The sequence below is a fragment of the Ruegeria sp. BG6 genome (assembly GCF_056538465.1).
In genome coordinates, this window is sequence record NZ_JBQFTB010000015.1 from 1 (window position 1) to 55,488 (window position 55,488).

Annotated in this window: 55 protein-coding genes, 1 tRNA gene and 1 other RNA gene (1 of these 57 only partly in view); 26 read left to right on the plus strand and 31 right to left on the minus strand. The window is 56.7% G+C overall.

Annotated features, from left to right (window positions below):
- Positions 1 to 254: 254 nt before the first annotated feature.
- Both ACR0JW_RS20310 and ACR0JW_RS20315 read right to left on the minus strand, forming a co-directional pair.
- Positions 255 to 1,373: an alpha/beta hydrolase gene (locus tag ACR0JW_RS20310; RefSeq protein WP_170609789.1), complete on the minus strand. Its 1,119-nt coding sequence runs from the start codon at positions 1,371 to 1,373 to the stop codon at positions 255 to 257.
- Positions 1,374 to 1,433: 60 nt separating this feature from the next.
- On the minus strand, positions 1,434 to 2,432 hold the full coding sequence (locus tag ACR0JW_RS20315) for a lipoprotein N-acyltransferase Lnb domain-containing protein (protein ID WP_480714364.1): 999 nt from the start codon (positions 2,430 to 2,432) through the stop codon (positions 1,434 to 1,436).
- 301 nt (positions 2,433 to 2,733) lie between these two features.
- Between ACR0JW_RS20315 and ACR0JW_RS20320 the strand changes: the two genes are divergently transcribed.
- The 7 genes from ACR0JW_RS20320 (at position 2,734) to ACR0JW_RS20350 (ending at position 8,791) form a co-directional block, all read left to right on the plus strand.
- Positions 2,734 to 3,015 carry a glycine zipper domain-containing protein gene (locus ACR0JW_RS20320; protein ID WP_170619463.1) on the plus strand — a complete coding sequence of 94 codons (282 nt, stop codon included), beginning with the start codon at positions 2,734 to 2,736 and terminating at the stop codon, positions 3,013 to 3,015.
- A 120-nt stretch (positions 3,016 to 3,135) separates the two neighbouring features.
- Positions 3,136 to 4,521, plus strand: coding sequence for a mechanosensitive ion channel family protein (locus ACR0JW_RS20325; protein ID WP_480714365.1), 1,386 nt, complete (start codon positions 3,136 to 3,138; stop codon positions 4,519 to 4,521).
- A 301-nt stretch (positions 4,522 to 4,822) separates the two neighbouring features.
- Positions 4,823 to 5,140 carry a peptidoglycan-binding domain-containing protein gene (locus tag ACR0JW_RS20330; RefSeq protein WP_170609797.1) on the plus strand — a complete coding sequence of 106 codons (318 nt, stop codon included), beginning with the start codon at positions 4,823 to 4,825 and terminating at the stop codon, positions 5,138 to 5,140.
- Positions 5,141 to 5,186: 46 nt separating this feature from the next.
- Positions 5,187 to 5,687 (plus strand): hypothetical protein, encoded by a 501-nt coding sequence (locus ACR0JW_RS20335; protein ID WP_480714366.1) that lies wholly within the window; start codon positions 5,187 to 5,189, stop codon positions 5,685 to 5,687.
- A complete protein-coding gene (locus tag ACR0JW_RS20340) occupies positions 5,666 to 6,373 on the plus strand; it encodes a hypothetical protein (protein WP_480714367.1) in 708 nt (235 codons plus the stop codon). Before ACR0JW_RS20335 ends, ACR0JW_RS20340 begins: the two co-directional genes overlap by 22 nt.
- The gene (locus ACR0JW_RS20345; RefSeq protein ID WP_170609802.1) at positions 6,355 to 7,479 is read left to right on the plus strand and encodes a tetratricopeptide repeat protein; all 1,125 of its coding nucleotides are present in this window, start codon (positions 6,355 to 6,357) and stop codon (positions 7,477 to 7,479) included. The genes ACR0JW_RS20340 and ACR0JW_RS20345 overlap by 19 nt, the downstream gene beginning before the upstream one ends.
- Before the next feature lie 364 nt (positions 7,480 to 7,843).
- Positions 7,844 to 8,791: a DMT family transporter gene (locus ACR0JW_RS20350; RefSeq protein WP_480441988.1), complete on the plus strand. Its 948-nt coding sequence runs from the start codon at positions 7,844 to 7,846 to the stop codon at positions 8,789 to 8,791.
- Between the two features lie 177 nt (positions 8,792 to 8,968).
- Here ACR0JW_RS20350 and ACR0JW_RS20355 read toward each other — a convergent pair whose 3' ends face one another.
- Positions 8,969 to 9,385, minus strand: a complete 417-nt coding sequence (locus tag ACR0JW_RS20355; RefSeq protein ID WP_170609804.1) for a hypothetical protein — start codon at positions 9,383 to 9,385, stop codon at positions 8,969 to 8,971.
- 166 nt (positions 9,386 to 9,551) lie between these two features.
- On the opposite strand from ACR0JW_RS20355, the gene ACR0JW_RS20360 reads away from it, so the two are divergent.
- Positions 9,552 to 11,186, plus strand: coding sequence for a winged helix-turn-helix domain-containing tetratricopeptide repeat protein (locus ACR0JW_RS20360; RefSeq protein WP_480714368.1), 1,635 nt, complete (start codon positions 9,552 to 9,554; stop codon positions 11,184 to 11,186).
- 50 nt (positions 11,187 to 11,236) lie between these two features.
- On the opposite strand, the gene ACR0JW_RS20365 is transcribed toward ACR0JW_RS20360, so the two are convergent.
- On the minus strand, positions 11,237 to 13,150 hold the full coding sequence (locus ACR0JW_RS20365) for an adenylate/guanylate cyclase domain-containing protein (protein ID WP_480714369.1): 1,914 nt from the start codon (positions 13,148 to 13,150) through the stop codon (positions 11,237 to 11,239).
- Between the two features lie 338 nt (positions 13,151 to 13,488).
- Between ACR0JW_RS20365 and ACR0JW_RS20370 the strand changes: the two genes are divergently transcribed.
- A complete protein-coding gene (locus ACR0JW_RS20370; protein ID WP_480714370.1) occupies positions 13,489 to 16,641 on the plus strand; it encodes an adenylate/guanylate cyclase domain-containing protein in 3,153 nt (1,050 codons plus the stop codon).
- Positions 16,642 to 16,812: 171 nt separating this feature from the next.
- Here ACR0JW_RS20370 and ACR0JW_RS20375 read toward each other — a convergent pair whose 3' ends face one another.
- The gene (locus ACR0JW_RS20375) at positions 16,813 to 18,465 is read right to left on the minus strand and encodes an adenylate/guanylate cyclase domain-containing protein (protein WP_480535505.1); all 1,653 of its coding nucleotides are present in this window, start codon (positions 18,463 to 18,465) and stop codon (positions 16,813 to 16,815) included.
- A 387-nt stretch (positions 18,466 to 18,852) separates the two neighbouring features.
- Here ACR0JW_RS20375 and ACR0JW_RS20380 point away from each other — a divergent pair.
- The 4 genes from ACR0JW_RS20380 to ACR0JW_RS20395 all read left to right on the plus strand — a co-directional run bounded on the left by ACR0JW_RS20380 (position 18,853) and on the right by ACR0JW_RS20395 (position 23,860).
- A tRNA-Gly gene (locus tag ACR0JW_RS20380) sits at positions 18,853 to 18,927 on the plus strand.
- 129 nt (positions 18,928 to 19,056) lie between these two features.
- On the plus strand, positions 19,057 to 20,877 hold the full coding sequence (locus tag ACR0JW_RS20385; protein WP_480714371.1) for an ABC transporter transmembrane domain-containing protein: 1,821 nt from the start codon (positions 19,057 to 19,059) through the stop codon (positions 20,875 to 20,877).
- Positions 20,878 to 21,033: 156 nt separating this feature from the next.
- A complete protein-coding gene (locus ACR0JW_RS20390) occupies positions 21,034 to 22,923 on the plus strand; it encodes an acyl-CoA synthetase (protein ID WP_170682048.1) in 1,890 nt (629 codons plus the stop codon).
- Positions 22,924 to 22,936: 13 nt separating this feature from the next.
- Complete coding sequence (locus tag ACR0JW_RS20395) at positions 22,937 to 23,860, plus strand: alpha/beta hydrolase (RefSeq protein WP_480714372.1); 924 nt, start codon at positions 22,937 to 22,939, stop codon at positions 23,858 to 23,860.
- Positions 23,861 to 23,869: 9 nt separating this feature from the next.
- Here ACR0JW_RS20395 and ACR0JW_RS20400 read toward each other — a convergent pair whose 3' ends face one another.
- From ACR0JW_RS20400 to ACR0JW_RS20470, 15 genes are all read right to left on the minus strand, one after another.
- Positions 23,870 to 24,706 (minus strand): alkaline phosphatase family protein, encoded by an 837-nt coding sequence (locus ACR0JW_RS20400; protein WP_170682046.1) that lies wholly within the window; start codon positions 24,704 to 24,706, stop codon positions 23,870 to 23,872.
- Positions 24,707 to 24,864: 158 nt separating this feature from the next.
- Positions 24,865 to 26,502 (minus strand): ABC transporter ATP-binding protein, encoded by a 1,638-nt coding sequence (locus ACR0JW_RS20405; RefSeq protein ID WP_170682045.1) that lies wholly within the window; start codon positions 26,500 to 26,502, stop codon positions 24,865 to 24,867.
- Entirely contained in the window at positions 26,499 to 27,314 is an 816-nt protein-coding gene (locus ACR0JW_RS20410; RefSeq protein WP_170610901.1) for an ABC transporter permease, read from the minus strand. Before ACR0JW_RS20410 ends, ACR0JW_RS20405 begins: the two co-directional genes overlap by 4 nt.
- A complete protein-coding gene (locus ACR0JW_RS20415; protein WP_170609824.1) occupies positions 27,314 to 28,270 on the minus strand; it encodes an ABC transporter permease in 957 nt (318 codons plus the stop codon). The genes ACR0JW_RS20410 and ACR0JW_RS20415 overlap by 1 nt, the downstream gene beginning before the upstream one ends.
- A gap of 15 nt (positions 28,271 to 28,285) precedes the next feature.
- Positions 28,286 to 29,872: an ABC transporter substrate-binding protein gene (locus ACR0JW_RS20420; protein ID WP_170682044.1), complete on the minus strand. Its 1,587-nt coding sequence runs from the start codon at positions 29,870 to 29,872 to the stop codon at positions 28,286 to 28,288.
- Positions 29,873 to 30,228: 356 nt separating this feature from the next.
- A complete protein-coding gene (locus ACR0JW_RS20425; protein WP_170824806.1) occupies positions 30,229 to 31,332 on the minus strand; it encodes a DUF4147 domain-containing protein in 1,104 nt (367 codons plus the stop codon).
- A complete protein-coding gene (gene dtd / locus ACR0JW_RS20430; RefSeq protein ID WP_170682042.1) occupies positions 31,332 to 31,769 on the minus strand; it encodes a D-aminoacyl-tRNA deacylase in 438 nt (145 codons plus the stop codon). The genes ACR0JW_RS20425 and dtd overlap by 1 nt, the downstream gene beginning before the upstream one ends.
- 39 nt (positions 31,770 to 31,808) lie before the next feature.
- Positions 31,809 to 32,477, minus strand: a complete 669-nt coding sequence (locus ACR0JW_RS20435; RefSeq protein ID WP_170682041.1) for a nitroreductase — start codon at positions 32,475 to 32,477, stop codon at positions 31,809 to 31,811.
- A gap of 82 nt (positions 32,478 to 32,559) precedes the next feature.
- Positions 32,560 to 33,678: a TFIIB-type zinc finger domain-containing protein gene (locus ACR0JW_RS20440; RefSeq protein ID WP_170682040.1), complete on the minus strand. Its 1,119-nt coding sequence runs from the start codon at positions 33,676 to 33,678 to the stop codon at positions 32,560 to 32,562.
- Between the two features lie 62 nt (positions 33,679 to 33,740).
- Positions 33,741 to 34,166, minus strand: coding sequence for a hypothetical protein (locus tag ACR0JW_RS20445; RefSeq protein ID WP_480714373.1), 426 nt, complete (start codon positions 34,164 to 34,166; stop codon positions 33,741 to 33,743).
- A gap of 4 nt (positions 34,167 to 34,170) precedes the next feature.
- A complete protein-coding gene (locus ACR0JW_RS20450; RefSeq protein ID WP_170682038.1) occupies positions 34,171 to 35,319 on the minus strand; it encodes an SPFH domain-containing protein in 1,149 nt (382 codons plus the stop codon).
- A gap of 22 nt (positions 35,320 to 35,341) precedes the next feature.
- The gene (locus ACR0JW_RS20455; protein ID WP_170682037.1) at positions 35,342 to 36,337 is read right to left on the minus strand and encodes a DUF2927 domain-containing protein; all 996 of its coding nucleotides are present in this window, start codon (positions 36,335 to 36,337) and stop codon (positions 35,342 to 35,344) included.
- Positions 36,312 to 37,502 (minus strand): toxic anion resistance protein, encoded by a 1,191-nt coding sequence (locus tag ACR0JW_RS20460; protein ID WP_170682036.1) that lies wholly within the window; start codon positions 37,500 to 37,502, stop codon positions 36,312 to 36,314. The genes ACR0JW_RS20455 and ACR0JW_RS20460 overlap by 26 nt, the downstream gene beginning before the upstream one ends.
- A gap of 30 nt (positions 37,503 to 37,532) precedes the next feature.
- Positions 37,533 to 38,447 carry a 5-bromo-4-chloroindolyl phosphate hydrolysis family protein gene (locus ACR0JW_RS20465; RefSeq protein WP_480714374.1) on the minus strand — a complete coding sequence of 305 codons (915 nt, stop codon included), beginning with the start codon at positions 38,445 to 38,447 and terminating at the stop codon, positions 37,533 to 37,535.
- A 177-nt stretch (positions 38,448 to 38,624) separates the two neighbouring features.
- Positions 38,625 to 39,440 carry a pseudouridine synthase gene (locus ACR0JW_RS20470; RefSeq protein ID WP_480525629.1) on the minus strand — a complete coding sequence of 272 codons (816 nt, stop codon included), beginning with the start codon at positions 39,438 to 39,440 and terminating at the stop codon, positions 38,625 to 38,627.
- Between the two features lie 62 nt (positions 39,441 to 39,502).
- Between ACR0JW_RS20470 and ACR0JW_RS20475 the strand changes: the two genes are divergently transcribed.
- Positions 39,503 to 39,961: a nucleoside deaminase gene (locus ACR0JW_RS20475; RefSeq protein ID WP_480714375.1), complete on the plus strand. Its 459-nt coding sequence runs from the start codon at positions 39,503 to 39,505 to the stop codon at positions 39,959 to 39,961.
- 27 nt (positions 39,962 to 39,988) lie between these two features.
- Here ACR0JW_RS20475 and ACR0JW_RS20480 read toward each other — a convergent pair whose 3' ends face one another.
- Both ACR0JW_RS20480 and ACR0JW_RS20485 read right to left on the minus strand, forming a co-directional pair.
- Positions 39,989 to 40,960 carry an adenylate/guanylate cyclase domain-containing protein gene (locus ACR0JW_RS20480; protein ID WP_480714376.1) on the minus strand — a complete coding sequence of 324 codons (972 nt, stop codon included), beginning with the start codon at positions 40,958 to 40,960 and terminating at the stop codon, positions 39,989 to 39,991.
- A gap of 7 nt (positions 40,961 to 40,967) precedes the next feature.
- The gene (locus ACR0JW_RS20485) at positions 40,968 to 41,660 is read right to left on the minus strand and encodes a metal-dependent hydrolase (protein WP_480714377.1); all 693 of its coding nucleotides are present in this window, start codon (positions 41,658 to 41,660) and stop codon (positions 40,968 to 40,970) included.
- Between the two features lie 57 nt (positions 41,661 to 41,717).
- On the opposite strand from ACR0JW_RS20485, the gene ACR0JW_RS20490 reads away from it, so the two are divergent.
- A complete protein-coding gene (locus ACR0JW_RS20490; RefSeq protein ID WP_480714378.1) occupies positions 41,718 to 42,371 on the plus strand; it encodes a ceramidase domain-containing protein in 654 nt (217 codons plus the stop codon).
- On the opposite strand, the gene ACR0JW_RS20495 is transcribed toward ACR0JW_RS20490, so the two are convergent.
- On the minus strand, positions 42,362 to 42,934 hold the full coding sequence (locus ACR0JW_RS20495; RefSeq protein ID WP_480714379.1) for a DUF4202 domain-containing protein: 573 nt from the start codon (positions 42,932 to 42,934) through the stop codon (positions 42,362 to 42,364). The two genes, ACR0JW_RS20490 and ACR0JW_RS20495, sit on opposite strands and share 10 nt — an antisense overlap.
- Positions 42,935 to 43,085: 151 nt before the next feature.
- Complete coding sequence (locus ACR0JW_RS20500; RefSeq protein WP_170682028.1) at positions 43,086 to 43,244, minus strand: hypothetical protein; 159 nt, start codon at positions 43,242 to 43,244, stop codon at positions 43,086 to 43,088.
- 233 nt (positions 43,245 to 43,477) lie between these two features.
- Here ACR0JW_RS20500 and gatC point away from each other — a divergent pair, with 233 nt between their 5' ends.
- The 5 genes from gatC to rnpB all read left to right on the plus strand — a co-directional run bounded on the left by gatC (position 43,478) and on the right by rnpB (position 47,179).
- Positions 43,478 to 43,765: an Asp-tRNA(Asn)/Glu-tRNA(Gln) amidotransferase subunit GatC gene (gene gatC / locus ACR0JW_RS20505; protein ID WP_170325838.1), complete on the plus strand. Its 288-nt coding sequence runs from the start codon at positions 43,478 to 43,480 to the stop codon at positions 43,763 to 43,765.
- A 3-nt stretch (positions 43,766 to 43,768) separates the two neighbouring features.
- Positions 43,769 to 45,256, plus strand: coding sequence for an Asp-tRNA(Asn)/Glu-tRNA(Gln) amidotransferase subunit GatA (gatA, locus tag ACR0JW_RS20510; protein WP_170609860.1), 1,488 nt, complete (start codon positions 43,769 to 43,771; stop codon positions 45,254 to 45,256).
- Positions 45,257 to 45,294: 38 nt separating this feature from the next.
- Positions 45,295 to 45,996, plus strand: coding sequence for a hypothetical protein (locus ACR0JW_RS20515; RefSeq protein ID WP_480714380.1), 702 nt, complete (start codon positions 45,295 to 45,297; stop codon positions 45,994 to 45,996).
- Positions 45,947 to 46,648: an N-acetylmuramoyl-L-alanine amidase gene (locus tag ACR0JW_RS20520; protein ID WP_170682026.1), complete on the plus strand. Its 702-nt coding sequence runs from the start codon at positions 45,947 to 45,949 to the stop codon at positions 46,646 to 46,648. The genes ACR0JW_RS20515 and ACR0JW_RS20520 overlap by 50 nt, the downstream gene beginning before the upstream one ends.
- A 139-nt stretch (positions 46,649 to 46,787) precedes the next feature.
- An RNA gene (rnpB, locus tag ACR0JW_RS20525) (RNase P RNA component class A) lies at positions 46,788 to 47,179 on the plus strand.
- Positions 47,180 to 47,185: 6 nt separating this feature from the next.
- On the opposite strand, the gene ACR0JW_RS20530 is transcribed toward rnpB, so the two are convergent.
- From ACR0JW_RS20530 to ACR0JW_RS20540, 3 genes are all read right to left on the minus strand, one after another.
- Complete coding sequence (locus tag ACR0JW_RS20530; RefSeq protein ID WP_170682025.1) at positions 47,186 to 47,518, minus strand: GYD domain-containing protein; 333 nt, start codon at positions 47,516 to 47,518, stop codon at positions 47,186 to 47,188.
- 65 nt (positions 47,519 to 47,583) lie between these two features.
- Positions 47,584 to 48,426, minus strand: coding sequence for a DUF2182 domain-containing protein (locus ACR0JW_RS20535; protein ID WP_170682024.1), 843 nt, complete (start codon positions 48,424 to 48,426; stop codon positions 47,584 to 47,586).
- A 12-nt stretch (positions 48,427 to 48,438) separates the two neighbouring features.
- Positions 48,439 to 49,074, minus strand: coding sequence for a DUF1326 domain-containing protein (locus ACR0JW_RS20540; RefSeq protein WP_170609870.1), 636 nt, complete (start codon positions 49,072 to 49,074; stop codon positions 48,439 to 48,441).
- Positions 49,075 to 49,158: 84 nt separating this feature from the next.
- Here ACR0JW_RS20540 and ACR0JW_RS20545 point away from each other — a divergent pair, with 84 nt between their 5' ends.
- The 4 genes from ACR0JW_RS20545 (at position 49,159) to ACR0JW_RS20560 (ending at position 51,146) form a co-directional block, all read left to right on the plus strand.
- Complete coding sequence (locus tag ACR0JW_RS20545; RefSeq protein ID WP_170682023.1) at positions 49,159 to 49,380, plus strand: hypothetical protein; 222 nt, start codon at positions 49,159 to 49,161, stop codon at positions 49,378 to 49,380.
- A 42-nt stretch (positions 49,381 to 49,422) separates the two neighbouring features.
- A complete protein-coding gene (locus ACR0JW_RS20550) occupies positions 49,423 to 50,127 on the plus strand; it encodes a DUF533 domain-containing protein (RefSeq protein WP_170682022.1) in 705 nt (234 codons plus the stop codon).
- A gap of 128 nt (positions 50,128 to 50,255) precedes the next feature.
- On the plus strand, positions 50,256 to 50,423 hold the full coding sequence (rpmG, locus tag ACR0JW_RS20555; protein ID WP_010441901.1) for a 50S ribosomal protein L33: 168 nt from the start codon (positions 50,256 to 50,258) through the stop codon (positions 50,421 to 50,423).
- Between the two features lie 216 nt (positions 50,424 to 50,639).
- Positions 50,640 to 51,146, plus strand: coding sequence for a hypothetical protein (locus tag ACR0JW_RS20560; protein WP_170682021.1), 507 nt, complete (start codon positions 50,640 to 50,642; stop codon positions 51,144 to 51,146).
- 53 nt (positions 51,147 to 51,199) lie between these two features.
- Here ACR0JW_RS20560 and ACR0JW_RS20565 read toward each other — a convergent pair whose 3' ends face one another.
- From ACR0JW_RS20565 to ACR0JW_RS20575, 3 genes are all read right to left on the minus strand, one after another.
- Entirely contained in the window at positions 51,200 to 51,682 is a 483-nt protein-coding gene (locus ACR0JW_RS20565; RefSeq protein WP_170682020.1) for a GNAT family N-acetyltransferase, read from the minus strand.
- Between the two features lie 71 nt (positions 51,683 to 51,753).
- On the minus strand, positions 51,754 to 52,530 hold the full coding sequence (locus tag ACR0JW_RS20570; protein ID WP_170609877.1) for a Bax inhibitor-1/YccA family protein: 777 nt from the start codon (positions 52,528 to 52,530) through the stop codon (positions 51,754 to 51,756).
- A gap of 172 nt (positions 52,531 to 52,702) precedes the next feature.
- Entirely contained in the window at positions 52,703 to 52,921 is a 219-nt protein-coding gene (locus ACR0JW_RS20575) for a DUF1127 domain-containing protein (RefSeq protein ID WP_170682019.1), read from the minus strand.
- 126 nt (positions 52,922 to 53,047) lie between these two features.
- Here ACR0JW_RS20575 and ACR0JW_RS20580 point away from each other — a divergent pair, with 126 nt between their 5' ends.
- Positions 53,048 to 53,929, plus strand: a complete 882-nt coding sequence (locus tag ACR0JW_RS20580) for a LysR family transcriptional regulator (RefSeq protein ID WP_170609881.1) — start codon at positions 53,048 to 53,050, stop codon at positions 53,927 to 53,929.
- A gap of 6 nt (positions 53,930 to 53,935) precedes the next feature.
- Here ACR0JW_RS20580 and ACR0JW_RS20585 read toward each other — a convergent pair whose 3' ends face one another.
- Positions 53,936 to 54,892 carry an NADPH:quinone oxidoreductase family protein gene (locus ACR0JW_RS20585; protein WP_170682018.1) on the minus strand — a complete coding sequence of 319 codons (957 nt, stop codon included), beginning with the start codon at positions 54,890 to 54,892 and terminating at the stop codon, positions 53,936 to 53,938.
- 345 nt (positions 54,893 to 55,237) lie between these two features.
- Here ACR0JW_RS20585 and ACR0JW_RS20590 point away from each other — a divergent pair, with 345 nt between their 5' ends.
- Positions 55,238 to 55,488: the 5' portion of a helix-turn-helix domain-containing protein gene (locus ACR0JW_RS20590; protein WP_170609884.1), read on the plus strand. 121 nt of this gene lie beyond the right edge of the window; the window shows 251 of its 372 coding nt (coding positions 1-251); the start codon lies at positions 55,238 to 55,240; its stop codon lies off the right edge, out of view.

The window sequence follows — 55,488 nt, forward strand, 5'->3', positions numbered from 1 at the left end:
CTAAAAAACTTAGGATACTCTCAGCACTAGAGCCTAACGTTAAACTTCCGGACAAAGCAGACTGTCAGAAACCTGCCCATTGGTCCTTAGTTTTGCCAGTTCTTCCGTATTGTCGTGCACGCCTCATTGATCGAAGGCGACAGGCTTCGCAAATTGCTTCAGGCCAACGGACGACTCGATCGAGCAACTTTGCAAGAAGTCTATAGATACCTGATCACAGGTCGCCATATCGACGAACAAATAGTATTTTAGCGTCAGTCAAACACTCTAATGGGTGAGTTCGCCATAATCCGTTCGATTGGAGGCGCTGAACTGGTTCCAAATCTGCTCGCTGAATTTAGACCCAACCCAATCAACTGCACGACCTCCGGCGACCCAGTGAACTTGCTGTGGCTTCCAGAATCGGAGTTCTCAATGTCGGATAGGTCTATGACAAGAACTCCGAATTCTTTTTCAAGTTCCTCCGCATCAGATGCTCCAACCCTAGGGATGCCACCTGCCAATCGGCGTGAGAAGTTCAAAGCACTGTCATCTTCTGACGTCAAAATGAAGATTCTCTCGGTGATCGACTGTGGGATCGCCTCCATGTGGCTTCTGAATAAGTCGATATCGATATCTGGTGAAGCAAGCATGATGTTTTCAACTTTCGTGATGCCTCGCGCGCGACCAGTCTCGACGGAGTTGACAATACCTTCCATAGTTAAAAGGCAACCCATCGAATGAGCGAAGATATTGACACTTGTAGCGTTGGTCTGTTGAAGAACACTTGCAATTTCAGGAAGTTTACTGCGTGCAATCAGCGTGCTGTTTAAGTCGTAGACATACCCAGTTGTCTGAGCAGAAGACGCCCAAGACATTAAAACTGGCACTCCTTCGTATCCAGAGTCCTCAACGAACTGCGCAAGCCTCAAAAGTGCATCAGTGGTAGTGTTATTATAGCCGTGCACAAAGAAAAGGATGGTGCGTTTAGAAGGTGGGCGAGAGTTCAATTCCTTGTTTACTGCGGAAACAAACCCCGCATCGCTCGAATAGACAATAGGGTCGATTATTGTGAACTCCTTGCTGGGATCAGGGGGCAACTTCCTGGGTCGTTTCAATTCACCAATCTTATGCGTGGGGGGAATTGTAACATCGACCGACGCCAAGCCGACTTCTTTTGCTCTGTCTCCTGAGAAAAAAACACCCTGCACGCCTGTTGCTGCCCTGGTCGTCGCCATGAATACCTTTTGCTTCTTCACTCCAACTTGTTCTTCAATGCTGACCTCTGGATTCTTTATCCCGACCAATTCAGGAGGTCGTGAACAAGCACTAATCAGAACCGTTAGCCCCAAGATCAGCAGAGTGAGCTTGAGCAATTGGTTGTATTTGGTCATACGAGCAGCCCTATTTGACTGGTCCAGGGTGATTGTTATCGCATTTAGAAGTATCACGTCCTAAGGCCTCGGAACACCTTCTCTGATGGCTTCCGAAAAGCCGTCCGCCAGGCCGAAGGCCTGAGCTTTTTTAGTGACATCACCCAATCGAAATATCTCTTCGATCGGTAGGTCAGTATTCATGGCGCCATTATCATAAAGAAAATAAGGAAAATACCCGTTAACAATAATTCTCCAATCCATAGGTATTTTGATTCCAATATACCGCGCGAGCTGGACCACAGAACGCGAGCAGTTGGTAAACACCGAATGAAACCAATGTGGTTTTTCCGCGACCCCGTTCGCCGCAGCAACATATCCTTCGATAAGCTTCCTGCGATTTCCGGGCACTGAACTAAGTCTGAAAATGTGAACCCGAGCGTTCTGAATGTTAGAACGCAAACCCACAACATCCTTTTCTTCACTTGCCACGACTGCAATCGAGTGCGCTTTGAAAAAATCCGCAACCGGCGAAAAAGAAACTCCCTTCTCTCGACGCACCTCATTCGACCACGCAAGGTACTGCCCATCTGCGAAACCGAAGCTCAAGATCAAATGAGCCATTGATGGTCCACCCCAATAAGACATAATAAGATCCACTGTCTCAATCTTCGAAAGATCGTAACTGCGTGTTTCCCATGTCTCCGTTACGTCGGTTTCGCTTCGCCAATCGAAGTTCCGCACATTCTCTAGGGTTAAGATATCCCCTTCAATTGACCCAGTAACCTGTTGCGCGACCTCAGGAGACCAATCCCCATCGGACGGCGGGACCAGCGTGTTCCACCACAAATTCAGTGCAACAAGAGCTGTTGCGAAAACAACGAGCCAGCGCCACCGCGCCCGTGTAAACATTGCGACTAGCGTGCCCATGCCGAAGACTGCGAAACCACCGCAAACGACCCACTTTAGCCACTCAGGTCCGGGAAGTTTGAACCATACAGCGAGAGTTCCCCAAATTACGGAATAAGCCAGGGCAGGAAGAAGCACTGAAACACTTAGAACCGTAAAGACAACTCGCATTCTAGAATGCTCCTCCAAATGATGTGAGCAATCTTTAGCTAGCACGACTAACGCACCACGCGATGTCAAATCGTCAGTTTCTTGAACGAGCAGTTGTAAGAAAAGAGCAGTTGTAAGAAATGAAATCGCTCAAGTGGAAATATCATTTTGATGGATAAAGCTGCAGATCCCTAAACGCAGAAGGTGTCCAGTATCCGCAAAACCTTGTCCCGGTGGCAAAAGACAGCAGACGGTGGTCCCACCTAGTTCGATAACACAAGGCAACCGCAGTGGTTGCTTGGGTAGAACAAGGATATAGCCAATGAAAAACTCTACAAAGAAGTTCGTTATTGCTCCGATCTCAGGGGCAATTCTGATTACAATGGCAGCGACGGCTCAGGCTGACTACGTCGCGGACCAAGCCTTCAAAGGCGCGGTCGTTGGCGCCACTGTCGCTGCCATTGCTGGCGAGAACGTCGTTGGCGGGGCTGCTGCCGGCGCGGCAATTGGCGCCGTGAGCGGCGCGATCAAGAAGGACAATTTAGAAGACGCGCAGGACCGCGCAGAGGAGCGCCGCGACGACCGAAATAGTCACAACGACTAGGAAAAAACTTATGCCCGTCACGGCGGACCAAAGACTGCTTTACTGGCGGTATCTGGTGTCGCGCCGCTGCAGGCCATTGTTTCGCGGCTAGAAAAAACACTCGAATATGGATAAGTACTAATGAAGTCTTCCGGTACATCAATTTGTTCAAGATTAGCCTTGTGCTTTCTTGCACCTTTTCTGCTGACTCTGGCCGCAGGATTGCCAACGCCTATTTTTGCGAACGAGCAATCAGTACCGGAAGCAAGTCCAACCTCAGAAATTGAGAAGGCAGAAGTGCCGTATCCTGCGGGGTTCGACGATCCCCGAGTCGAATTGGAGGAGTTTGAGCTTCAATTAATACCACTGACAAAAGATGAATTATCTTCTCTTGCTGTGCGCTGGCAAGAAATCGCGCGCGAGAAAACCAAAGCCGTGGTCGAGGCGACTATCGCGGCAGCAAACGAGGGTGATGGCACATCAGAAGCCGACTTTGACCGCATCCTACGCCTTACTGAAGATCGCAATGAGGCTTTCAAGCGGTTTTCGGCGGTAGTCGGGGGTCTGGAAAAGAAGAACGGTGATGAGATGGAAGTGGGCACATACCGCGCTTACCGAAGTGCCATAATCGCAGATGAAACGCAGAGTTCCAGTTGGGAAGACCTGAGTAGAAAAGCTCTCACGTGGGTAAGATCAACTGATGGTGGCGGCAAGTTTGCGATCAGCATGATCTCGCTTTCCGCGTCGTTATTTGCACTTTTTGTCGTGGCCAAAGCTGTGTCGACCTTCTCGTTGCGTGTGTTTAGGCGGATGCGGGGCATGCCGAAGCTGATGCCCGCGTTTTTAGCAAGGGTAATCTATTGGCTTACGATGGGAATTGGATTCCTCGTGGTACTTTCTTCATTGGGTGTCGACATTACGGCGTTATTCGCAATCGTCGGAGGTGGCTCGTTTGTCCTCGCCTTTGCAATGCAAGAAACGCTTGGGAACCTTGCAGCTGGTGTAATGCTAATGATTAACAATCCGTTCGATGAAGGTGACTACATTACAGCTGGAAACACTTCCGGAACGGTCAAGTCCGTTTCTATTGTTTCAACCACTGTCCTGACGCCAGACAATCAGGTCATTGTAATACCGAATTCCATGATTTGGGGTGACGTGATATTGAATTCCACGGCCTCTGATAAACGTCGGGTCGATTTGGTTTTTGGTATCGATTACGGGGATGACCCTGATAAGGCAGCTGAGATTATTCTCCAAGTAGCAAATGCAGACGGACGCGTTTTGGATGACCCGGAGCAGCCGTGGGTGCGCGTGACAAACCTAGGCGAAAGCTCTGTGGATCTTACCGCGCGGCTTTGGTGTAAATCCGATGACTACTGGGAACTGAAATTCGCAATCACTAAAGCCGTCAAGTTGGCCTTTGATGCAAACGATGTTTCCATTCCCTATCCACATACTGTAGAGATTCAAAAAACGCATCGGCCAACATTTCATGCAATTCGCGATGTGCTTGAAGCAGGCTGAGTGCAGGCATTTATAACGGAACCAGAATTAACCTCGGGTGCATGCAGCAGACGTGGTCAAATCAGGCGCCAAGGACTGCTTTGCGGAGTACGAGAACCGCTAAAAACCTAAAATGAGTGCCTGCTTTGGGCTCGGAACAGTCGTTCGCTGCGCAGTGCATCAGTGACTGCTGTGCGGACAAGGTTGCGGTCGGGGTCTTCAGTCATCTTATGGATTTGTCGACGAAAACTTCACCCTATGGTATTCTTAAATTTATTATTCCTCACGCGAGGGCAAAATTCAATTTTGCGAGGAAACAACCATGTCTTTGGATTCAATTAGTCGCCGTTCGCTCATTGTCTGCGGTCTGCTGCTACCTTTGATAGGTCAACCAGCCTTTGCCGGTCTAGAAGGTCGGCGGCGCAAAGACGGACAAAGCCACTCCTCAAACGTCGTTCGGGCAGTACAGGCGCGGCTTACCTCTCTTGGGTATGACCCCAAAGGAATTGATGGAAAGATTGGTCCGAATACAAGAGCAGCCATTCTGAAATACCAGCAAGACAATGGTCTTTTACCAACAGGGGAAATCAACCAAGAATTGCTCTTGTCACTTGGCCTTGCTGCGGATCCAAATGCTTGACACTGTCGAACAAGACGCAGGCATTTGTGCAATCTGCAAGAAACCCATGCCGAAAGGTGCTTTGAAATGCACTGTTTGCGACGAGTACCAGTTCGTGCTCAGCAGATGGATGGCCCGTTTCAATTTAACGGGGCTGTTGGCAGTTCTACCGCTGCTCACTCTAATTTACGCCTTTATCACGGAGCGTTGGGAAGGGCAGTATTCGCTCATAAGCCTCGGTGGCCTGGCGTGTGCATCAGACGGCATCACGGTGTTCGCGACAAATTCTGGAAATCGGCAGGGACTAATCGAAAGCGTCGAATTCGAGGCAACAGAAACCGCAAGGGGAAAGTTGACCCTGGCTGCGGACCCGGCGCAACGTGTATTTGACGCAGGAGATGCAAGACTGCTGAAATTCGACGTCGACAAGACGACGCACGCGGGTGGCTTGGTAAGTTTCCCGGGGCTTCAAGCCGAGCAATGCAAGGTAGTTGTTGATGTACGCATCCTGAATTTTGACCAAACCCAAGACACAAGGACTCTTTCATGCGCCTGCCCATTACTCTGATTTTTCTGATCGGATTCGCGTCGGCAGCGATGGCTCAGGGCCGCAGCGAAATTCATATGTTCAAATACGGCGGCCTCGGCCCGAAAGTGCCGGCCTTGATTGATGAATTCCGCTATATCTTTGGAGAGAAGTTGCTCTTGTTGTCCACCGAAATGCTCGACGGAGAACACGATCAAGCGCTCACCACTATCTCAAATCTAAAATTGAAACCTGTGATGGATGATGAGAACCTCGAAGATCCGAGCTTACGTGTTGGAAGTTTAACGGAACGGAATAACTACTGGCGCGCGACCGGCGCTCTTGCGGTTCTCACAGGTCGCGTTCGATCGAATGACACGACTGCAATCTCTATCAAGAGCACGTTCTTTCTAGGTGATCTTGGAGATAAACTTGGGGGACAAAGTGTATCTGTTGAATTGCCCGTGGATGCCAACGCATATGACACAACAAAAGACAGCCATTCTGTAACCGTTTTAGCTAGTCTAGCAGTCAATCTAATCTATCCTGATGCGATGTCTGGCAATGCTGATTGCACAAATGTCGCAGCGGCATTTGCACTAATCAATCAAGCGGATCTACGTACCGGCTCTGTCAAAGCAGACGATGAGGCAACAGGTAGAACGCTCGAGAAGATTGTGGATTCGGCAACAAAATCTGTGGAGGTTGCATGCCCCGTTGGTGGCTGATCGGTGTACTAGCCATTTTTTCAACATTTGACGAGACCGACGTCCTGAGTGCGGAACAGGTCGTAAATCCTGATGAGATTACGGTTCTTTTTGTGCGCCTAGAAGGTGAAGGCAATTTGGGCCAGAACGTTGAAACCGTGTTGTCCCTGCAACTTGCCCAGACCGGTCGACGTGCACCATGGCCAGACAACCCAGAAAACCATGATTTCAATCAAGCAACAGTCGTATGGAGCGATGACAAACTGGATGAACAGAGTCACGATGCGGTCGAAAAACTTGCACGCGCTTTTGACGTTACGGCACAGATTTCGGTTTGGGGCAGTACTTACACTTACGGTGACAGTGTCCTTGCCGACTTGAACGTAACTCTACCTCGATATGCAAGACCAGGCGAAGATTGCCGGGCTGCCGCCTATTCATGCGATTTTCGTCAAGAAAACTTCGAGACCTGGACTGTTACGACTGGAGAAATCACATTGAGCGTTGGTCCGCCAAGAAGAAGATTTTCGATTAGTTCCATTGCTCTGAAGCCGGAAATTGTGGACCAATTTTCTAGTGCAGAAGGACTACCAATCCGAAGCACGATTTCTGGAGGTCGCGTGCTGGGCCACACGCAAAGGGCGTTACTGTTTCTCGAATTCAATCCGGGTTTACCAGGCGCACCGAGCAAGGTCAGAAGCGGCAACATCACCGGCTACGTCACACTGCCGGAACTCACAGACGGCGTTTCCGAGTTCTCTGATCTGGTCGGAGGCACATTACGCGTGTTTCGCGGCGACTGGGATCTTGCTAAAGAAAGCTTTCGGCGGGTGCTCGATAATCCAGCCAGCCGCTTGCCCACAAAACTGGATGCTCACTTATACTTAGGGATGATCCTCGCACGCACCGGATCTAAAATGGAAGCACTTGAGCATTTAGAAGAAGCTATGTCGCTTGGGCCTTACAGCAAAGTGGCCGTTCAATACCTTGTGCAGGGCTACCTTTCAGAAGGAAGCGACACATCGCTAGCACGCGCATTGGATGTGCTTTCCGAAAATAGAAGACTTTTTCCGGCAGATAGTCGTTGGTTTGCCAGTGCCCTCGAAATTTTTCCAACTCTTAAGTAGACGCTTTTCCAAGGTCATTCCTTGATGCTTTGACTCCTTTGTGCTTGAAGCAGTCGTTCGCTGCAGGACAGCCGCTATAGGTCGAATCAAAGGTAGCTTTGAGCTCGAGGCGGTCATTCGCCCCGACCAGCGCGAACGACCGCTCTGCGGACGAAACTGCCGATAAGTCAGTTTGTTGGGATGTGTGATGACGGCCCTTAGCTGCCCCTTGGCCCGGCCACCTGATGTGGCTGTGCGGCCCTTCAGAGGAGACTTTCGCCACGAGCGCTATATCCAATTCAACCCGAACTCGTGGATTGTGGGACTTTTGTCTGTGGTCGTATTGAGAACAGACACGCATTTGGCGACATCTCTAAATGAAACGATGACCTCTGCTGAACCCATACCTCAATCTCCAGATCGCACCCTTGTCGGCGTTGCGCTGATGCTAGGGTTTTGCCTAACCGCTCCTTTGCTGGACGTGTCTGCGAAACTCGCGTCGACCAGTGTGCCGGTTGGGCAGATTACGGCTGCTCGGTTTGTGGTGCAATGCGCGCTAATGGCGCCTTTCATCTGGATAATGGGGCTGTCGTTGCGCGTGGCGAAAGGTCAGGTGATGGTGCTGGTTTTCCGCTCATTGCTGCTGGTGTTCGCAACATTTTGCTTCATTGCCGCAATCCGGGTGATGCCCCTTGCCGATGCGCTGGCAATCGTGTTCGTTGCCCCTTTCATCGTCTTGTTGGTCGGCAAGTTCTATCTTGGTGAAGACGTCGGCCCGCGTCGCGTAGGCGCGGCGCTTGTGGGGTTTGTCGGGGTGTTGTTCGTCATACAGCCCAGTTTCGCAGCTTTCGGCGCGGTTGCCATTATTCCGCTTGGCACGGCAGTTGCCTTCGCTTTCTACATTCTTTTGACCCGGGGGTTGTCGCGTCGGGTGCACCCTGTGACCCTGCAATTCCACACCGGCCTGATCGCCAGCCTGTTTTGCATTCCAGCTCTAATTGTTGCGCAAGGTTCCGGCTCTGATTTGTTTGATCCCGTTTGGCCGACAGACATCGCGTTGTTGTGGCTTTTGGGCGCTGGCTTTTTCGCGACGGTGAGCCACATGATGATGACCTATGCGCTGTCTTTTGCGCCTTCTGTCACGCTGGCGCCGCTGCAGTATTTTGAGCTGCCGGTGGCGACCTTGTTCGGCTATCTTGTCTTCAACGACTTCCCGAACGCGCTTAGTCTGCTTGGCATTGCGATCATCATCGGTGCGGGGCTGTATATGATACATCGCGAAAGGGTCGCGGCCAGACAGTTGGTCACCGTGCGAGCCGTACCTCCAATCTAAGGCTACACGCCCGGTCCTTAGCGGACACCGGAAGTGTTCGACCTATGACTAACCATTTCCGCTCAAGTCGGACATTCACCGCGCATGGAGAACAGGGCAGCTGATTTCGTGCCTGCCATTTCTCCTCAGCCAGAAAAAATGGCAGGTCCAGTGTCAGAACCAGTTTGAAACCGAAACTCAGAGACCGGTAGACGGTTCAAAGCTGTGCAGCTCGAATGTTCTCTTTCCGTCGGCACTGAACTTATGCACCGTGTCCCCGACACGTAGAACTGTCATACAGCGATAGCGCCCCTTGTCGGCTGCCATGGAAACGCAAACCTTATCTGTATCGGTGATGGCAAATGCGCCGGCACCGTTCCATCCACCGTTCGTAAGTTCTCCGCTCACGATATTGTTGGGGTCATAGAAAAAGCGAAATCTCTTCTCTCCAGAGGTGGCTGTGACAGTATTTCCGATCAGAAGCTCTGCGATCTGATCGGCATTGAGGCGCTCGGCACCGTTATCCAACGCCGCCTCAAGATCCGTTTCAGCCAATGCAGTGCTCCCCGCCAGAGCGACCGCAGCCGCGATGCAAAGTTTTTTCAGTTGGGCCATATCCAATCTCCTTATTTTTTTGAGTAATGCTACGGAACGCTAACCCCCGGAAACGTTACGCCGGGCGAACGCGCCGGGCTTGATCGGAATCTGATTTTTTCTGACATTCATCTGACAATCCGCAAACTTCGTTGAGCCAAGGACATGGCGGAGTGTAGGTTTCAGTATGTACCGTTTTTTAGATTTCCAACTTGAGCCGACACAGGGATTGAACCGCTGTGGCGAACCGGTTGCTCTGGAACCTCAGGCCCTGCAATTGCTGGAGTTTCTCGTCAGGAACCGAGACAGGATCGTCAGCAAGCAAGAGATCATTGACGAGATTTGGGGCGGCTCGGCGATCACGGACGCGGCGCTGAACACGCGCATCCGGTCCGTTCGCAAGGCCTTGGGCGACACTGCGGCAAGCTCAGACTACATCAAAACCTTTCCAAAGCGCGGGTTCCAATTTGTGGCCCCGGTTGCATCGGATGAACCGCCTGAGCGCGTTGCCCAAGCGCCCAAACGCGGCGTTCTTGTTGCGGGTGTTCTGTTGGCTTTGGCAATTGCCATGCTGTCCTTTTCCATATTTGCCGACCGGCAGCGATTGCCGGACACCGGAAAACCCTCTTTGGCCGTTGTGCAGTTTGACAATATCGGGGACGAAAGAACTGGTCAGTATTTCGTCGATGGTCTCACCGACGACCTGATCGCGCATCTGTCGCGCAATCGGGAACTGTTCGTTGTGTCCAGCGCAACGATGTTCTCTTACGCGAAGGATCAGGTAACCCCGATAGAAATCGCGCGCGACCTTGGGGTTGGCTATGTTGTCCGCGGCAGCGTCCGAAGGGCCGACGGTCAGATGCGCATCAGCGGAGAACTTATTGATGTCGACAGCGCCGAAACCATCTGGGCCGAGGTTTTTGATCGTCAGGTAACGGATGTCTTTAATATTCAAGACGAGATCAGCCGGGCCATCGCCGGCCAGTTGTTGCCTGAGATATATCAGTCCGGCGAAGCACGGTCGCAGGAAAAACCGACCGAAGACATGGGTGCATGGGATCTGTATTTGCGCGGCCGGGCGCAGCAGGCAGTGTTTTCGCAAGAGGCCCAGCAGGACGCGGTGACGTTTGCACAGTCCGCCATCGCAGCTGATCCGAAATTCGCCGCAGCACACAGCCTGTTGGCCCGCGCGCTGGGAACGATATTCTTCTTTCAGTGGTCGGATACCCCTCAGGACACGTTGATTGCCGCGACTGAGGCGGCCAAGCGAGCAATTGAACTGGACGATCAGGACGCGCAGGCGCATGCGGCCCTCGGCTATATCTACCGCTTTACAGGAGAGGCCGATCCAGCCATCGCAAATCTCGAACGCGCTGTCGCGCTCAACCCCAACGACGCGCGTATCCGGCTGGAATTGGCGCATACTTATGACTGGTTTCGTATGCAGGACCGCGCCCTGCCCGAGATAGAGATGGCGATCCGGTTAAGCCCGCGCGATCCGCTTCTTCAAAACATGTACTTCTACCAGGGTCACATCTTGTTTCATCTTGAACGCTACGCAGAAGCGCTGGACGCAGCCCGGCAATTAGGCGCGGTGGCGACAAGCAATACTTGGCGGCTTTTTCACCACCTGTTGAGCGCGGCCACTCTTGCCGAGATGGGCAGACAAGACGATGCCCAAGAGGCTGTCAAAGATGCACTTGAAATCAACCCGAAACTATCAATCTCAGCGATGCGCAGGCAATTCGCAGGATCGAAAAACCACCCAGAAAACCGACGGATCTGGCTGGCAAGCTTGCAAAGAGCGGGCGTGCCCGAATAACAATCGGCGCCAGACTCTGCGCCACCCTATGCCTTAACATGCCGTGTTGGTTAGCCTGCACTATCCTCAAGTGGGGCAAACCGGCCCTCTGGCATTTCCACAGCTCTGTAGGCTTCCACGAAAGGCAGAATGTGTTCATCCGGGCGCGCAAAGCGGCGATACATCCAGACAATGTCACCAATCTTAATACCCGGACGAATTTTGTTTAGCCGATCCCGCGCTGCAATGGCCGCCTCGTGCGGACCCAGTTCAGCCAGAATCGCAACCTCGATAGAAACCGACCACCAAATGTCCGGCTGTGCCCCCTTGCGATAGGTGGTAAGCGCTGTTTCATAATCTCCATTCAGGAAATGATACTCAGCCAGTGACTGATACCAGTTTGGGTCCGCTGCATTTGGGTCAAGCGCAATTGCATTCTCAACAAGAGCGGCACCCAATTCCAGGCGCCCGGACCAAATGAACTCATAGCCGATCTGCCCTTGCAGATAACGATCTGTCCCCAATGCCAGCGCCGTTTCAGCAGACGAGAAGAACCCGTCAAGATCACGTTGAATCTGGAGCACAAGCGCCAGAAGGAAGTGAGCACGCGCAGAATATGGGTTCAGTGAAACCGCGTTCCGCGCCGCCTCTTCCGCGCGTCGGATTTTCTCATCCTGAGTCCCTGGATACAGCCCGGTAAAAAGCTTCACATCCGTTAGCAGAGCCTCGGTCAATTGCGCCCACCCGCGCCAATACTCGGGTTCGTCTTCGACAACCCGCAGGATACAGCCGCGGACGCGCTCTTGAATATCTCGTCTGTTTAGAAAACCAACGCGCAGCAGGGAACATTCATAAGACGAGAGATGATCCGGAGGTTTCGCGCGCGCATGACCTGCGTGAATGCGTTTGATTGCCCCGCCCGCGTCACCCACAGCCGAGGCCACTTTTTCGGTAATGTTCAGCTGAACGTCCAGAATATTTGAAGTCGTGAGGCTTTCGTCATACGCCCCCGACCAGACTTGAAGCCCCGAGGTAGTATCTATCAATCGCGCTGTCACGCGCAGACGATCTGCAACCTGCCGGACAGAACCTTCCAGCGCATAGTCCGCGCCGAATTTCTGCCGGATACTGAGCGGGTCATTTTCGTCCGGTCCAACGGAATGGGTGGATTGGCGGGACAAAACATTGAGGTCCTGATAGTTCCCCAGTTCAACGATGATGTCTTCGCCTATGCCCACAGCCAATAAATCGTGGGCGTCTGTATTGCTAAGGTTTTGAAACGGCAAAACCGCAACGGTCGGACCTGTTGGCTCTGTTAACAGAGCAGCTTCATCAAAGGTCGGGGCGTCAAGCGGCTCGTGATCAAAGTCAATCCACCACGTGAACAAGCCTATAACGCCCAGACCAACCAACGCGGATGCGCTGGTCATCAATGGCAGCTTGTTTGATCGCCGTTTGGATGCGGGCGCTCTGTCGGACATGACCCGGAAAACTCGAACCGGTTCAGCGATGTTCTTCAGGTTTTTCAGTCCGAGATCCTCAAATCCGGCATCCACCTTGCCCATGGCCTGTTGGACGACACTCTCAGAAACCGCGATGCCGCCTGGGTCCGCCAGACCTTCAATGCGAGAGGCGACATTTACCCCGTCACCGTAAAGGTCCCCATCAGCGATCATGACATCACCGAGGTTTATCCCGATCCTAATTTGCAACCGCGACCCGTTGGCGATGGTTGGAGCAGCCTCAGCCATTGCCCGCTGGATCTCGACGCCACAGGTTACGGCATCGACAACCGAAGCGAATTCGACAAGAGCACCATCCCCCATCAACTTGACGAGCCGCCCGTGATGTCTGGCAATTGCGGGATCAAAAATCTCTGAACGCAGAGTTTTGAGGGCGGACAATACACCTGCCTCGTCGCTGCCCATCAACGACGAATACCCAACGACATCGGCAGCCATGATCGCGGCGAGTCGGCGCTGCATAGGACCCTCCTGTTCACAGTCTAACGGATGTCACGAAGTCCCGACAATGCGTGCCCTTCTGATAGTCCAACCAATTTGGCTGTCATGGCACAAACTGGATGTCCGCTTCCCCGCGACGAATCCTACTCTTTGCAGGTGCCGCGAAAGTCCGCTTCCCGCCCTGAGTGACGAATGCTGCGCTCATCATCTATGTCTGCTTTGGGTTCGAAGCAGACATTGACTGCGCGGTGAATGAGCGACTGCCTTGCGGACAAAGAAGACCTTTAGAAAATACAAATCGCGACAATCTTTTATATGCCTGCTAGTCTGGAGGGGTGGGACCTACCAAACACATCGGCATGTCGATCGACCGATTTCTGAAGGAGATTGGACTCGAAGAGTATATCGATGTTTTCCGGGATGAGGCTGTGGAGCTCGAAACACTCCGGGATCTTCGCGATGAAGATTTGCGCTTGCTTAAAATGCCTCTCGGGCACCGAAAGAAGCTCCTTCGGGCAGCTGCAGCATTCGCACATGTCGAGAACACCCATACTGATGAAAAGCCAGAAAACCGGCGTGTCACAGTATTGTTTTCCGATCTAGTTGATTCAACGCGCTTGGCTCAGAAAATGTCGACCGAAGATTTGCGCGATTTGTTGGCCTCGTTTCACATGGCCAGCGCGCAAGCTATCGAACGGCAAGGTGGCCATGTCGCCAAGTATCTTGGCGATGGGCTGATGGCTTACTTTGGGTATCCAAACGCGCATGAAGATGACGCACTTCGTGCAGTCGAAGCTGCTCTCGCACTTAGGCATGCAGCGCGTAGCATTCCGTTGCCTGAAGGCGACGCCTTGCAGGTGCGCATAGGGATTCACACCGGTCGAGTCGTGGCGGGTGAAATGGGAGCGGGCCGCACGCGGGAGAAGCATTCAATTGTTGGTGAAGCGCCAATTGTCGCATCGCGACTCGAACAATTGGCCGAGGCAGACGAGATTTATGTTAGTGGTGCAGTACGTCTACTGGCCGAGGGTTTTGTGAACACCGAAGCCATCGGCGAACAAAAGCTGAAAGGAATTGATCACCCGCTTCGGGTGTTTCGTGTATTGGGCCGAACCAATGCCAAAAGCCGTATCGAAGCGCGCAGCGAACGTGGCCTGACCAAAATTGTAGGTCGAGGCGCTGAAATCGCCCTGCTGCAATCTCGGTGGCAAAGTGTCTGCGAGGGTGAGGGGCAGACAATCCTTCTGAGTGGAGAACCCGGCATCGGAAAGTCTCGCCTAGCCGCGCATCTTCACGATCGACTGATGCAAAGCAATTCTACGTCAGTGATTACACAGTGCTCGGAGCAACACAGCACTAGTGCGCTTTATCCTTTCATCACGTTGCTCGAAACGACCGCCGAAGTTTTGGACAACGATTCAAAGAAAACCCGACTATCGAAGCTGTCGGGCCACGTTGATTCCTTGCTCGGCAGCGAGGCCGCCAAAAGCGTCGAAGACTACCTGTCGATCGAAGATACCCCCATGGTTAGCGGTCAGCCAACACAGAAGCGCCGAAATTTCATTGCGGCTTTGTTGGATTGGCTGTGCCGACCAGCAAAAAACGGATATGCCTGCCTGATTTTTGAAGATGCGCATTGGTCTGATCCCAGTTCGTTAAAATTGCTGACTCAACTGATTGCTCGCACACGCCAATTGCCAATACTTGTGGTCGTCACCTCGCGCCCTGGATTTGATCCCGAATGGGTTAGACAGCATAATGTGACAGCAATTTCACTGAACCGGTTGGGACGCAGAGCAAGCAGAGAAATTGTTCGCGAAAAACTACTCAGGGAACCAAGCTCCCGAGACCGCACCGAAGAAATTGTAACCAGGGCTGAGGGGGTACCTCTGTTCCTCGAAGAGTTCTGTCGGGCTTTGCGCGACGGAGGTGAGAGGAACGGCATTTCAACGATACCTGAAACGCTAGACGAGTCCTTATCCACTCGCCTTGACGGTTTAGGCCAAGCCAAACGTCTTGCTCAAGTTGGCGCAATGTTGGGGCGCCGGGTTCCACGAGATCTTCTGGCCAACGTTTTGGACACAGACCCTGCCGACATTGAGCAAAACATTTCCAAGTTGGTAGATGCCGCTATCTTTGCGCGCGAGGACCACGGAGGTAAAGTTGAATACATGTTCACTCACGCTCTGGTTCAAGACGCAGCGCTAGCTAGCCTGTTGAAGCGCGAGCGCGAAAAGTTGCATGGTAAAATCGCTGATGCGTTGATCGGCCTAAGTGGAGACAGCAGGTTCCCAGCTGAGGCAATTGCGCGTCACCTCTTTGAGGCCAGGCGCTTTGATGAAGCGGTGCATCTGTGGTTCCATGCTGGACGCCTGATGCAGCAACGGTCGGCGGATCATGAAGCGATTAAGCATTTTCGCGAAGGTCTCGCAGCACTCAATATGCTCCCTCAGTCTGACGAACGGGACAGAAGAGAGCTTGAGCTTGTCATGGCGCTCGCACCTCTAATACTTGTCGTCAATGGCTGGAGTGCAAAAGAGACATATGAGATCTACGCGAAGGCAAGGGCTCTTTGCGAAAAACTTCGCGATCGCAGAGGTTTACTGCCAGTTAACTACGGTGAGTATCTGATACATGTGTCTAGGGCGGAATATGGTAGTGCGCTCGCTTTAGCCCAAGAGCTGCTGGCGCTTGCGGAGGAACTGGAAGACGAGGCAGGGCTTTTGCAAGGTCACCGGGTCGTCGCTTGGTGCTCTCTCTATTTGGGCAGATTGGCCGAGGCGGATACGCATGCTCAGAAGCTCCTTGCGATATACGACCTGGATCGGCATCAGAAAGTCGCATTGGACTATGGCTATGATCCCCGCGTTGCTGGGCTGTCCATTCTGGCAATTATCTTTTCGTTGCGAGGAGAATGTGCAGAAGCAGAGCGACTTGGTGTTGAAGCGGTAGCCCACGCACGCAAGATTGGGCATGCAAGCAGCCTTGCGTACGCCCTGATGTTTGCATGCGCAATGTCGGCAGCAATGCGCGCAGACGCTGAGACGGCAAAGCATTACGGACAGCACCTGAAATCGTTAGCCGAAGAGCAGGAGAGTGAATTGTGGGCTGCTTATGCCGACGTGATACTTGGCTGGTCCGGTAAAAAAGGATCGGATGTCGTCCGCGCAGCTATCGACAGACTGTCTCTGACGGCCCGCAACCCATGGCTTCCGTTTTTCCAATCACTTTGCGCCGAACTCTTGATGTCTGAAGGAGAGCAGAGCACCGCACAGGATTTGCTACATGACGCTCTGTCATTCGTTGAGCGAAGCCAAGAGCGTAACTGGGAGCCGGAAATTTGTCGACTGCTTGCGCACACGTTGCCCGGTAAGAACGCAGGTCTTCGAGCTACAGAACGCGGCTGGCTGACGCGAGCAATCCAAGCCGCCACAAGAAATGGCGCAAGGGCCCTCGAACAGCGCGCTCGGCGTGATTTGTCGGAAGTCGATGACAGATTGCGAAGTGGATAGGCAAGTTTGCTGCTCGACTGTATTGGGATCGGGGCAGTCATTCGCTCAATGGCAACGAATGTCTAACTTGCGGACATAACGGTCATTCGTCGCGCAGTCGGGTGTCTTTTGGCGCACTAATATTGGACCCCGGCCAGAGCGCCGGAGGTATAAACGGGCAGAACTCTCACGTCACGCGTCCAAGACGAGCAATGCATCCGAAATCCGGTCTGCGGCAGATTGATCGCGCAAGGGGAGCCGGGCCAGTGAGGTCGGTTCGAAATCTGCTTCGATCTGCTTAAGATGCATTAGTCTTTGGAGTGCAGCTTCTGTGTCGCCAGAAACAGAAAGTGCTGCAGCCAGCAGCGCTAGATTCGCCGGCAAATTTGGCTCTGCATGGTCGGCCTGCATTAACTGTTGGACTGCACGAGAATGATCTCCAGCTACCAGCGCGACATAGCCGGCGTCTCGATAGTAGAGATGCCGGTAGGGATAGGCAGGGTCGCACGCAAGCGCGATATGCGACAACTTGGTTGCGTCATCAATTGAGCCTTCGGCCAGCTTAATTAAGGCCATAGTATTAATCGCGTGATAGTAGTCGGGGTTCAGCGTCAGAGCCTCTTCCAAATCAATGCGCGCGGCTTGCAAGTCGTGGTTCCCAAAAAGCGATAGCGTCCCGCGTACGGTCCGGATCAGGTGGTCATTTGGCCTAATTTTCGTTGCGGTATCGATCAGTCCTCGCGCTTTTACGACTTGCTGAAGGCCCATGTCTCGCCAGCCAAGGATGCGGGACATGCTGACTATATTCCAGCATAGCATTGTCATTGCCATCCAGTTGTCTGGATCAAGGCGCAGAACACGTTGCAGCAAGGATCGCGAAAGCTCCCAAGATTCCTTGGTAAATGTGAAGTTGCAGCCCATCGCAAAGTTGAGCAGTTCCTCAACGCTCATGTCTTCTGGAGATTTGTGCTTGAATTTTTCCGCCAGTAGGGCTGGAAGTCGAATTCGGATTGATCCGGCCACGCGCTGACACAAGCGATCCTGGATGTCGAAAGCGTCTGAGCCTCCTTCATCAATTCGATCGGTCCAAACACACGTGCCCGTGGCGCATTCCACGAGTTCAATCAGCACGCGCCAACGATCGCCCGAAACCCGAATGGATCCACCAAGTTTAAAGTCTGCGTCGTTTTTGACGGCAACGAGTTCCAATCCGGTTTGACGGCCGAATGCGTGGCTCAAATCCGCGCGCAACGCAGACGCCATTTCAACCGCCGCAGCATTTCCTCCTTCAAGGTTGCTCAAGTGGAGCTTGGGTTTGCCATTCATGCCGACTGGTGTCCGGGTCAAAGCGGGGAGCGGTCCTGGCCAGCTCCAAACCTCAACTGGCATTTGAATGTTTTTCAGTTCTACAACACCGTTTGGGTGGAACTCTGCATCCACCCCACGGTGCATAAGGCGTTGAGCATCTGCAGAAATGGCGATGCCGCCGCCATCTGCGACCGTCTCAAGACGTGCCGCCACGTTTACCCCAGAGCCGAAGATGTCGCCGTCAATATGAGTTATGTCGCCCACGTTTACCCCGATCCGAAGTGACAGATCCGAACCTTGCATGTCCGATTGGATTGCCAGGGCGCAGTTTACGGCGTCGGCGGCAGACGCAAACTCAGCCAGCCAGCTATCGCCCATTCTTTTTACCACCTGTCCATGCCTACCTGTGATTTGCTTCTCGACAATCTCGGACTGGATTTTCAGAACGGCGTTGAGCGTGTGAACCTCGTCGAGCTCCATTCGGCGGCTGAACCCAACTATGTCTGCCGCGAGCACTGCTGCAAGTCGTCGTTCCATGCATTGGACTATAACGGTTCAAAGCAAACTTGGCAGCCAACGTATACGGTATATGACCAAGTTGGGCTCAAATCGGTCATTCGCTGCGTCTCGGCGCATACAGCCCATTTGAACGTCCGCTCCGGGCTCGGTGCAGTCATTGCCGCCAATAAGACGAATGCCCGTTCTTTCAGCAATGGGGACATTCGAACAGTTCCGATTGGAACAGGGACACTTTGATTGTTCAGTGCTTCTATTTGAAAATTGACAGCTTACTTTTCGGCCAAACTCCATTACTTGCCTGCGATTCAGCTGCAGATTTTTTGTTCAACAAAGATCAGTTGCCTGAAAAAAAACAAATCCTCTATTGACCGTAAATTTGGGATGAAATACACCCGCTCGAGCTGAGCGGGCGTCGTATACTGGCTATTACCTCAGCCTTCCAAGCTGATGAAGCGGGTTCGATTCCCGCCGCCCGCTCCAGATCAGCCCCGAAAACTCTGCGTCAAATGGCCCATGTGGACCGCTGATTTTGCCATGCGGCTTGACCCTGCCGGTCACTGCCGCCAAGAAAGCGGTCACTCAAAACCGATCAAGACACAAGGGCCAGACATGGCAAGAAGCACGACCGCCAGTCCAGCAACAACACCGGCCCCCGGCGCCAGCGAAGAGCGTAAGGGATCGAGAAAGGTTGGGGTGCTGACGTCCCTCTGGCCGTTCATGAAACCGTATCGGTTGCTGATGATCGGGGCCACTCTGGCGTTGGTGCTGACGGCGAGCATGACGCTGACGCTGCCGCTGGCGGTGCGTCGGGTGGTGGACAATTTCCGCATCGAAGACGGTGAGCTGCTCGATTGGTATTTTCTGGCCGCACTGGGCATCGCGGCGGTGTTGGCGGTCGGAACCGGGGTTCGCTACGCTCTGGTGACGCGGCTGGGTGAGCGTGTGGTTGCCGATATCCGCAAGGCGGTGTTTGACCGTGTGATCGGCATGAGCCCGGAATTTTATGAACGCATCATGACCGGCGAAGTTCTGAGCCGCATCACCACAGACACAACCTTGATTCAATCTGTGTTGGGGTCGTCGGTCTCGATTGCGCTGCGCAACATGCTGCTGTTTTTCGGTGGTCTGGTGCTGATGCTGCTGACCTCGGCCAAGCTGACCGGCATGGTTTTGCTGCTGATCCCGATCGTGGTCGTTCCGATCCTCGTTCTGGGCCGCCGCCTGCGCGTGATCAGCCGCAAGAATCAGGACTGGATCGCCGCTTCGTCAGGCAACGCGGGTGAGGCGCTGGGCGCCGTTCAGACCGTGCAGGCCTTTACCCACGAAGACGCCAGCCGCAAGCAGTTCGGTGACATGACCGAGACTTCGTACGTGGTTTCGCTGCGCCGAATTCAGACCCGTGCGGTGTTGACTGTAATCGTTATTTTCCTAGTGTTTTCCGGCATCGTCGGCGTGTTGTGGATGGGCGCGAATGATGTGCGGAACGGGGTCATGACCGAAGGCGTTCTGATCCAGTTCGTGATCTATTCGATCATCATGGCAGGCTCGGTCGCCGCGCTGTCGGAAATCTGGAGCGAGCTTCAGCGCGCCGCAGGGGCAACCGAACGGCTGGTTGAACTGCTGAACGCCGAAGACACCGTGATCGATCCGGCGCAGGGCCATATACTGCCACAGCCTGTAAGGGGCGAAATCCGGTTCGAAGACGTGACTTTCCGCTATCCGGCGCGTCCGGACATCGTGGCGCTGGACCACCTGACGTTGCAGGTCAAGCCGGGCGAAACGGTTGCTTTCGTTGGTCCGTCCGGGGCAGGCAAGACAACCGTGATCCAGATGATCCAGCGGTTCTATGACCCTGACGGAGGTTATGTCAGCCTCGACCGGGTGAACCTGCGCGATCTGAGCCGTGCCGATTTCCGCCAGCACATGGCGTTGGTGCCTCAGGATCCGGTGATCTTTGCGGCCTCTGCGCGGGAAAACATCCGTTTTGGCCGTCTTGACGCAACCGATGCCGAGGTTGAGGCCGCTGCACGTGCCGCCGCCGCACATGACTTCATCTTGGCGCTGCCGGAAGGCTATGACAGCTTTGTCGGCGAGCGAGGCGTCATGCTGTCTGGCGGACAGAAACAGCGTATCGCGATCGCTCGCGCAATCCTGCGGGACGCGCCGGTTCTGCTGCTGGACGAGGCGACCTCGGCACTGGATGCCGAAAGCGAACGGGCGGTGCAGGGCGCGGTGGATCAGATGCGCGCAGGGCGGACCACGCTGATCGTTGCGCACCGTCTGGCCACAGTTAAAAAGGCCGATCGCATCGTTGTGCTCGAAAGCGGCCGGATCGTGGCGCAGGGCACGCATGAGGATCTGGTGGCGCAGGATGGCCTCTATGCACGTTTGGCGCGCCTGCAATTCACGGATGGCGTCGCTGCGGAATAGCCTGACGTATGGGCAATTCCGATTTCGCCGTGGCGTAATTCTACAAATCTTCTGTATCTCTCGATAAGCCGTTGCTTGATAACGCTCGGTTTTGGCCGCATCCTTGCATGCAAAGCAAACCCGCGCGTGACGTGGGAGAGATAAGGGAGGAGCCACATGGCCTTTGTGGGATTGGAAGACAAGGCGAGAATGGAGCAGGAGATGCCGTGGGAGGACCGCGACGTTCCGGTTACCTTCCATCAGTTGCTGTCGCGTACGGCCGGGCGTTTTCCCAACCACAAGGCAATCAGCTTTCAGTTGTTGTCTGGCCCGAAGGACAAGGCGGAGACCCTGACCTGGTCAGAACTGCTGGGCAAGGTTAATCAGGCGGCCAATCTGTTCCGTTCGCTTGGCATCGGGGAAAAGGACGTGGTGGCCTATGTGCTGCCCAACTGTAACGAAACGCTGGTCACTCTGATGGGTGGGGCGGTCGCGGGTATCGTGAATCCGATCAACCCGTTGCTGGAGCCGGAGCAGATCGCGGCCATCCTGCGGGAGACAGGTGCCAAGGTTGTCGTCACGTTGAAGTCATTCCCTAAGGCGGATGTCGCGCAGAAAGTGGAAGAAGCCGTACGGCACGCGCCAAGCGTCAACACCATTCTCGAAATTGATCTGAACCGCTATCTCACGCCTCCGAAATCGTGGCTGGTGCCGTTCCTGCGTCCCAAAATGGGCGACAAGGAACACCTTGCCCATGCGGACTACAAGGATTTCGGACAAGAGCTGGCCAAACAGCCGACAACGCTGACCTTTGAAGACAGCAAGGAAGACCGCGTCGCCTGTTTCTTCCATACCGGAGGGACAACCGGTATGCCAAAGGTCGCGCAGCACAAATATTCCGGTCTGATTTACAATGGCTGGCTGGGCAACACGCTGTTGTTCGATGAAAACGACGTCATCATGTGCCCGTTGCCCATGTTCCATGTCTTTGCTGTGCATGTGATCATGATGGCGGCGGTGTCCTCTGGCGCACATGTGATTTTCCCGACGCCTGCAGGGTATCGGGGCGACGGAGTGTTCGACAATTTCTGGAAACTGATCGAACGCTGGAAAGTTACCTTTATCATCACCGTACCCACCGCGATTTCCGCCAAGATGCAGCGCCCAGTGGATGCTGATATCTCAAGCGTGAAAACCGCCTTTTCGGGTTCGGCCCCTTTGCCGGTGGAGCTGTTCCGCCGGTTCGAGGAAGCGACCGGCGTTACAATTGTCGAAGGTTATGGCCTGACCGAAGCAACCTGCCTTGTTTCGTGCAATCCGGTGGATGGCGAGAAGAAGATCGGCTCGATCGGTATTCCGTTCCCATACACCGACGTCAAAATTCTGCGCGACGGGCCGGATGGCCCGACGGAATGCAACGCAGACGAGATTGGGGAAATCTGTGTTTCGAACCCCGGTGTCTACGCGGGCAATACCTATACCGAAGTGGACAAGAACGTTAACCTCTATCATTTCGACAAGTATCTTCGGACGGGTGACCTGGGGCGGTTTGACGAGGACGGGTATCTGTGGATCACCGGTCGTGCCAAGGACCTGATTATTCGCGGCGGCCACAACATCGATCCGGCCGAGATCGAAGAAGCACTGCTGGGGCACGAGGCGGTCGCCTTTGCCGGCGCAATCGGACAGCCGGACGCGCATTCGGGCGAGGTGCCGTGCGCTTTCGTGGAACTGGTCGACGGGGCCAGCGTGACCGAAGAAGAACTGTTGGAATACTGCAAGGTTCACGTTCACGAGCGTGCAGCGCAGCCCAAGCATATGACAATTCTGGACGAATTGCCAAAAACGGCGGTGGGTAAAGTCTTTAAGCCCGAACTGCGAAAACAGGCGATTACCCGAATCTACAACGGTGCGCTCGAGAAGGCGGGCGTCGACGCGCGCGTGGTTTCCGTGATCGACGACAAAAAGCGCGGGCTCGTCGCACAGCTTGACGCGAACGGCTCATCCGAGGACGATGTTTCCAAAGTGCTGGGATCGTTCACCCGGCCATGGGAATGGGCTGCCTGACCGCGGAGGGACAATGGATTATGAACGTCTGATCGATGAAGAAACCTGGGCGTTCATAAGACGAACGGCTGAAAGCTATCCCGAAGATGCCGTTGAGTTGTCGATTGACGATCAGCGCCGCGTCTATGACGCGATGTGTCGGGACTTTCGCCAACCACTGCCACCGGGCGTAAACACGCAGGACAGGTCCGCCAACGGTGTACCTGTCCGGGTCTATACAGCCGGAGATCCCACCCGCACCGTGGTTTATTTTCACGGCGGCGGGTTTGTCGTGGGGGGCCTTGAGAGCCACGATGACGTCTGTGCCGAAATCTGTGCGCAAACCGGATACCACGTTGTCGCCGTCGACTATCGGCTTTGCCCCGAACATGTGCACCCGGCGCAGTTTCAGGACAGCTGGACTGCGGTCACCTGGGCTGCGCAGGAGTTCGGCGATCCCATGGTACTGGCCGGCGACAGCGCCGGGGGCAATCTGGCGGCAGCGGTTGCGCATTATGGGCGCGGGCGGCTGGACGACATTCTGGGGCAGGTCCTGATTTATCCGGCTCTTGGTGGGGACATCTCAAAGGGGTCCTATGTCGAACATGCGCATGCCCCGCTTTTGACCCAGGAAGAAGTGACGTTCTATGAAAAAGTCCGCTGCGGCGGTTCCGTGCCGGATCATGATCCGACTTTTGCGCCTTTGCACGATTCTGACTTTTCCGGGCTCCCACCAACCGTTGTCGTAACCGCTGATTGCGACCCCTTGCGGGATGACGGGTCAGAATATTGTGAAAGGATCATAGCCGCTGGCGGGCAGGCGTGTTGGATCAACGAACCTGGTCTGGTTCACGGCTATCTGCGCGCCCGAACATCTGTCAAACGCGCAGCAGCCAGCTTTGAGCGAATTTCCGTCGCCATCGAGGCGCTGGGGCAGGGCATCTGGTCTTACGACTGATCCCCTGCCTTATTTCAGAAACGCTTTAGCCTTCATCGTGTCGGCGATGGGGGCGCCCAGACGCGAAAGGATTGTCGGGGCAAGCTGTAGCTGGTCGATCACCTGATCGGCTTCAAGCCCCTTTGCTTCCCCAAAGTAATACAGCGCCGTTTCCTGTTGCAGCGGGCTGCGCCCGCCGTGGTGGCCGCGTTCATCCTGACCGTGATCGGCAGTCACGATGACCTCGTAGCCCAGTTGCCGCCAACGTGGGATGAACGGGGCCAGCATTTCGTCCGCGACGAAACAGGCGTGATCCATCTCTTCGCAATCGTGGTAGAAGCGGTGCCCCATGCTGTCCAATGTACAGGCATGAAGCAGCCCGTAATCCAGCCCATGACGCAGACAGAGGTTGGTCAGAGTGGCATATAGGTCTACGTCGGACGGCGTCATCTGATTGGCTTTGCCGTAGCCGGTCATGGTGTGGAACCGGCCATGGTTGATCGTCTTGCTGTCCGGCTCATCATATTCGATATCGCGGACGTAATCGAACGGGTGCCGATTGAAGAATTGCGACCAATAGCTGTGGGTCACGGCGCCGGTCACGCCACCAGCCTCACGGACCTGGCTGAAGACGTCCTTGTGGCTTAGCCGGAACACGTTTCCGTTGCCCGTGCAACCGTGCTCCTGCGGTGTCACTCCGGTATGGATCGACGCATAGCAACTGGCCGATGTGGATGGCAGAACTGCGCGCAGTTTCCAAACCCGTGCCTCGCCGTTTTCGACCCAGCCTTCAAGGTTGCCGAACAGTCTCCGGAAATTGCGCCACGGAACACCGTCCAGAATGATGAGGAGTAGTTTGCGATCCATGTCATTGGCCTTTTGATTGAATATTTCAGGCGACCCTAGGGGATTCGCGGTAAGGGTTCTGCCCGTTCGCGCCCCCAATGGCAAAATCCCGACACCTGTCATCGAACAAGGTGCCGGGATTTCAGATTTTCACCGAAAAGTCACGGAAAGGGCAGGGATCAGTTCCCGGCACTTTCCATCTTGCGGTGGGCGACAACCTCTTCCAGCCAGCCCAGATGCATCTCGGGGACCGAGCTGAGCAGCAGGTCGGTATAGTCGTCGAACGGCGGGCTCAGAACCTCGGATTTCGGACCGTACCGGACCACGCGGCCCTGGTACATTACGGCAATTGAATCCGAGATCGCGCGCACTGTCGCCAGATCGTGGGTGATGAACAGATAAGCCACGTCCTCGATCTTTTGCAGATCCAGCAGCAGCTTAAGGATCCCGTCCGCCACCAGCGGGTCGAGCGCCGAAGTCACCTCGTCACAGATGATCATCTTGGGCTTGGCCGCCAGCGAGCGTGCGATACACACACGCTGTTTCTGACCACCGGACAGTTCCGCCGGGTAGCGGTCGATGAACTTCTCGCCCAGTTCGATCTCATCCAGCAATTCGATGATCCGCTTGCGCTTTTCCGCGCCGCGCATGTTGAAGTAGAACTCCAGCGGGCGGCCGATGATCGTGCCAACCGTTTGACGGGGGTTCATCGCAACGTCGGCCATCTGATAGATCATCTGCAACTCGCGCAGGTCCTCGCGGGAACGCCCCTTTAGATCGGGCGACAGCTTGCGACCGGCGAAGGTGATCTCTCCGTCGCGCGGCGGCAGCAGGCCAGTGATCACCCGTGCAAGAGTCGACTTGCCCGAACCGGATTCCCCCACGACCGCCAAGGTCTGCCCCGGATGAAGCTCGACATTGACGTTGTGCAGCACGTCGAAATTCAGCCCCTTGTAGCGCGCGGTGATGCCGTCGACGCTCAGCACCGCTTCGGGTGTGGGCTTCTTTTCTTCGTGTTCGATTGATCGGACCGAGACCAGCGCCTTAGTGTATTCCTCTTGCGGGTTGTTGATGATCTGATCGGTATTGCCGTATTCGACAGTGTTGCCCATTCGCAAAACCATGATGTCATCGCTCACCTGTGCAACAACCGCAAGGTCGTGCGTAATGTAGAGCGCGGCAACGCCGGTATCGGCAATGGCTTCCTTGATGGCCATCAGAACGTCGATCTGTGTGGTAACGTCCAGCGCCGTGGTGGGTTCGTCGAAGACCACCAGATCAGGCTCGGGACACAAAGCCAGGGCTGTCATGCAACGCTGCAACTGACCGCCCGAGACCTGGTGCGGGTAGCGTTCGCCGATATTGTCTGGGTCAGGCAGACCCAGCTTGGCAAACAGCTCCCGTGCGCGGCCTTCGGCCACTTTCCGCGAGAACTTTTTCTGTTCGACTGCGGCCTCGACCACCTGATCCATGATCTTTTTGGCCGGGTTGAACGAGGCAGCGGCGGACTGAGACACGTATGTGACCTCCCCCCCCCGCAACTTGCGTATATCGCCGTGCGACGCTTTCAGGATGTCTCGTCCGTTTACCCAGACCTCGCCACCAGTGATCTTCACACCGCCCCGGCCATAGGCCATCGACGCCAGTCCGATGGTGGATTTACCGGCACCGGATTCACCGATCAGGCCCAGCACCTTGCCGGGCGCGAGGTCAAAGCTGACCCCGTGCACGATTTCGATGTCATGGGGCTTTTCGCCCGGCGGGTAGACAGTCGCGCCGATTTTGAGGTCGCGGACCTTGAGAAGGGTATCACTCATCCCCGGCCTCCTTTCAGCGATGTGGTACGGTTCAGAATCCAGTCAGCCACAAGGTTGACCGAAATGGCCAGTGTTGCGATGGCCACAGCGGGGTAGAGCGCTGCGCCAATGCCATAGACGATGCCGTCCTTGTTCTCTTTCACGATGCCGCCCCAGTCCGCCAGCGGCGGCTGGACGCCAAGACCCAGGAACGAAAGGGTCGAGATGAACAGAACCATAAAGATGAAACGCAAACCGAACTCGGCCACCAAAGGCGACAGAGCGTTCGGCAGGATTTCCCGAAAGATGATCCAGCCCCGGCCTTCACCGCGCAGTTTGGCGGCTTCGACATAGTCCATGACGTTGATGTCCACGGCGACAGAGCGTGACAGGCGATAGGGGCGCGTTGCGTCCAGCAGGCCCATCACCAGGATCAGGATCGGAACGGTTACCGGAACGATTGCCAGAATGACCAAAGCCAGGATCAGGGTGGGGATCGACATGACCAGATCAACCGTCCGGCTGAGTGCCTGATCGGCCCATCCGCCCAGAACCGCAGCCAACAGTCCCAGAGACGTGCCGGTAATGAAACTGAGCAGTGTCGCAGCGGCGGCGATGAAGATCGTTGTCCGACCGCCATAGATCATCCGGGTCAGCAGGTCGCGTCCGATATTGTCGGTGCCCAGCAGGTGCTCGGCGCTGGCGGGCTCCCAAACGTCGCCGACGACTTCAGCCATTCCGTAAGGCGCAATCAATGGGGCGGCAATGGCCACAAAGAAATACGCGCCGGTGAACATAAGGCCGATCAATGCCGAAAGAGGAATATTCTTTATCATTTCGGATGCCTCAGTCTTGGGTTGGCAAGGATCGACACGATATCCGCAACCATGTTCAGGCCGATATAGACCGCCGCGAACACCACGCCGCAGGCCAGAACAACGGGCACGTCACGCTTGGTCACGGCGTCCACAAGATACTGCCCCATGCCGGGATAGACGAACACAACCTCGACAACGACGACACCCACAACCAGATAGGCGAGGTTCAGCATAACCACGTTGACAATCGGTGAAATCGCGTTGGGAAAAGCGTGTCGGGCAATGACCTGAAACGTGCTCAAACCCTTCAGTTCTGCGGTTTCGATATAGGCCGACTGCATCAGGTTCAGAATGGCCGCACGCGTCATGCGCATCATTTGCGCCAATACCACCAGAGTCAGAACGAATGCCGGCAGCGCAATTGCGTTCAGCTTTTGCCCGAAGGACATGGAATCGTTGATCATCGCCAGTGATGAAAACCATCCCAGCTTGACCGAAATATAGTAGATGACCACGTAGCCGATCAGGAACTCCGGGATAGAAACTGTGGTCAGGGTCACTGCGGAAATCAGCTTATCCGGCCAGCGGTTACGGTACCGGACGGCAAGCAGCCCCAGAAAGATCGCAAGCGGGACGGACACGATTGCGGCAACACACGCCAGAAACAGAGTGTTCCCCAGGCGTTTTCCAATGCTTTCGGCAATATCGAGCTTGTTGGTCAGTGACTGGCCAAGATCACCCTGAACGATACCTCCCAGCCATTCAAAATAGCGGGTCAGGGCAGGGCGGTTAAGGCCCATCTCCTCACGAAGGTTGGCCAGGGCTTCAGGCGTTGCGGACTGCCCCAGGACGGCTTGCGCGGCGTCTCCGGGAAGGGCTTCGGTTAGGCCGAAAATCAGGGCCGAAGCGCCGAACAGCAAAAGGATTCCCAGCGCAAGGCGCTGGGAAACCAGTTTGATGATGGGGTGCATTATCCGTAGCCCGTATCAGACGAACCACATTTTGCGGGACATGTTGCCGTTCATCATCTCCTGAGTCGGGTCAGATTCCCAGCCGTCCAGCTGGTTGCTCACGCCCTCGACAAAGTCGTTGAACATCGGACAGATCAGGCCGCCTTCGTTGCGGACCATTTGACCCATCTGGCTATAGATGCCCTTGCGCTTCTCGGCGTCCAGTTCCGCGCGCGCCGCGAACAGCAGATCGTCGAACGCCTGAACCTTGAACCGCGTGTCGTTCCAGTCGGCGCTGGACAGATATGCGGTCGAGTACATCTGATCCTGAACCGGACGGCCACCCCAGTACGACGCACAGAACGGCTGAACGTTCCAAACCTCGGACCAGTATCCGTCGTTGGGTTCACGCTTGATTTCCAGCGGAATACCCGCCTGCGAAGCGGTTTGCTGGAACAGCGCAGCGGCGTCCACAGCACCCGGAAAGGCACCGTCAGCAACACGCAGAATGATCGGCGAGCCGTCATGACCGGACTTCTTGTAGTGCTCAGCAGCTTTTTCAACGCTGAACTCGCGCTGTTCGATGGTCTCATCAAACAGGGGGTAGGCTGCGTTGATCGGCATGTCATTTCCGATCGAGCCATATCCGCGCAGCACTTTGTCCACCAGTTCCTCGCGGTTGATGGCGTATTTCAGCGCGGTGCGCAGTTCGTTGTTGTCAAACGGCGCAGTGTCGCAATGCATGATGAAGACATAATGTCCGCGACCAGCAGTCGAGTGCACCGTCAGGTTCGGTGCGCGGCCCAGCAGGTCGGCAACTTTGGGTTCAACACGGTTGACCGCATGGACCTGGCCGGATTGCAGCGCAGCCGTCCGTGCGGTTGCATCGTTGATGACAACGACTTCGACGCTGTCAAAGTTGCCGAAATCGCTGTTCCAGTGGTTTTCATTTTTGGTGAACAGGTGACGGACACCCGGTTCGTCCACTTCCAGCTTGTAAGGGCCGGTACCGATACCCGCACCAGGGTTGTCCATGCCGCCATCCGGCTGAATGATCAGATGGTAGTCGGCCATCAGATAGGGCAGGTCCGCATTCGGCTCACTCAACGTGACCTGGAAGTTGTCGCCATCGGCCTTCATCGACTCGATGCCCTTCATGATGCCCAGAGCACCCGATTTCGAATCTTCGTTCGAATGACGCTGCATGGTCTTCAGCACGTCTTCGCTGGTCATTGTCTTGCCGTTGTGGAATTCGACACCCTGACGCAGCTTGAAAGTCCAGACCTTGGCATCTGCGCTGCCTTCAACGCTTTCGGCCAGACGCGGTTCGATCGTGCCGTCCGGCGCGACTTCGACCAGCTGGTCTCCGAATTGCTTGCCGTTCTGGAACGGAACCGAACTTGCATAGGTTGCCGGGTCAAGCGAGTTCGTGGATTCGCCGCCCTGCAGGCCGAACTTCAGATCACCGCCCTTTTTCGGGCCTGCCGCACGCGCGGCATCTGCAAACATGGTGCTGGCCATTGCCGCAGTTACACCCAATGCCGCTGCTTTCCCCATGAATTCGCGACGGGTCAGCTTGCCGGCTGTAACCTGTTTGGTCATGTGAGTGAGTTGTTCGTTCATTCAAGAATCTCCCGGTTGGTAGAGTTGCAGGCCCTTTCTGGGCTTTTTATTGACGCACGAGTCAAAGTTCGCGCATTTTAGAGCAGGCGACAAGAACTAAAATTTCAAGAAATGCCGTCCCAGCCTAAAAATGTTGTGTCTCGACGGTCGCTCATCCAGAGGGAACGCGACCAGATTACTTGTCCTTCAATACTATATCGCGATCCAGGCGTATCTCATCAGTGAAACTTTCTTCACGAAAGGTTTGATAACTGTCGATGTGCGGGCGCAAAATACGTCAGTTTTTCTGGTTTTGCGGACCGACCTCTGTCCGAAACGACCAACATCGCGCGACTTCGGGACCAGATCATTCCCGTTCACGCGCGCACCACGACAAGCAGGTCCATAACGTTCGTTCCGGTTGGACCGGTGATCAGCAATGCGCCTGCTTTGTCCAGAAAGCTCCCGCTGTCGGCCCGTTGCAATGCCTGCTCTGCGCCCTCGCCCCATGTTGATCCGTCGATGATCGCACCCGCAGCCAGTGTGGGACCATCGGTTCCATCGGTCCCGCCGACCACCAGTGTCAGCCCCTCGGTCCCGGCGATTTCCCGTGCCAGAGCCAGCGCGAGCGCCTGATTCCGCCCCCCGCGGCCGGGGTTTTGCGGCAGTACAACCGTTGGTTCACCACCAAAAATCATGGCCCCCGTCGACATGGACCGCAACCGCGGCCCCAGCGTCCGGGCAATTTCCAGATAATCGTCGTGCAGACACTCCTCGTTGGCCAGCACCGTGTATCCGGCGTCCGCCGCCAATTCGGCCGCTGCGCCCCGCGCATGTGCATTCGACGCCACGATCCGGGCCGTGGCCTGGTAGGCGTGATCATCGGGCAGTGCGCCGATGCCCGAACCGATGACGTTGAGGTCATCACCGGGCACATCGGATATGGCCAGAACGGTCACGCGCGCGCCCGAAAAACCAGTCAACAGACCGCCGCCCTTGATCCGCGACAGCTTGCGCCGTTCGGCGTTCATGGCGGTAATATCCAGCCCTTCGGACAACAGTCTTTTGTTCAACTGTTCCAGATCGGACAGAGTTTTGCCCGGCACCAGATCCTCGGCCAGCGACGAGGCGCCGCCGGACACCAACAACAGAAGATGTGATCCGTCCGCCATGTTCTCGACGGCCTCACGCAGGGCTTTGCCACCCGCAAGACTGCGGTGGTCTGGAACAGGGTGCGACGCCTCGATCACCTCAACATGCGGAGGCAGGTCGCGGCCGTGGTCGTCCTTGGTTACGACAAGTGTCGGCAATGCACCAAAATGTTCCAGCGCCGCCCGCGCCATGGCCGCTGCCGGTTTGCCCACGGCAAGGATGCGATCGGGCGTCGGGATATCGCTCAACGCCTGCCTAACAGACGTGTACCCATCGACCGCCGAAACGCCGGCCTGCCAGATCCGCTGTGCTTTTTCCGCTTGGGACATCAGTTTTCCACCCAGATTGTGACCGGTCCATCGTTGACCAGTTCGACGGCCATAGTCGCGCCGAATTCTCCTGTTTCGACGGCAACACCCTGAGCCGCCAGTTTGTCTGCAAACGTTTCATAAAGCTGTTTGCCCTGTTCCGGAGGCGCAGCCTCGGAAAATCCTGGTCGGGTGCCGCGCGACGTATCGGCGGCCAGTGTGAACTGACTGACCACGAGGGCCGATCCGCCGATATCCAGCAGCGACCGGTTCATCTTTCCGGCGTCGTCCTGAAAGATACGCATTTTGGCAATCTTCTGCGCCAGCTTGTCCGCCTGCTGTTCGTCGTCACCCCGCATAGCACAGACAAGGATCAGCAGACCGGTGCCGGACTGACCGATCACTGTTCCGCCGACCGATACGGATGCGCGCGTCACGCGTTGCAGAAGGGCCCGCATGTCTTCTCTCCTAGTCCATTCTTTTCAGGAACACCGGCGTCAGCCCCGCCAGTCCACGATTTCATCCACGCCTGCGCGGTTTGTTCGGAAACCGTTTGCAGGGTGGTCCCTGTCCGGGTACCCGAAAGATATCGCACACAGGATCAGGCGATCATCCGGGATCTGAAAAAACCGGTGCAGAAACGGGCTGTAAGCGGCCAGCGCCGCCTGGGGAATGGTGGCCACGCCCAGAGCCTGCGCCGCCAGCGTAAACGCCGTGACAAAACCACCGCAATCCATCGCCCCGTAAGGGCCCAGTTCGGCCGGGCTGGAAATAATGGCGCAATGTGGCGCGCCGAAAAGGGCAAAATTCTCGCTCATTTGCCGCGCCGACGCCGCGCGGTCGCCGCGCTCGATCCCGACCGATTCGTACAATGCCCATCCACAGGCACGGCGGCGTTCCTGATAGGTTCCTGAATATGAGCTGGGAAAGCGTAGATCCGGGGCAGGGGTACCAGTCGCGGCTTCATGCATCATGGCCTGCCGGAAACGCTCGGTTTCCGCGCCGCTGGTGATAACGACCTGCCAGGGCTGTGCATTACACCAACTTGGCACCCGGGACGCGCTGGTCAGAATTTTCCGGATATCACCCCGAGGTACCGGATCTGACAAAAAGGCACGGCAGGAGTGTCGATCCTCCAGCAAGCCGTTCAATGCCGATAGCGTCACCCGATCTCTCCTTCGCCCCAACGCCGCGCAGGATGGCTGCGGGTTGGGCGAAGATCAAGTGTCCGGACGACGGATTGTAAGTCTATTGCTGGCCCGTCGCCGCCAGGTAGCCAACCACGGCCGCGACCAGAAGTCCAAGCACCACCGCGATCGTGATCTTGATGGCCGACCAGGGCCGTTCCCCCTGAACCCGGCCGGTTCGCCCGTTCACTACGAATCGATAGGTCTGACCGCGGTATTTGTAGGCCGCCATCCAGACCGGCAGCAGGATATGTTTGAAAGTAACATCCCGCACATCGGTTTCGACCGCATGCACGCGCTGACGGTCACCCCCGATGTCAAAGCGTACATCCCGTTCTATGACGCGCGCCATATGCGCCCGCGCCTCGGCATACCCGTCCTTCAACTCGACCGTGTAGGCTTCGGCCCGAAAGCCTGCCAGGTACTCGGGCTGATAAGGCTCCAGCGCGGGCAGGTCCCAGGGCTCCAGTGCGTCGGTGTAACGTTTCGGCAATGAGCGAGAGGCGAGCACAAGAACATCATCGAAAAACCGCGCCACGCGGCCCGATTTGGGAGACCAGCGCACCTTTGCGACCTGTTGCTGAACCCGCTTCCCATCGCGCATGACCGTTATGGTTTCATAGTAGATCACACCCCGCTCACCGCGATATCGGGATTTGGTATCGGCATCGAACGTCCAGTAGGGCACGTAGATACCCTGCATCTTCCGCCCCTTGCGGGCGTATTCTTTCAGGCCATTCGGGGCGAACCACAGCCGGCCGAGCCAATCACCCATGGCCTTGTGGGCCGAACGTTCATCCAGCGCAAACGGCAATACCCCTTTGGGTTTGATGTGACGGTTCACGCCCGAATCCGTGACTACTGGCGTGGCGCAGAACGGGCATTCCGCCGCGTGCGTGGCGGGGTCGAATTCGACCTGTGCGGCACAGTTCGGGCAGGACAGAACTCGGGTTTCCTCAATCTCGCTGTCTGGCAGTCGATCTGCAACTGCCGCGTCAAAATCCAGCTCACGCAGGCTTGCACCGCCCCACGGACCCGCACCAATCGACACCGAGTGCCCACAGTGATCGCAGGTCAACGTGCCGTCGCCGGGGTTGAACCGGTAATCAGCGCCACACTGGTTGCATGGAAAGCGGTGTTCGTCTGTTTGTGTAACAGTGAGTTGCTCAGGATCGGTCATTGCCATTTCACCAGGGTTTACTGTCTCTTACAGGCGCGTGTTCAGTTGCTTTCCAAATGGTCTTAGAAATCAGATGCCGGAACGACCTGCGTTTGGTAGCTGCGTCTGGCGCCATTGCCGAACTCGACTTGAATCAGAATTGTGCCTTCGGGATTGCTGAATAGGTCAAGGCACGCCCCCGACCACTGATCAGCCGCAGCCAGACAAAGTCGGTTGCCTGACATCTCCGACACATAGGTGGACGTGCGAAGATCGGATAGCGCCCCAAATGACCGGTATTCAGCCCGGCCATTCTTGAATATCCGGAAACCGTCGCCTTTGGCATCGAACAAATCGGCGGCAGCCCCCGGATGAGCCTTGAAAAAATTCTGCCGCGCGGCGTCCACCGCGAGCGGAGGAAGAGAGGGCGTGGCCGGTTCGCGGCCCGGTCCCGCACATCCGCTCAGCAAAGCGACGGCGATGAAGACTGGCGCAACAGACCTTCCCATCGGGTCACGCACCCGGCGGCGGCGGCGGGAGAATGGTGAAAAGTTGCGCCAGTTCCTGCACATCACCAGCCTTTTTCCAGCCGTCCTGTCCGGCCGTCCAGACATGCGTGTCGCGGGTGATTTCGCCATCCGTGGCCATGCGGCCCATTTTGGCTTTGGAAAACGGTCCACTGACCTGTCCGTCCACCGCGATGTGCCAGACATGTTCCACGGGCGGCGGGGGCGGCGGTGCCAAACGCGCCGTCGGTTGCGGAGCAGCGGGGGCGGACGCACCCCAAGGGCCGCTCGGCTGACCCGCTGCCATGTTCGACATCTGCTGCGCCATCGCCATGCCCATTCCCATGCCAAGACCCGCGCCCATACCGCCTCCCTGACCGGGGTTGCTGGCCGCGGCCGTCATTGCTTCGGCTGCGGAATACTGGGTGAACTTGCCAAGATCTCCCGCCAGCCCCATCGATGTCCGCTTGTCCAGCGCAGCCTCGACCGCCGGAGGCAGCGAGATGTTTTCGATATAGAACTCGGGCATTTCCAGCCCGTAGCCATCCAGCACCGGCGACACCTCTGCCGCGATCAGCTTGCCCAGATCGGCGGTATTGGCCGCCATGTCCAAAACCGGGATACCCGACCCGGCGATCACCCGGCTGAACTCCTGCACGATGATGTTGCGGATCTGAAAACTGATCTCGTCCATGGTGAATTCGCCATCAGTGCCGACGATTTCGACCAGGAATTTAGCGGGGTCCTTCACACGGATCGTATAGGTGCCATAGGCCCTGATCCGGGTCGGGCCAAATTCGGGATCGCGCAACATGATCGGGTTCTTGGTGCCCCATTTCAGGTCATTGAACCGGGTCGTGTTGACGAAATAGATCTCGGATTTGAACGGAGACTGAAAGCCATGGTCCCAATGCTGTAGCGTCGTCAGGATCGGCATGTTGTTGGTCTCAAGCATGTAAAGGCCCGGCGTGAACACATCCGCCAGTTGCCCCTCGTGCACAAACACCGCCGCCTGTCCCTCGCGCACCGTCAGCTTGGCGCCATACTTGATCTCGTGTCCTTCGCGTTCGAACCGCCAGACCATCGTATCCCGGGTGTCATCCACCCAATGAATGACGTCAATGAATTCGCCGGTCAGAAAATCGAAAATTCCCATCTGGGTTCTCCTGTCCTTGAGGTCAGAGCGACTGACCCATCAACTCGCGTGAAATGATACGCACCACGGGCCTGGCATCTTCAACAGACACGCCAGGCTGCAGACGTGGATCGTAAAGAATAGTCAGCAATTTCTCGTCATGGCTGGTCAGAAGCGCAAACTCGTCATCGTCGTTGAAAATCGACGGTCGCGCTGTGGGGCTGTCGTTGGACAGACCCAGGCCTTGGGCGATTTCCTCGTGAATGCAGCTGCGCCGCACCAGATCAGGCAATTCGGACCGGATAAGCGTGACAGCACGTACGTATTTGTACGGTGATGTTCTTGTGGCCGAGGCCAGCACGAAACAGTCGAAGCTCGCGCGGGGATTGGCGATCAGATCCAGCGAGGCCTGACTGATATTCGGTATCAGCTGCTTCACGCGGGCGACGACGTAGGCGCTGTCGTCCTTGCCGGCAAAGAAGACGTGAAAATTGGCCTTGCGACTGACGACCGAGACAGGGTGCCCCGTCAGTTTCGCCAGACGTTCGGTGTAGCCTTGGACAAGTTCCGAATCCCGCTTGCGTGTTTCGGGCAGAACTGACGGCCCGAACTCGGTCTGGATGCGCACCGGCCCCGACCAGCGACTGAGCTGCCCATCGGTCTGTCCTGAACCAATCGCCACGGCGTGATCAGGGTATTCGCTGTAAAACGCGATGGCTTCGAAATTGCGAGCCAGATCGTCGGCATCATAGGGCGTATCCGGGCCGCCACCGTCCACACGAAGCAATCCGCGTGTCAGCAGATCGCGCTCGACCCGCTGATAGAAACGCGCCAGATCCTGACTGGCCGCAGACGGGGGAACATAGGCATTGGGCTGCGGCGCCGGTTCAGCCGGGCGAGCCTCGGGAACAAGTGAGGTCGTCAGCGCTTCGTCGCAATTGGCCAGAGCCAACAGCGAAACCAGTCCCAGCAGGACCTTGAGACATTTCAACGGACGCACGCCCCGACCCGCCTCAGCCCGATACAGCGGTTCCGGCATTGTCGCCAATGCCATCCTTTCGGGCTTTGGCCGCCGCCAGAGTGTCACGCAGTTCAGCCTCCATCTTTTTCAGCTCTTCTTCGGCGGCAGCGCGTTTGGCTTTGCCCTCATCGGCGATGGCAAGGCTTTCGTTGATCGTGCCGATCAGGTCTGCATTGGCCTTTTTGACGGCCTCAATGTCAAAGACACCGCGTTCCATTTCCTCGCGGATCATCTTGTTGGACTGGCGCAGATTGGCCGCGTTCGAGGTCAGCAATTCGTTGGTCAGGTCGTTGGCTTCGCGCACGGCCGAGGCAGCCTCGGCGCTGCGCTGGATCGTGACGGCCTGCGCAAGCTGCGTCTCCCACAGCGGGACTGTGTTGACCAAGGTCGAGTTGATCTTGGTCACCAGCGACTTGTCATTTTCCTGAACCAGACGGATCGACGGCAGCGATTGCATTGTCACCTGCCGGGTCAGCTTCAGGTCGTGAACGCGGCGTTCCAGATCATCGCGCGCGGCGCGCAGATCGCGCAGCTCCTGCGCTTCCATTACCTGTTCGCCCTCAGCGGCGGCCTGAACCTCGAGCTCTTTTTCCGGGATGTCGTGGCTGTCCAGTTCGGTCAGCTTTTCCTCACCCGCCGCGATGTACAGCGCCAGTTCGTCATAAAAGCCCAGCGTCTTTTCGTATAGCAAATCCAGCGACTTGATGTCCTTGAGCAGGGTGTGTTCATGCCCCAGAAGATCGTCGGTGATCTTGTCGATCTGGCCTTGCACATCTTCGAACTGCGCTGTGAATTTGGCAAAGGGTGCGGCCTTACCCAGCAATTTCTCCCACCAGCTACGTTCGCGGCGTACGTCAAGTTCACTGACCGAGAACCCGCGGATCGTGGTCACGATATCGCGCAGGCTGTCGCCAGCGGGGCCAACATCCTTGTTACGTACGTCCGCAAGCATGGCCTGGCTGATCTCCTGCAACTCGGCCTGTGCCGACGAACCAAAGGACACGATCGAATTGGTATTGCCCATATCGATCTCTTCCATCCGCTTGCGAATTTCGGCGCCGACAGGTTCATCGGCCTCTTCCAGCGGAACAATATCGGCCTTGGGCTCGGGCAGGGCCACGGCAGTCACTTCCTGAACAATCGTTTCAGCTTCAGCGGCCTTTTTCTTGATCTCATCGGACATGGGGATATTCCTCGCTCAAATAATGGCCGGTCAGTCCAACCGGACGCCTTCGCGCTGCAGCCTTTCGCGCAGCACTTCAATTTCAACCGTCAGATCACTTCGGTCATCCAATAGCATCTTGCGGGTGCGCGCGGCGAAATTCTGTTCCAGATCATCCAGCAAAGATGAATAATCTGACAAGGCTTGCGCATCGCGGGTGCGCGCGTAGACATCTGCAAACTTGATCGTCGCATCGCGGGCACCTTGCAGATAAACCGTCAGGTATTTGCGGGCACCGGCCAGATCGCGCGGGTCTTCCTCGACTGTGCGAAACAGATCGCGGGCGGTGTCCTGAAACCGTTCAACCCGGGCTTCGACAGTACGGTCCCCGGCACGTTTGATTGCGTCGGTCATTTCGGAAAGATGGGCTTCGGCGTCTTCCACTACACGTGCGACGCGATCCTGTTGAAAGGTGTCTATACCTTCCATGCCTTTGTCTTTCATCGGATCAAGGCCAAACGAGACCGAGTGCAGAACCGCCGCCGCTGCGCCAAACAGAACAGGCGCTAGCAAACTGACCTGCGACACCGCATCGGCATCCAGATACTCGGTCCGGTACGAGGCAAGCGCCACACCCAACCCGGTCAGAATGCTGGCGAAAATCTTGCGTGGAAAGGCGGGGCGGCGGGCTGTGCGACGGGCGTTGTAGGCCCCTTCGGCGCGCAGGCCTTCGCGCAGCAGAAACGCAGCCGCCGTCAGCAAACCGGCAGCCACAAGACCCATGGTCATGCCGATGGCACCGTCGTTCAGAGACAGGAACACCAGGGGGATTGCCGGAATGAAAAGAACATTCGCCCGCGCGCCCGCAGGTTCGACCCGCGCACTGTCAAATTGTCCGCGCTTGGGCTGATCCGAAGGTGTCGTATCACCCTGGGGGCTGTATTTTCCACCGTACTTTTTGGCCATGCGCCTATAGCCCTCCCAGCAGGCCGGTGCATACTCCAAACAACAGCACCAGCAGTGCCGCGTAGGCCAGTTTTTGCACTCCGCTTCCGGACATGGCACCCCCAAGGACATCCGCGTTCACAGAAAATTTAGTGTATGCGCGGGCTTGGCGCTAGGGGGAAGGTTGTGTGACTGGCGTCACTTGCGAGTTTTCTTGCCGACCGGGGGACGTTTTCGTTGTGGGCGCGTGGTCCGTTTAGCGGTGCCATCGGGTTTTTCGCCGCCTTCCAGCCCCAGCTGATCCCGCATCACGCGGCGGCGCACTTCTTCGACCTCGCCGGGCTTCAGGTCGCCCAACTGGAATGGTCCATACGAGACCCGGAGCAGGCGGTTCACCGCATACCCGATATCCTCGATTGCGCGGCGAATCTCGCGGTTCTTGCCTTCGCGCAGGCCGATCGTCAGCCAGGCGTTCGCCCCTTGTTGGCGGTCCAGGGAAACGGTCATCGGCTGAAACCGTTCCCCGTCGATCACCAAACCCTTGCGCAGCGGTTCGAAATCTTCATCCTTCGGCCGGCCGTTCACCCGGACGCGGTATTTGCGCAGCCAACCGGTCGAAGGCAGTTCCAGCTTGCGCTTGATGCCACCGTCATTCGTCAGCAGCAGCAACCCCTCGGAATTGAGGTCAAGCCGCCCGACGCTCATGACCCGGGGCATGTCCTCGGGCAGTTTGTCAAAAATCGTCGCGCGGCCCTTTTCGTCGCGTGTGGTTGTCACCAGCCCAGAAGGTTTGTGATACAGCCAAAGGCGCGAGGGTTCGGGTTCGGACACCGGCTTGCCATCGACCACAATTCTGTCTTTCGAGGTGACATTCAGCGCCGGGCTGTCGATCACCTTGCCATTCACGGCCACGCGACCTGCTTCGATCATGCGTTCAGCCTCGCGGCGCGAGGCGACGCCCGCGCGGGCAAGGACCTTGGCGATCCGGTCGCCGGGAGGAGGGGTGTTGCTCATGGACCCGGCCATAACCTATCCTGCCCGCTTGCGAAAGGCAGGTTTCTGATGCAGTCAGAGATATGGAATTCAGATCGCAAATGAGCGCGGCGCTGGAACAGGCCAGATTGGCAGGCGAACGCGGAGAGGTTCCGGTCGGTGCGGTTATCATCGCGCCCGACGGTCGGATTGTTGCGACCGCAGGCAACCGGACGCGCGAGTTGAATGATCCGACCGCCCATGCCGAAATTCTGGCCCTACGCGCTGCCTGCGCCGATGCTGGGTCCGAGCGACTACCGGATCATGATCTTTATGTCACGCTGGAGCCGTGCGCGATGTGCGCTGCCGCTTTGGCCGCCGCGCGCATTCGGCGTGTTTATTACGGGGCTGCCGATCCGAAATCGGGCGGTGTGGCACATGGCGCACGGGTCTTTACCCACCCGCAGACGCATCACAAGCCGGATGTTTATGATGGTATCGCAGCCAAAGAATGCGAAACCCTGCTGCTTGAGTTCTTTGCCGATAAGCGGGCAGGTAGGTGACTTTACCCTGACGTGGTTTGAAAGGGTCTAGGTCCAGTCCAAACGGTAAACTGTCTGGTGCCCGCCGAACCCTTTAAGCTGAACTGGTTTCGGCGCGCTGAACTTCAATCCGGCGGCGTTCCCCACCAGCAGCCTTGTCACGTCAGTCACGTGAATTTCGTATGGCCCGCTGACATTCGTAACCCGCGCCGCCTTGTTGACGACGGACCCAAAGAAATCTTCGTCCTTGTGGATGACGTCGCCGGTATGAATCCCAATCCGAAGGCCAAGCGCCGTGTCGACTGTGGCCGACCTGTTTTCCCGTTGGAAATTGACGGCCGCCTGAACTGCGTCATGGACGGACGAAAAAATCGACATGGTGCCGTCGCCGAGCGATTTGACCAGACGCCCCTGATGCGACTGGATCACTTTCTCTGCCAGATCAAAGTGATCCGATATGACTTTGATCCACTCCTGATCGCCCAGTCGCCGTGTGATTTCGGATGATCCGGCAATGTCTGTGAACATGACCGAGGCGGTGCCCTCGCTCTGTTCCTGCGTGAACTCGCGCCGTGCCGCTTCGATCAGCGCATTCAGGGCCTCATGTTCGATCCCGATCTTTTCCATGTTAGAGGTCGGATTGGAGACATGCATCTGCACTATTTTCCAGACGCCGTTTTCCAGATGGAGAACAAAGGTAAATCGGTGCAACGCGGCTTTGCCGTTCGTGGCAAAGGTCATCGTCGCTTCACAATGTGCCCAACCGGCGTTTCCGCACTCGAAGGCTTCCAGCGAATGTTCCTGCCAGGCATAGTCGGGAATTTCTTTCGTATGATCGACGAAACCCTGTCGGAACACCTGCCCGGACCAGGATTCATCATCTGCCGATCCCTGATAACGCAGGTGTTCCGAAGTTGAGAGCATGTTCTCCAAAACCGCGCGGTCCCTGTCTTGCACGGCCTTGTTCCATCGCCGCACAACCGCGATCAATTCCGGTGAAGGAGAAACCTCGCCGCTCACATCGGACCTATAGTTTAATCGCCTGCATCACTTCAGGCTCGATCACATCGACGCCGGGCAGGCCGTCTTTCAGATCCTGCGCAGATTGCTCAAGGATCGGGAAGGTTTTGTAGTGGCAGGGTATCACGGTCCGAAAATTGAAATAGCGCTTGGACGCATAAGCCGCGCCTTTCATGTCCATGGTGAAATGGCCGCCCGCGGACAGAATGCCGATATCCGGTTTGTAATAGTCGCCCATCCAGTCCATGTCGGCCATGATATCAGTGTCACCAGAGACATACAGCGTTTTGCCCTCGGTGACGATCATGAACCCGACCTCGGTGCCGCCGGTGCGCAGCCCCTCCGGCGTCGAAAAGGTTGAACTGTGCGACGCAGGTACCATCGAAACCTTGACGCCGTTCAGGTCGACCGTGCCGCCTTTGTTGAATCCGACCGTTTCGATGCCTTCATTTTCGCCCCAAAAACCCATCAGATCGAATTGGCCGACAACCGGCACGCCCAGGCGCTTCGCCAAGGGAAGGATATCGACCACATGGTCGAAATGGGTATGTGTCAGCAGGATATGCGTGGCCCCTTCGATCGCCGCGTCATGCTGAGTTTCGGGCAGGACGGGGTTACCGCTCAGCCAGGGATCGATCAGCAAGACCTGACCGCCGGTTTCGATGCGGAAACTGCCGTGGCCCAACCAGATGATATTCATGAAAATCCTCCCATTCAGACTGTTGGCCTCAGCCTAGCATCGGCTATGTAAAAATCCATGGACTGGATGCAGGAAATCGATAGCTATTGCGAACGACTGTCGCCCGCCTATTGGGCTGAACCGGTCAATGCGCTGACCAATGCGGCCTTCCTGGTTGCTGCATGGGTAATGTGGTGCCGGGTACGAGGGCAGGGTATGCCCTTGGCGAAGGTGCTGGTCGCAGTGCTCGCGCTGATCGGAGTGGGCAGTTTTCTGTTTCATACTCATGCACAGGTTTGGGCAGCTATTGCCGACACAACGCCCATCCTTCTGTTCATTCTGGTCTACATCTATGCGGCAAACCGCGACATCTGGCGGATGTCTCCGGTATGGGCGCTGGTCGGCACCGCGCTTTTCATCCCTTATGCGGCTGCGACAATCCCGCTGTTTCGGTTTGTGCCGGGTCTTGGCGGGTCCGCTGCCTACGCGCCGGTCCCGTTGCTGATCCTGATCTATGCTGCATTGTTGCGGTCGAAAAAACCTGTTCTAGCGCGTGGCATGACCGCCGGGGCAGTACTGCTGATCCTGTCCATCACGTTCCGCGCGCTTGATCCGGCCCTGTGTGCCCAATTCCCGATGGGCACACACTTTATGTGGCATCTGTTGAACGCAACGATGCTGGGTTGGATGATCGAAGTCTACAGAAAGGACCTGGCCGAAAATCAGGTCTGATCGGCGCGAAAAGCATCGGCCAGATGATCGGGCAGGTCGAATTCCCGCAACACCCGCGCGCGCCCTTCGTCAGACATCTTTCGGGCCGTTTTCTCGACGATGCTTTGAATCTTCTCGGCCGAGTGTTTTGCGGCAAAGGGCTGGAAGTACCATTTGAGAAAGACGAAACAGATCACGTCTTCCAGGGCCTGAACTTCGGCCTCGCGTTTGATGCCTTGCTTGCGCAGCATCCGGCCCGCGGCATCGATCTGATCGGTGCCGTAGCCTTCCTTTTTCATCAGGCCCATGACGACCTCGGCATGGTGAACGCCCTGCGCCTTGCGCCAAGCCAGATAACCGGCCCGACCTTCGGGGTATTCGGTGCGCGCCAGTTTCCAGCGTTCCACGTGCTGACCGCGTGCCGCAATCTGCAGCGCGTCAGAGGCGTCGGGGAACAGCCGCGCAAGCTCCTCGCTCACCCGCTTGCCATAAAGCAGGGCCTCCGGCTCTCCGCCATCCTGGTTGGGGTCTTGTATGTTGACTGCGTCGATCGCGTCCAGGACGGCTTGTTTTTGTGCGCTCATGTATGGCTCCATAGTCTGGCAATTCTGCGCCTGCCGGATCTCCCGGCGGGTCATTTCGCCCTATGGTAGCGGCTTGTCGCATGGTCCGCAGCATGCAATTGCAGCAACGCCGGATCAGTCGCGTCATATCTGATCCGGCGCTTCCTTCTATTTAGTTTCCGCGAATTGTCGTGTCCTTGGTGACCGGTTGGGTAACCGGTTCGGGGAAGGTCAGGGTGCGGGTCAACGGGGTGAAATCAAAGCCCGAAGCCATTGCTGGCGCAATGGCGACAGTTGCGGACAAAACGAAGGCGGTGATGAAGGTTTTCATGATCTTTCTCCGGGTTTTGTGCTGTTGCACATGTCAGAAAGTGAACAGCGCAGTTCAGTTTTTCAAGATGCAAAGTGAACCGTGTAGTTCACTTTTTTGCATATGAGATATTCAAAATTGAATGGGGTGCTGCGGACCTGCCATGATCACCTTCGATCATCCGCCGAGTCTGTTGGTCTTGCGACCGGTGCGGCAGACGGGTAAATGCCCCCTAACGCATATGAGGTTTTCCGATGTCGATTGACCAAAGCACCGCCGCCAAGGTGGCCAAACTGGCCCGGATCAAGGTCGAGGACGACGCGCTGCCGGCGCTGGCGTCCGAGTTCAACACCATTCTTGGGTTCATCGAGCAACTCAACGAAGTGGATGTCGAAGGCGTCGAGCCGATGGTCTCGGTCGAGCCGATGCGCCTGAAACGTCGCGAGGATGTGGTCACTGACGGAAACCAGCAGGACAAGGTTCTAGCCAATGCCCCCGACGCCCGCGAAGGCTTTTTCGCAGTCCCCAAAGTGGTGGAGTAAGACATGAGCGATCTGAACAAACTGGGCCTGGCCGAAGCCCGAGACGCGCTGCGCAAGGGTGATGTGACCTCAGTCGAGCTGACCGAAGCCTGCCTGAAAGCAATCGATCAAGCAGATGCTTTGAATGCTTTTGTCCACAAGACGCCCGAGATTGCACTGGAGCGCGCCAAGGCGGCTGATGAGCGGATCAAGGGCGGCGACGCACCGTCGATGTGTGGCTTGCCAATCGGCATCAAGGATCTGTTCTGCACCAAAGGCGTGCCCTCGCAGGCGGCCTCGAAGATTCTGGAAGGTTTCAAGCCGGAATACGAATCCACCGTTTCGCAGCAACTGGCCGATGCGGGCGCGGTTATGCTGGGCAAGCTGAACATGGACGAGTTCGCCATGGGCAGCAGTAACGAAACTTCTGTATATGGCAACGCGGTCAGCCCCTGGCGCCGCGGCAATGACGACGCGCAACTGACACCAGGCGGTTCATCCGGTGGGTCGGCTTCGGCCGTGTCTGCCGACCTTTGCCTAGCGGCAACCGGTACCGATACCGGCGGTTCGATCCGTCAGCCTGCCGCCTTCACCGGCATCACCGGCATCAAGCCGACCTATGGTCGTTGCTCGCGCTGGGGTATCGTCGCCTTTGCCTCTTCGTTGGATCAGGCTGGTCCGATGACCAAGAACGTGCGCGATGCTGCGATCATGCTCGAGGCGATGTGCGGTCACGATCCCAAGGACTCGACCAGTGCCGAACTGGCGGTGCCGAACTTTGAGGCGATGCTGACCGGCGACATCAAGGGCAAAAAAATCGGTATCCCCAAAGAATACCGCATGGATGGAATGCCTGCTGAGATTGAAAAGCTCTGGGCCGAAGGGGCCGAGATGCTGAAAGCAGCGGGTGCCGAGATTGTCGATATTTCGCTGCCGCATACTAAATACGCGTTGCCCGCGTATTACGTGATCGCACCGGCCGAGGCGTCCTCGAACCTTGCGCGTTATGACGGTGTGCGTTATGGCCGCCGCGCGCAACTGGCGCAGGGTGACGGCATCACCGAGATGTACGAAAAGACCCGCGCCGAGGGTTTCGGACATGAGGTGCAGCGCCGTGTCATGATTGGTACTTATGTGCTGTCAGCCGGTTTCTATGACGCCTACTACAACCGCGCTCGCCGCGTTCGGACCCTGATCAAGAAAGATTTCGAGGACGCGTTTGCCGCCGGAATCGATGCGATTCTGACACCTGCGACACCGTCGGCCTCCTTTGGTCTGGGCGAGATGACCGAAGCCGACCCTGTTCAAATGTATTTGAACGACGTGTTCACCGTGACGGTGAATCTGGCCGGTCTGCCCGGTATTTCGGTGCCTGCGGGTCTGGATTCACAAGGTCTGCCCCTTGGCCTGCAACTGATCGGACGTCCGTGGGACGAAGGCGATCTGCTCAACACCGCCTATGCGCTGGAAAACGCGGCCGGTTTCGTGGCCAAGCCGGGGAAATGGTGGTAAGCCTCTGGCAACCAGAGCAGCAGACACGGAGCAGTCACATGCGCTTTTTGCTTCTGATCCCCGCCATCGGCGTGGTGGCGGCTTGCACCGACGTGGCACCAGTGGCCAACACGGGATTCAACACGCCTGATTACCAGGCGCAACGCGAGGCTGAACTGGCCGGGCAGGGACTGGGCGGTAATCCGTTGCTTGGCCCGGTGGACGTGTCCGCACAACCGCTTGGCGCTCCGGGTGCGGTGACACCCGTGGCGACCGGGGCCAATGCGGACATCGCTTCTCAGACAGCCGCCGCCTTGGCCAGCACTTCTCCGCAGGGCGCATCCACTCCGATCCCGGTGTCCAATGCACAGGGAATTTCCGACGAACAGGATTTTGCGGCCGTATCCAACCGCCGCAGCATCGAATCCGACTCCGCCCTGATCGAACAGAACCGCCAGACCTACGAGGTCGTCGCACCAACCGCCGTACCGCAGCGCGGGGCGGACGGACAGCCCAACATCGTTCAATATGCTCTGAACACGTCGAACCCCGTGGGGACCCAGCTTTACAGCCGCGCGGGGTTCAACCTGCAGGCCAAGGCGCAGCGCAACTGCGCGAAATATCCGTCCCCGGATCAGGCACAGATCGATTTTTTGTCAAATGGCGGCCCGCAGCGGGATCGTCAGGGGCTTGACCCGGACGGTGACGGCTATGCTTGCAACTGGGACCCAAGCCCGTTCCGCAGTGCCGTCAGCAACTGATCCCCTGACGCCGATCTGGCACCCGTCGCCAAATTTCGGACCGCGCCGCGACAGGTTGAAGCCGTCTTTGGTTGTACTCCACTACACGGCGATGGACAGCGCGCAGGCGGCCTTGGAACGTCTGTGCGATCCGCAGGCCGAAGTCTCCGCACACTACCTGATCGGAAATGATGGCACCCTCTGGCAAATGGTGCCCGAGGAAGACCGCGCATGGCATGCGGGGGCAGGGGAGTGGTTCGGTCAAAGCGATATCAACTCGCGCTCGATCGGGGTCGAGCTGGACAATACAGGCTTTCATCCCTTTTCGCACCTTCAGATGAATGTGCTGGAACACCTGTTACCCCAAATCATGACGCGCTGGTCGATCCCGCCGCGAGGCGTGATCGGGCATTCCGACATGGCACCGGGCCGCAAATCAGACCCCGGCCCCCGCTTTGACTGGCCTCGACTCGAACGTCAGGGGCTTGCGGCGCGGCGAGGGCAGGGAAGCTGCCCTCTGAACGCGTTGAAACACGAGTTCCGCATCAAGGCCCGCTTGGCAGGCTATACCGCTGACACGGATGACGAAACACTACTCACCACCGTTAGGCTCAGATACCGCCCCTGGGCTAAAGGTCCGCTCACACCCGCTGACCTTGCGCCGATCAGCTGAGTCTCCCCAGAACAAGTCCGGGCTTCATCTGGCTATAAATATCCCGGGGTTGAATTGGCCGCAGGCCAAGAAGGGGCTGGCCCCTTCGCACCCTGACCACTCTTGACGCCACCGCCCCCAAGGCATACCCAACGCCAGCGCGGAGGGCCGGATGGCCGCTGGGGTGCAAGCCCGAGAGGAAAGTCCGGACTCCACAAGGCAACGGTGCCGGGTAACGCCCGGGCGGGGCAACCCGACGGAAAGCGCCACAGAAAACAAACCGCCTTGCTTGCAGGGTAAGGATGAAACGGTGGGGTAAGAGCCCACCGCGCCGCTGGCAACAGCGGCGGCACGGCAAGCCCCACCGGGAGCAATGCCAAATAGGGTCCCCGCGCGGGCCGGTCGGCGCAAGCCGATACCGCCGCTAAGTGCGTCTTGGCCGAGAGGGACCGGGTTGGCAGCTTGAGCCGCACAGCAATGTGCGGCCTAGAGGAATGGTCATCGAAGGGGGCAACCCCGGAACAAGATCCGGCTTACAGGCCCTCCGCGCGTATCCTCTTACCCTCCGGGTGGTGTGTAGGCACCGGTCAGGGCCGCCGCTTTTTCCGTGATGGCAACAAAATCCTCTGCCGTCCACGCGCGGACCGTCTCTATCTTGTCGACGGCGCCCGATGCGCCGACGGCCATTCCGACCGCAACTGCGTCGGTGCCGTCAGGTGCCTCACTGATAACAACCACATCGTTCGATCCGGTGGTCATATAGAATGCCAGCAGCTTGCCGCCCACCTTGTCAAGCAGGGCTTTGACCGGCGCGGTGCGGTCTGATGGCTTATGCAGCATTCCCTTGATGCCGGATTGGGAATAGGTGGCGTAAGTTATGAATAAAGGCATTTTCTCCTCCTGGGATCAATGTGACGGAACCCTGAATTCGGCCGGTTCCCTGGCCGTTTGAGAGCCTAGGTGCCGGAATATATCGCGCTTGCCAGCACCCAGGCACCTGTTGCAATCAAACCGATGCCCGTCGCCGGGATCAGCCAGCGGGCTCGGGGCAGAAGTTTTTCCAGCGCAACGTAAATTGCGATGGCGACAATCCAGTAGAGGTTCATGATGCCGCCGACGAACAGCAAGAGCATCAGGGCCCAGCAGCAGCCCAGACAAAATGTCCCGTGAATGACGCCCATGCTGAACGCACCCGATGCGCCGGGCCGATTGTGTTCGGCAAGAAACCGGGCGGGGCTTTGGCAATGTCGCAGACAAGCGGATTTGAGCGATGAAAGCTGATAGAGGCCCGCCGCAATCAGGACAAAGCCTGCAAAAGCCTTTGACCGGACGGTCATCATGGGGCCATCAGACAGGCCGACCTGCTCAAGACCCCATTGCGCCAGTGTCGCAAGCAGGCTGAAGCCCCCCCAGGCGATTAGGTATCCTGCGAGGAACAGCAAGCTGAGGCGGGCCGCATTGGCCTTGTCAGCGCCGACACGTTTGAGGGCCAGAAACAACAGGACAACAGGGGCCGCGCTGGGGGTCATCATGGCGATCATCATGACCCACCACATCAAAAAGATGAGCAGCGCGTAGGGCAGGCTCCATGGCCGGTCGACCGGCATCTGCATGGGCTCACCGATTGGCCGGGCCATCCTTGTCATTTCGACGGCAGACATGTTCATGCCGATCCCGGCAATCGTGTACCATGAGGCCCCGAGAACGATGACCAAGACACTGACCAGAACGATCAGCCTGTCCTGTCGCAGCAACCGCTCAGCGACCGCCACGGGCGGTGCGTCAGAGTTTCGTGTCATGCGACGCCCCTGTTAAGCGCCCAAAACACCGTGGCCGGAAATGTTGAGATGCGCCAAGTGTGCGTGGGTGGCATCAAATGTCAGGCTTATGGCACCCCCGGATGTTCTCGTCGTACCTGCGGCGGATTCCGCGTGGCGGTACTCGAACCCGTTCGGCAGCTGGATGGATGCGCGGTGCGGTGCCCCGGATACGATATGCGGGATCGGGTTGACCTCGACGTCGAAGATACCGTGGACTTTCGCGAACCCCTTGCGTTCCTCGCGATCCCAGTCCAGCTCGATCGGAAGGTACAGAGTTTCGTGTTTCTGCGGGGCCATGGCGCTGTAGACGTACCACATGGTGGCCATTTCATCGGTGTCCTCGCCGGTCATGATCGCTTGCAGGGCCGCCCGCTGATCGGGACTGGCGCTTTCGTCGATGATAAGCTGCATCTGACCGCCGCCTTCGTGGATCGGTCCGGGCCAGTAATAGACGCCGGCAGCGCGTAAGCCCGCCAGATCGGTATCGCCATATTTGCCAGCTTCAATGTCAAAGACGACAACCGCTTCGCAATTCCCATGTGTGGGAAGTACGCTGAACTGGCAAGGACAACCGAAATTGCAGTTACAATTGGCCAGCTCTTCCCCCTGAATAGTCCATTCTGTCATGATAGCCCCCCAGAAAAACATGCCTTAAAACTCTGCTGACAGAGGTTTCGCCTGTTTTCGGTGCCTCAAGCGTTAAGCGCTTGGATGGCTTCTTGGGTCTTTGAACTGGCGGCACGGTATCACGAATTCGTGATCCGGGCAATTGAAGCTCCGCATGTGCGGGAAAGCGCCAATTTAATGATGGAAATGCGCAAGCGCGAACATGGTTTTTCGTTTTCGTATAGTCTTGTGTCTGCTGAGTTTTCAGTCCGCAACAGTCCAGCCGTTGTCCGACGAATTTCGAAAGCCGGGTTCAAGGACGTCTGAGTAGGTGCGGTAAGGAGTAATTTTTGAATCGGGAGGACGATTATGAGTTTCATGAAAGCACTTGCCTCGGTGGCCGTAGGGTTTGCTGCCGCGAAAGGACTGGAGAAATACAAGCAGATGGGCGGCATGGCTGGCCTGCAGGATGCAATGCAGGGTGCGGGGGGCGGATTTGGCATGGACCAGCTTGGCAAGATGGCCGAGCAGTTCGGCATGCCCGGCGGGGCCGCCGGGCTTCAGGAGATGATCGGCAAGCTGGGTATGGTCAACCCGGCTGGTGCCGCCGGGCTGGGCGGTCTGATGAACGCCATGCAGGGCGCGGCTAGATCGGGCAGCCAGCAGACGGCGGACATGATGGATACCGTGTTCCGGGGAACACCCGGCGGTGCCGTCATGGAGGAGCAGGCCAAACTGATGTTGCGGGCGATGATCCAGGCGGCCAAGGCGGATGGTGAACTGGATACTCATGAAAAAGAAACAATTCTGGGAGAGTTAGGCGACGACGTCAGCGATGAGGAGCGAGCCTTCGTTCAAGAACAACTGAACGCGCCGATTGATGTCATGGGCTTGGCGGCCGCTGCGGGCGGACCTTTGAAAACACAGATATACGCCACGTCTCTGGCTGCGATTCGTCTGGATAACTCGCGTGAGGCGTCATACCTGCGTCAGCTGGCAACCGCATTGGGGCTGTCGGACGCGGAATGTAATCAGATTCATACCTATATGGGGGCACCGACACTTCCTGCATAAGGCCATCCCAACTTCTGCTGCCTCGATGCGCGCGATAGCCCTTGACATGGGCTGTGCAGCGCGTAAAAGCGCACGCTCATAGGAATTCAACCGAAAGGCCCCTGCCTTTTCGGACGCAGGAGATAACCATGGCGAAGCCGACGACAATCAAGATCCGTCTGAACTCGACCGCGGGCACGGGCCACTTCTACGTGACCAAGAAAAACGCTCGCACCATGACCGAGAAGATGACCATTCGTAAATACGACCCGGTCGCTCGCAAGCATGTCGAGTACAAGGAAGGCAAGATCAAGTAATCTGCCTGTCCATCCGGACACAGTTAAAGGGTTCTGCGAAGCAGGACCCTTTTTTTGTTTTTCAACGTTTCACAAGCGCGTTTGTGCATTTCTAATGCACGTCCATGGCCGTTGCAGCAGAGCATCAGCATATGGCCCAATCGCATCCCCGGCGTCTTGCTTTTCGTGGCGACCTGCCGCTACGTTTGAGCAAACCGCCACAAAACGTTGAGCGCCATGAAAAAAATCTTGTTATCTTCGACCCTCGTTCTGAGCCTGTCGGCCTGTGAGGACCCGTTCAACCGCCAGGGCGTTGGTTTTACCGGCATTGATGGTGAACCGCGCACGGTCTCGGAAGTCGAAGGCGCAGTTGCATTTGCACCGCCAGCGACAAATGTACCTGCGGAACTTGCGAAAATTCCGACCGTTTCGGTCGTCTCGGATGAGACTGAATTGTCAAAAATCGCCGGTGTGGCGATTGCCAATGGCGGGCAATCCGATGTCAGTGCTGTTCAATTGTCCAACCAGGGCAGCAACCTGTACCTGAGCACTGTCAGCGTAAACGGCACGCTTTTCGGGGTTCTGCGCACCGCCAGCAACGGTGGAAAAGTGGACAGTTCCACAGGAGCGGCGTTTGGCGCCAACACGGAACGGTTCACCGGGTGCCTGCCAGCTGGCGAAGTTTACCGGAAAGGGTCTGACAGTCGCAGCTCCGGTTTTGCGGTACCGCTGAACTGTAGCTGATACTCGGACTGACATCGAATTTGATTGGGCCCCACCTTTTCGGTGGGGCTTTTTCATTGAGGGCTAGGGTCACGCCATTCCATTATGGTCAGAGAATGGTTCAGCCCGGAATGGGCCATAAGGGCCTGGGACGGGGCGTTGAAACTGGCGACCGAGGCCGTGAGAACGCTTCCGCCAACCAGCCTCAGCCGCGATTTGACGGCTTCCAGCAGCGCGGTGCCGATGCCACGGCGGCGCGCGGCCCTGTCGACGCTGATCTGGTGGAGCACAGCGCGGGTATCAACCGGGTGAAAGGGTGACGCGGGGCGCCGGGAAATCTCGAAAATGGCATAACCCAGCAGCTTGTCGCGTTCGAAAAAACCGACAGTAAACAGGTTGGGCTGCATGAGCCAGGATTGCAGGTAGTCGGCCAGCTCGGCATCCGGCGGTAGCACTGCGTATCTTTCAGGCTGATGTTCCAGATGCAGGTCGTGAACCTGGTGCAGCAGGGGTAAAATCAGACGGGCCTGATCTGGCCGGATGTCCTGAATCGTCATTGGTTTTCTTTCCGCAAAAGAAAAGGGCGGGTCTTTCGGACCCGCCCTTTCGTATTGGATTGTGCGCCGCGTTATTCGCGGTTGCCAAACAGCTGGAGCAGGAACATGAACATGTTGATGAAGTCCAGATACAGGCTCAGCGCGCCCATGATGGCGGCTTTGCCCAGCCATTCCTGATCACCCGAGTGGGCCATCTGCAGGTATGTGGCCTTGATGTTCTGCGTGTCATACGCGGTCAGACCGGCAAAGATCAGAACGCCGATGACCGAAATGGCGAAAGCCATGGCAGACGAGGCGATGAAGATGTTGACGATCGACGCCACGATCAGGCCGATCACGCCCATGATCAGGAACGTACCCATCGCCGAAAGGTCTTTTTTGGTGGTGTAGCCATACAGCGACAGGCCCGCGAAGGCGATCGCGGTGATCAGGAACACCTGAATGATCGACTGGCCGGTGAAGACCAGGAAAATCCAGCTGATCGATACCCCCATGACAGCGGCAAACAGGTAGAACACCGTCTGTGCGCCGGCTGCGGACAGGCGATTGATCCCGGCGCTGAAGCCAAAGATGAAGGCCAGCGGAGCGAACATGATCACCCATTTAAGCGGCGAAGCGAACAGTGCGTATCCGAGCGACGTCAGATACTTGGTCTCGCTCAGCTGAGCTGCCGCGGCAGACGGATCAGTTGTGGTCGCAAGGCCGGCGATGGCCCATGCAGCCAGGAAAGTGATCAGCATACCCACGGACATGGTGCCGTAGACTTTGTTCATGTGGGCGCGCAGGCCCTCGTCAATCTGGGCGGCGCGCGCACCGGTCGCCGTCCGGATCGTGTCAAATTGTGCCATTAAGGGTCTCCCTTCGCAATTCTGGTTCAGCCCGCAGTTGCAGACCGATTTCCCTGCAAATATCGGAGAGTGAGGCACATGTTTCAAGAGTTTTACGCCCAAAACCTGCTAAAACACTCGACAAATCTGACGGCATTGTTTCAGTTGCCGCCAGATCGCGATGCTTGACCGGTCAATAAAGGCGTTTGTGCCAGTTTTCGGGAGCATCCCAGAACGGGCGGGCTGCTTCGCGACTGGCCTCGATGTGTGTCACACCGATGTCTTTCAGTGCGTTGCCATCCAGCTTGGCAAGGTCACGACGCTGCCGGGCAAGGCCAAGAAGATCCCGCAATCTGTAGCCTTTCGATGGCTGTTTGCATACGTGCTCGTGTGATGCTGCAATTTGGGTCATAACGGTTGTCCTTTCCTTGCTCTGTGATGATTAATGCAGTTTGCATCAACTTCCTTGATTTATATGTATCACTGTGGCACATTTTAAAAATGAATGTTTTTGACGTGAATCATCAGGATTCGTGAAATGAGAAATTTGGACATCACCACTTTGCGGTCCTTCGTTGCCGTGGCCGATCAGGGCGGCGTCACACGCGCCGCCGGTTTTCTGCACCTGACGCAATCTGCGGTTTCGATGCAGCTCAAGCGGTTGGAGGAGCTTCTGGGCCTTGAGCTACTGGATCGCAGCGGCAGAACCATCGCGTTGACGGCGTCGGGCGAACAATTGCTGGCCTACGCGCGCCGCATGATCGCCCTGAACGACGAAGTGATCTCGAAACTCACCGATCAGGCTTTCGAAGGCGAAGTCGTGCTGGGCGTGCCGCATGACATTGTTTATCCGGCGATCCCGCGCGTGCTACAGCGTTTCAACGCAGATTTTCCGCGTGTCCGCGTCCAGCTGGTTTCGTCCTATTCGCTGCAACTCAAGGACATGTACAAGCGCGGCGAATGTGATCTGATACTGACGACCGAGGCCTCGGCGGCCGAAGGTGCGGAAACCGTGGCCGAGTTGCCGTTGCGCTGGATTGGAGCTTCTGGCGGGTCGGCGTGGCGCAAGCGCCCATTGCCTTTGGCGCTTGGTCGGCGCTGTTTGTTCCGGCCTCAGGTCATTGCGGCGCTGGACGCGGCGGGTATCCCCTGGGAATTGTCTGTCGAAACAGAAAACGACCGTACAATCGAAGCGACCGTCAGCGCCGATCTTGCCGTTCACGCAATGCTGGATGGAACGGAGGCCGCGCATCTGCAGCAAATCGACTCGGGTGGGGCATTGCCAGAGCTGCCTGCCCACATGATCAACCTTTACGGAGGGGATCCCGGTCGCGGCGCGGTGATCGAGGAGCTGGCGTCGCTGGTTCGTCAGAATTTCCGCATGGTGGGCGGCACACCATTGAAGGCCGTGGTCGGGTGACAGGCCTCAGATCGTGATGACGATCTTGCCGGTTGATTTCCGTTCTTTCAGCAAACGCATGCCCTGTTCCACGTCCTCCAGTGGCAGGGTGTGGCTGATATGCGGTTTGATCCGGCTTTCTGCGCGCCAACGGAACAGCGTGTCAAAGCTGTCGCGCACGATCTGCGGCCTGAATTTCAGATACCCACCGATATAAAGCCCGATTACGGTCAGGTTCTTGACCAGAAGATGGTTGGCCGGAATTTGCGGAACCTCTCCACCGGCAAAGCCGATCGGCAGCAGTCGGCCTTCGGGGTTCGTGGCACGGAAGGCGGCTTTGAACACGTCGCCGCCAATCGCATCATAGACCACGTCCGCCCCGCCCAGTTCCCTGACGCGGGCGCGCAGGTCTTCGGAGGCATCCACGAGATGATCCGCACCAGCCGCGCGGGCCACCGCAAGCTTTTCAGAACCACGGGCCTGCGCAATCACTGTCGCGCCCATCAGTTTGCCGATTTCAACGGCAGTCAGGCCGACACCGCCCGCCGCGCCGGTGACCAAAAGGGTTTCGCCGGGTTGCAGGCGCGCGCGGTGATCCAGCGCGATATGGCTGGTGCCGTATGCAATCTGAATTGCGGCGGCGTCCTCGAAGTTGATCTGATCGGGCAGGGGAATCGCCCTTTCGGCATCGAATACGCCAAACTCGGCCAGTCCACCCTGACCAGAATAGACCGCAACACGGTCCCCGGGCTTCAGATGAGAGACATTGTTTCCAATTTCATCAACAATACCCGCGATCTCCATGCCCAACGTAAACGGAGTATCCGGCGTGTCCTGATACGTGCCGTTCTGCATAAGCAGATCCGCAAAATTTAATCCGCACGCTTTAATAGCGACCCGAACTTGATCTCGCCCCGGCTTCGGGACGTCGATGTTGCAGAGCCGGGCTGTTGATTCTTCGGACTGAAGGCGAAAGGCCAGCATCGTCGCGCTCCTTGTTTTTCGCATAGGTCAGCGATGCGGGGGGAATGTCAATCAATTACCAGAGGGCGCGTGAATGATGTATAATAGGGCTTCGTTGATTGTGTCTGTTCGGGAAACAGAACGCTCAAAACCAGCGGTTGTACAACCACAAACCATTATGCGATGTTACTGATTCAACCTTCTTGAAAAAAAAGACAAAAGAGGTGATATTGAAATCTGGTGCTGTTTCGGGGGGAGCACATTCCTGAATTAGGGAATAGTTAACAGCGGCTCGCTAGGTTGGCGAACACGTTTGTTTTTTTGCGTAACCCCCGGCAGTTGTGTGTGTAGTAGAGGAGAATACCAATGACTCATCACGTCGATGTCCATGTGGGCAAACGCGTAAGGCATCGCCGCTGGCTGATTGGCATGACCCAGCAGCAGCTGGCCGAGCAGGTTGGTATCAAGTTTCAGCAAATCCAGAAATACGAAACCGGGGCCAACCGGATCAGCGCATCGCGCCTTTGGGACATCGCCGAAGCATTGGATGTGCCGGTCAGCTTTTTCTTTGAGGGTCTGGAAGAAACCCAGAAAGAAGATGCAGGGAAGAAATCGGT

What these genes read in the sequence shown, in the direction of transcription:
- ACR0JW_RS20310 (WP_170609789.1), bottom strand. Translation starts at nt 1,373, where the DNA reads ATGACCAAATACAACCAATTGCTCAAGCTCACTCTGCTGATCTTGGGG.
- ACR0JW_RS20315 (WP_480714364.1), bottom strand. Translation starts at nt 2,432, where the DNA reads ATGCGAGTTGTCTTTACGGTTCTAAGTGTTTCAGTGCTTCTTCCTGCC.
- ACR0JW_RS20320 (WP_170619463.1), top strand. Translation starts at nt 2,734, where the DNA reads ATGAAAAACTCTACAAAGAAGTTCGTTATTGCTCCGATCTCAGGGGCA.
- ACR0JW_RS20325 (WP_480714365.1), top strand. Translation starts at nt 3,136, where the DNA reads ATGAAGTCTTCCGGTACATCAATTTGTTCAAGATTAGCCTTGTGCTTT.
- ACR0JW_RS20330 (WP_170609797.1), top strand. Translation starts at nt 4,823, where the DNA reads ATGTCTTTGGATTCAATTAGTCGCCGTTCGCTCATTGTCTGCGGTCTG.
- ACR0JW_RS20335 (WP_480714366.1), top strand. Translation starts at nt 5,187, where the DNA reads ATGCCGAAAGGTGCTTTGAAATGCACTGTTTGCGACGAGTACCAGTTC.
- ACR0JW_RS20340 (WP_480714367.1), top strand. Translation starts at nt 5,666, where the DNA reads ATGCGCCTGCCCATTACTCTGATTTTTCTGATCGGATTCGCGTCGGCA.
- ACR0JW_RS20345 (WP_170609802.1), top strand. Translation starts at nt 6,355, where the DNA reads ATGCCCCGTTGGTGGCTGATCGGTGTACTAGCCATTTTTTCAACATTT.
- ACR0JW_RS20350 (WP_480441988.1), top strand. Translation starts at nt 7,844, where the DNA reads ATGACCTCTGCTGAACCCATACCTCAATCTCCAGATCGCACCCTTGTC.
- ACR0JW_RS20355 (WP_170609804.1), bottom strand. Translation starts at nt 9,385, where the DNA reads ATGGCCCAACTGAAAAAACTTTGCATCGCGGCTGCGGTCGCTCTGGCG.
- ACR0JW_RS20360 (WP_480714368.1), top strand. Translation starts at nt 9,552, where the DNA reads ATGTACCGTTTTTTAGATTTCCAACTTGAGCCGACACAGGGATTGAAC.
- ACR0JW_RS20365 (WP_480714369.1), bottom strand. Translation starts at nt 13,150, where the DNA reads ATGCAGCGCCGACTCGCCGCGATCATGGCTGCCGATGTCGTTGGGTAT.
- ACR0JW_RS20370 (WP_480714370.1), top strand. Translation starts at nt 13,489, where the DNA reads ATGTCGATCGACCGATTTCTGAAGGAGATTGGACTCGAAGAGTATATC.
- ACR0JW_RS20375 (WP_480535505.1), bottom strand. Translation starts at nt 18,465, where the DNA reads ATGGAACGACGACTTGCAGCAGTGCTCGCGGCAGACATAGTTGGGTTC.
- ACR0JW_RS20385 (WP_480714371.1), top strand. Translation starts at nt 19,057, where the DNA reads ATGGCAAGAAGCACGACCGCCAGTCCAGCAACAACACCGGCCCCCGGC.
- ACR0JW_RS20390 (WP_170682048.1), top strand. Translation starts at nt 21,034, where the DNA reads ATGGCCTTTGTGGGATTGGAAGACAAGGCGAGAATGGAGCAGGAGATG.
- ACR0JW_RS20395 (WP_480714372.1), top strand. Translation starts at nt 22,937, where the DNA reads ATGGATTATGAACGTCTGATCGATGAAGAAACCTGGGCGTTCATAAGA.
- ACR0JW_RS20400 (WP_170682046.1), bottom strand. Translation starts at nt 24,706, where the DNA reads ATGGATCGCAAACTACTCCTCATCATTCTGGACGGTGTTCCGTGGCGC.
- ACR0JW_RS20405 (WP_170682045.1), bottom strand. Translation starts at nt 26,502, where the DNA reads ATGAGTGATACCCTTCTCAAGGTCCGCGACCTCAAAATCGGCGCGACT.
- ACR0JW_RS20415 (WP_170609824.1), bottom strand. Translation starts at nt 28,270, where the DNA reads ATGCACCCCATCATCAAACTGGTTTCCCAGCGCCTTGCGCTGGGAATC.
- ACR0JW_RS20420 (WP_170682044.1), bottom strand. Translation starts at nt 29,872, where the DNA reads ATGAACGAACAACTCACTCACATGACCAAACAGGTTACAGCCGGCAAG.
- ACR0JW_RS20425 (WP_170824806.1), bottom strand. Translation starts at nt 31,332, where the DNA reads ATGTCCCAAGCGGAAAAAGCACAGCGGATCTGGCAGGCCGGCGTTTCG.
- dtd (WP_170682042.1), bottom strand. Translation starts at nt 31,769, where the DNA reads ATGCGGGCCCTTCTGCAACGCGTGACGCGCGCATCCGTATCGGTCGGC.
- ACR0JW_RS20440 (WP_170682040.1), bottom strand. Translation starts at nt 33,678, where the DNA reads ATGACCGATCCTGAGCAACTCACTGTTACACAAACAGACGAACACCGC.
- ACR0JW_RS20445 (WP_480714373.1), bottom strand. Translation starts at nt 34,166, where the DNA reads ATGGGAAGGTCTGTTGCGCCAGTCTTCATCGCCGTCGCTTTGCTGAGC.
- ACR0JW_RS20450 (WP_170682038.1), bottom strand. Translation starts at nt 35,319, where the DNA reads ATGGGAATTTTCGATTTTCTGACCGGCGAATTCATTGACGTCATTCAT.
- ACR0JW_RS20455 (WP_170682037.1), bottom strand. Translation starts at nt 36,337, where the DNA reads ATGCCGGAACCGCTGTATCGGGCTGAGGCGGGTCGGGGCGTGCGTCCG.
- ACR0JW_RS20460 (WP_170682036.1), bottom strand. Translation starts at nt 37,502, where the DNA reads ATGTCCGATGAGATCAAGAAAAAGGCCGCTGAAGCTGAAACGATTGTT.
- ACR0JW_RS20465 (WP_480714374.1), bottom strand. Translation starts at nt 38,447, where the DNA reads ATGGCCAAAAAGTACGGTGGAAAATACAGCCCCCAGGGTGATACGACA.
- ACR0JW_RS20470 (WP_480525629.1), bottom strand. Translation starts at nt 39,440, where the DNA reads ATGAGCAACACCCCTCCTCCCGGCGACCGGATCGCCAAGGTCCTTGCC.
- ACR0JW_RS20475 (WP_480714375.1), top strand. Translation starts at nt 39,503, where the DNA reads ATGGAATTCAGATCGCAAATGAGCGCGGCGCTGGAACAGGCCAGATTG.
- ACR0JW_RS20485 (WP_480714377.1), bottom strand. Translation starts at nt 41,660, where the DNA reads ATGAATATCATCTGGTTGGGCCACGGCAGTTTCCGCATCGAAACCGGC.
- ACR0JW_RS20490 (WP_480714378.1), top strand. Translation starts at nt 41,718, where the DNA reads ATGGACTGGATGCAGGAAATCGATAGCTATTGCGAACGACTGTCGCCC.
- ACR0JW_RS20495 (WP_480714379.1), bottom strand. Translation starts at nt 42,934, where the DNA reads ATGAGCGCACAAAAACAAGCCGTCCTGGACGCGATCGACGCAGTCAAC.
- ACR0JW_RS20500 (WP_170682028.1), bottom strand. Translation starts at nt 43,244, where the DNA reads ATGAAAACCTTCATCACCGCCTTCGTTTTGTCCGCAACTGTCGCCATT.
- gatC (WP_170325838.1), top strand. Translation starts at nt 43,478, where the DNA reads ATGTCGATTGACCAAAGCACCGCCGCCAAGGTGGCCAAACTGGCCCGG.
- gatA (WP_170609860.1), top strand. Translation starts at nt 43,769, where the DNA reads ATGAGCGATCTGAACAAACTGGGCCTGGCCGAAGCCCGAGACGCGCTG.
- ACR0JW_RS20515 (WP_480714380.1), top strand. Translation starts at nt 45,295, where the DNA reads ATGCGCTTTTTGCTTCTGATCCCCGCCATCGGCGTGGTGGCGGCTTGC.
- ACR0JW_RS20520 (WP_170682026.1), top strand. Translation starts at nt 45,947, where the DNA reads ATGCTTGCAACTGGGACCCAAGCCCGTTCCGCAGTGCCGTCAGCAACT.
- ACR0JW_RS20530 (WP_170682025.1), bottom strand. Translation starts at nt 47,518, where the DNA reads ATGCCTTTATTCATAACTTACGCCACCTATTCCCAATCCGGCATCAAG.
- ACR0JW_RS20535 (WP_170682024.1), bottom strand. Translation starts at nt 48,426, where the DNA reads ATGACACGAAACTCTGACGCACCGCCCGTGGCGGTCGCTGAGCGGTTG.
- ACR0JW_RS20540 (WP_170609870.1), bottom strand. Translation starts at nt 49,074, where the DNA reads ATGACAGAATGGACTATTCAGGGGGAAGAGCTGGCCAATTGTAACTGC.
- ACR0JW_RS20545 (WP_170682023.1), top strand. Translation starts at nt 49,159, where the DNA reads ATGGCTTCTTGGGTCTTTGAACTGGCGGCACGGTATCACGAATTCGTG.
- ACR0JW_RS20550 (WP_170682022.1), top strand. Translation starts at nt 49,423, where the DNA reads ATGAGTTTCATGAAAGCACTTGCCTCGGTGGCCGTAGGGTTTGCTGCC.
- rpmG (WP_010441901.1), top strand. Translation starts at nt 50,256, where the DNA reads ATGGCGAAGCCGACGACAATCAAGATCCGTCTGAACTCGACCGCGGGC.
- ACR0JW_RS20560 (WP_170682021.1), top strand. Translation starts at nt 50,640, where the DNA reads ATGAAAAAAATCTTGTTATCTTCGACCCTCGTTCTGAGCCTGTCGGCC.
- ACR0JW_RS20565 (WP_170682020.1), bottom strand. Translation starts at nt 51,682, where the DNA reads ATGACGATTCAGGACATCCGGCCAGATCAGGCCCGTCTGATTTTACCC.
- ACR0JW_RS20570 (WP_170609877.1), bottom strand. Translation starts at nt 52,530, where the DNA reads ATGGCACAATTTGACACGATCCGGACGGCGACCGGTGCGCGCGCCGCC.
- ACR0JW_RS20575 (WP_170682019.1), bottom strand. Translation starts at nt 52,921, where the DNA reads ATGACCCAAATTGCAGCATCACACGAGCACGTATGCAAACAGCCATCG.
- ACR0JW_RS20580 (WP_170609881.1), top strand. Translation starts at nt 53,048, where the DNA reads ATGAGAAATTTGGACATCACCACTTTGCGGTCCTTCGTTGCCGTGGCC.
- ACR0JW_RS20585 (WP_170682018.1), bottom strand. Translation starts at nt 54,892, where the DNA reads ATGCTGGCCTTTCGCCTTCAGTCCGAAGAATCAACAGCCCGGCTCTGC.